The sequence below is a fragment of the Streptomyces sp. NPDC000878 genome, from assembly GCF_053599695.1.
Genome location: NZ_JBSFMT010000020.1, coordinates 1 through 57113, shown reverse-complemented (window position 1 = coordinate 57113; position 57113 = coordinate 1). Strand labels below are relative to the sequence as shown.

Annotated in this window: 51 protein-coding genes (1 of these 51 running past the window's edge); 20 read left to right on the top strand and 31 right to left on the bottom strand. The window is 70.8% G+C overall.

The window, feature by feature from the left end; all coding sequences use genetic code 11:
* The 9 genes from ACWDR4_RS19835 to ACWDR4_RS19795 all read right to left on the bottom strand — a co-directional run.
* A protein-coding gene (locus ACWDR4_RS19835; protein ID WP_450410100.1) for a hypothetical protein crosses the window boundary here: on the bottom strand, positions 1-211 show its start. Its footprint begins 869 nt before the window's first position; 211 of the gene's 1080 nt are visible here — the first part of the coding sequence; its start codon is at positions 209-211; its stop codon lies off the left edge, out of view.
* A gap of 78 nt (positions 212-289) precedes the next feature.
* The gene (locus tag ACWDR4_RS19830; protein ID WP_450410098.1) at positions 290-1150 is read right to left on the bottom strand and encodes a phage distal tail protein; all 861 of its coding nucleotides are present in this window, start codon (positions 1148-1150) and stop codon (positions 290-292) included.
* Positions 1147-2349, bottom strand: a complete 1203-nt coding sequence (locus ACWDR4_RS19825) for a phage tail protein (protein ID WP_450410096.1) — start codon at positions 2347-2349, stop codon at positions 1147-1149. Before ACWDR4_RS19825 ends, ACWDR4_RS19830 begins: the two co-directional genes overlap by 4 nt.
* Positions 2350-2374: 25 nt before the next feature.
* A complete protein-coding gene (locus tag ACWDR4_RS19820; RefSeq protein ID WP_450410094.1) occupies positions 2375-3037 on the bottom strand; it encodes a hypothetical protein in 663 nt (220 codons plus the stop codon).
* Between the two features lie 13 nt (positions 3038-3050).
* On the bottom strand, positions 3051-3272 hold the full coding sequence (locus tag ACWDR4_RS19815; RefSeq protein WP_450410093.1) for a hypothetical protein: 222 nt from the start codon (positions 3270-3272) through the stop codon (positions 3051-3053).
* Positions 3273-3484: 212 nt separating this feature from the next.
* Positions 3485-3775, bottom strand: a complete 291-nt coding sequence (locus ACWDR4_RS19810; protein ID WP_450410091.1) for a hypothetical protein — start codon at positions 3773-3775, stop codon at positions 3485-3487.
* Positions 3776-3824: 49 nt separating this feature from the next.
* On the bottom strand, positions 3825-4400 hold the full coding sequence (locus ACWDR4_RS19805; protein WP_450410090.1) for a phage tail tube protein: 576 nt from the start codon (positions 4398-4400) through the stop codon (positions 3825-3827).
* A gap of 92 nt (positions 4401-4492) precedes the next feature.
* Positions 4493-4900, bottom strand: a complete 408-nt coding sequence (locus tag ACWDR4_RS19800; protein WP_450410089.1) for a hypothetical protein — start codon at positions 4898-4900, stop codon at positions 4493-4495.
* Positions 4897-5088: a hypothetical protein gene (locus ACWDR4_RS19795; RefSeq protein WP_450410087.1), complete on the bottom strand. Its 192-nt coding sequence runs from the start codon at positions 5086-5088 to the stop codon at positions 4897-4899. The genes ACWDR4_RS19800 and ACWDR4_RS19795 overlap by 4 nt, the downstream gene beginning before the upstream one ends.
* Positions 5089-5350: 262 nt before the next feature.
* Between ACWDR4_RS19795 and ACWDR4_RS19790 the strand changes: the two genes are divergently transcribed.
* Both ACWDR4_RS19790 and ACWDR4_RS19785 read left to right on the top strand, forming a co-directional pair.
* On the top strand, positions 5351-6283 hold the full coding sequence (locus ACWDR4_RS19790) for a DNA polymerase Y family protein (RefSeq protein ID WP_450410085.1): 933 nt from the start codon (positions 5351-5353) through the stop codon (positions 6281-6283).
* 112 nt (positions 6284-6395) lie between these two features.
* Positions 6396-7292: an esterase/lipase family protein gene (locus tag ACWDR4_RS19785; RefSeq protein WP_450410083.1), complete on the top strand. Its 897-nt coding sequence runs from the start codon at positions 6396-6398 to the stop codon at positions 7290-7292.
* A 62-nt stretch (positions 7293-7354) separates the two neighbouring features.
* On the opposite strand, the gene ACWDR4_RS19780 is transcribed toward ACWDR4_RS19785, so the two are convergent.
* Positions 7355-8356, bottom strand: coding sequence for a lytic polysaccharide monooxygenase (locus ACWDR4_RS19780; RefSeq protein ID WP_450410082.1), 1002 nt, complete (start codon positions 8354-8356; stop codon positions 7355-7357).
* 202 nt (positions 8357-8558) lie between these two features.
* The gene (locus ACWDR4_RS19775; protein ID WP_105972665.1) at positions 8559-8693 is read right to left on the bottom strand and encodes a hypothetical protein; all 135 of its coding nucleotides are present in this window, start codon (positions 8691-8693) and stop codon (positions 8559-8561) included.
* A 137-nt stretch (positions 8694-8830) separates the two neighbouring features.
* On the opposite strand from ACWDR4_RS19775, the gene ACWDR4_RS19770 reads away from it, so the two are divergent.
* The gene (locus ACWDR4_RS19770) at positions 8831-9418 is read left to right on the top strand and encodes a class I SAM-dependent methyltransferase (RefSeq protein WP_450410080.1); all 588 of its coding nucleotides are present in this window, start codon (positions 8831-8833) and stop codon (positions 9416-9418) included.
* A gap of 17 nt (positions 9419-9435) precedes the next feature.
* Here ACWDR4_RS19770 and ACWDR4_RS19765 read toward each other — a convergent pair whose 3' ends face one another.
* Both ACWDR4_RS19765 and ACWDR4_RS19760 read right to left on the bottom strand, forming a co-directional pair.
* On the bottom strand, positions 9436-9960 hold the full coding sequence (locus tag ACWDR4_RS19765; RefSeq protein ID WP_450410078.1) for a DUF402 domain-containing protein: 525 nt from the start codon (positions 9958-9960) through the stop codon (positions 9436-9438).
* Positions 9941-10870 carry an N-acetyltransferase family protein gene (locus ACWDR4_RS19760; protein WP_450410076.1) on the bottom strand — a complete coding sequence of 310 codons (930 nt, stop codon included), beginning with the start codon at positions 10868-10870 and terminating at the stop codon, positions 9941-9943. Before ACWDR4_RS19760 ends, ACWDR4_RS19765 begins: the two co-directional genes overlap by 20 nt.
* A gap of 88 nt (positions 10871-10958) precedes the next feature.
* Here ACWDR4_RS19760 and ACWDR4_RS19755 point away from each other — a divergent pair, with 88 nt between their 5' ends.
* The gene (locus ACWDR4_RS19755; RefSeq protein WP_450410074.1) at positions 10959-11327 is read left to right on the top strand and encodes a GntR family transcriptional regulator; all 369 of its coding nucleotides are present in this window, start codon (positions 10959-10961) and stop codon (positions 11325-11327) included.
* 208 nt (positions 11328-11535) lie between these two features.
* Here ACWDR4_RS19755 and ACWDR4_RS19750 read toward each other — a convergent pair whose 3' ends face one another.
* The gene (locus ACWDR4_RS19750; protein ID WP_450410072.1) at positions 11536-12630 is read right to left on the bottom strand and encodes a DUF5925 domain-containing protein; all 1095 of its coding nucleotides are present in this window, start codon (positions 12628-12630) and stop codon (positions 11536-11538) included.
* Positions 12631-12815: 185 nt separating this feature from the next.
* Here ACWDR4_RS19750 and ACWDR4_RS19745 point away from each other — a divergent pair, with 185 nt between their 5' ends.
* Complete coding sequence (locus ACWDR4_RS19745; RefSeq protein ID WP_450410070.1) at positions 12816-14240, top strand: GH39 family glycosyl hydrolase; 1425 nt, start codon at positions 12816-12818, stop codon at positions 14238-14240.
* A 38-nt stretch (positions 14241-14278) separates the two neighbouring features.
* On the opposite strand, the gene ACWDR4_RS19740 is transcribed toward ACWDR4_RS19745, so the two are convergent.
* From ACWDR4_RS19740 to ACWDR4_RS19710, 7 genes are all read right to left on the bottom strand, one after another.
* Complete coding sequence (locus ACWDR4_RS19740; RefSeq protein WP_450410068.1) at positions 14279-18076, bottom strand: lipopolysaccharide biosynthesis protein; 3798 nt, start codon at positions 18074-18076, stop codon at positions 14279-14281.
* Positions 18069-18878: a polysaccharide deacetylase family protein gene (locus ACWDR4_RS19735; protein ID WP_450410067.1), complete on the bottom strand. Its 810-nt coding sequence runs from the start codon at positions 18876-18878 to the stop codon at positions 18069-18071. The genes ACWDR4_RS19740 and ACWDR4_RS19735 overlap by 8 nt, the downstream gene beginning before the upstream one ends.
* Positions 18875-19873, bottom strand: coding sequence for a glycosyltransferase (locus tag ACWDR4_RS19730; RefSeq protein ID WP_450410066.1), 999 nt, complete (start codon positions 19871-19873; stop codon positions 18875-18877). Before ACWDR4_RS19730 ends, ACWDR4_RS19735 begins: the two co-directional genes overlap by 4 nt.
* Entirely contained in the window at positions 19870-20709 is an 840-nt protein-coding gene (locus ACWDR4_RS19725; RefSeq protein WP_450410064.1) for a glycosyltransferase family 2 protein, read from the bottom strand. Before ACWDR4_RS19725 ends, ACWDR4_RS19730 begins: the two co-directional genes overlap by 4 nt.
* Before the next feature lie 416 nt (positions 20710-21125).
* Positions 21126-22166, bottom strand: coding sequence for a GNAT family N-acetyltransferase (locus ACWDR4_RS19720; protein ID WP_450410215.1), 1041 nt, complete (start codon positions 22164-22166; stop codon positions 21126-21128).
* A 100-nt stretch (positions 22167-22266) separates the two neighbouring features.
* Complete coding sequence (locus ACWDR4_RS19715) at positions 22267-22704, bottom strand: hypothetical protein (protein ID WP_450410062.1); 438 nt, start codon at positions 22702-22704, stop codon at positions 22267-22269.
* A 218-nt stretch (positions 22705-22922) separates the two neighbouring features.
* Positions 22923-24134 (bottom strand): S8 family peptidase, encoded by a 1212-nt coding sequence (locus ACWDR4_RS19710; RefSeq protein WP_450410061.1) that lies wholly within the window; start codon positions 24132-24134, stop codon positions 22923-22925.
* Between the two features lie 310 nt (positions 24135-24444).
* On the opposite strand from ACWDR4_RS19710, the gene ACWDR4_RS19705 reads away from it, so the two are divergent.
* Positions 24445-25251 carry an SGNH/GDSL hydrolase family protein gene (locus tag ACWDR4_RS19705; protein WP_450410060.1) on the top strand — a complete coding sequence of 269 codons (807 nt, stop codon included), beginning with the start codon at positions 24445-24447 and terminating at the stop codon, positions 25249-25251.
* A 31-nt stretch (positions 25252-25282) separates the two neighbouring features.
* Here the strand turns inward: ACWDR4_RS19705 and ACWDR4_RS19700 are convergent, their stop codons facing one another.
* The 4 genes from ACWDR4_RS19700 to ACWDR4_RS19685 form a co-directional block, all read right to left on the bottom strand.
* Positions 25283-26923, bottom strand: a complete 1641-nt coding sequence (locus tag ACWDR4_RS19700) for a serine/threonine-protein kinase (RefSeq protein WP_450410059.1) — start codon at positions 26921-26923, stop codon at positions 25283-25285.
* 106 nt (positions 26924-27029) lie between these two features.
* Positions 27030-28838, bottom strand: a complete 1809-nt coding sequence (locus ACWDR4_RS19695; protein WP_450410057.1) for an urease accessory protein UreH domain-containing protein — start codon at positions 28836-28838, stop codon at positions 27030-27032.
* Complete coding sequence (locus tag ACWDR4_RS19690; protein ID WP_450410055.1) at positions 28835-30700, bottom strand: tetratricopeptide repeat protein; 1866 nt, start codon at positions 30698-30700, stop codon at positions 28835-28837. The genes ACWDR4_RS19695 and ACWDR4_RS19690 overlap by 4 nt, the downstream gene beginning before the upstream one ends.
* 129 nt (positions 30701-30829) lie before the next feature.
* Complete coding sequence (locus ACWDR4_RS19685) at positions 30830-32368, bottom strand: DUF4331 domain-containing protein (protein ID WP_450410053.1); 1539 nt, start codon at positions 32366-32368, stop codon at positions 30830-30832.
* Between the two features lie 270 nt (positions 32369-32638).
* Between ACWDR4_RS19685 and ACWDR4_RS19680 the strand changes: the two genes are divergently transcribed.
* The 3 genes from ACWDR4_RS19680 (at position 32639) to ACWDR4_RS19670 (ending at position 34423) form a co-directional block, all read left to right on the top strand.
* Complete coding sequence (locus tag ACWDR4_RS19680) at positions 32639-33181, top strand: sigma-70 family RNA polymerase sigma factor (protein WP_450410051.1); 543 nt, start codon at positions 32639-32641, stop codon at positions 33179-33181.
* A complete protein-coding gene (locus tag ACWDR4_RS19675) occupies positions 33178-34038 on the top strand; it encodes an anti-sigma factor (protein ID WP_450410049.1) in 861 nt (286 codons plus the stop codon). Before ACWDR4_RS19680 ends, ACWDR4_RS19675 begins: the two co-directional genes overlap by 4 nt.
* Before the next feature lie 115 nt (positions 34039-34153).
* Complete coding sequence (locus ACWDR4_RS19670; protein WP_389357649.1) at positions 34154-34423, top strand: hypothetical protein; 270 nt, start codon at positions 34154-34156, stop codon at positions 34421-34423.
* 96 nt (positions 34424-34519) lie between these two features.
* On the opposite strand, the gene ACWDR4_RS19665 is transcribed toward ACWDR4_RS19670, so the two are convergent.
* Positions 34520-35728, bottom strand: coding sequence for a CaiB/BaiF CoA transferase family protein (locus ACWDR4_RS19665; protein WP_450410048.1), 1209 nt, complete (start codon positions 35726-35728; stop codon positions 34520-34522).
* A gap of 85 nt (positions 35729-35813) precedes the next feature.
* On the opposite strand from ACWDR4_RS19665, the gene ACWDR4_RS19660 reads away from it, so the two are divergent.
* Positions 35814-37580 (top strand): amidohydrolase, encoded by a 1767-nt coding sequence (locus ACWDR4_RS19660; RefSeq protein ID WP_450410046.1) that lies wholly within the window; start codon positions 35814-35816, stop codon positions 37578-37580.
* 107 nt (positions 37581-37687) lie between these two features.
* Here ACWDR4_RS19660 and ACWDR4_RS19655 read toward each other — a convergent pair whose 3' ends face one another.
* Both ACWDR4_RS19655 and ACWDR4_RS19650 read right to left on the bottom strand, forming a co-directional pair.
* Positions 37688-38482: an ABC transporter permease gene (locus ACWDR4_RS19655; protein ID WP_450410044.1), complete on the bottom strand. Its 795-nt coding sequence runs from the start codon at positions 38480-38482 to the stop codon at positions 37688-37690.
* Entirely contained in the window at positions 38479-39423 is a 945-nt protein-coding gene (locus ACWDR4_RS19650; RefSeq protein WP_450410042.1) for an ATP-binding cassette domain-containing protein, read from the bottom strand. Before ACWDR4_RS19650 ends, ACWDR4_RS19655 begins: the two co-directional genes overlap by 4 nt.
* Positions 39424-39487: 64 nt before the next feature.
* Here ACWDR4_RS19650 and ACWDR4_RS19645 point away from each other — a divergent pair, with 64 nt between their 5' ends.
* On the top strand, positions 39488-40201 hold the full coding sequence (locus ACWDR4_RS19645; RefSeq protein WP_450410041.1) for a TetR/AcrR family transcriptional regulator C-terminal domain-containing protein: 714 nt from the start codon (positions 39488-39490) through the stop codon (positions 40199-40201).
* Between the two features lie 79 nt (positions 40202-40280).
* Here the strand turns inward: ACWDR4_RS19645 and ACWDR4_RS19640 are convergent, their stop codons facing one another.
* From ACWDR4_RS19640 to hmgA, 3 genes are read right to left on the bottom strand one after another with little or no spacing between them, the layout of a single operon-like run.
* Positions 40281-41456: a type ISP restriction/modification enzyme gene (locus ACWDR4_RS19640; RefSeq protein WP_450410040.1), complete on the bottom strand. Its 1176-nt coding sequence runs from the start codon at positions 41454-41456 to the stop codon at positions 40281-40283.
* A 39-nt stretch (positions 41457-41495) separates the two neighbouring features.
* Entirely contained in the window at positions 41496-42245 is a 750-nt protein-coding gene (locus ACWDR4_RS19635; protein WP_450410038.1) for a GntR family transcriptional regulator, read from the bottom strand.
* A 27-nt stretch (positions 42246-42272) separates the two neighbouring features.
* Positions 42273-43589, bottom strand: coding sequence for a homogentisate 1,2-dioxygenase (hmgA, locus tag ACWDR4_RS19630; protein WP_450410213.1), 1317 nt, complete (start codon positions 43587-43589; stop codon positions 42273-42275).
* A 142-nt stretch (positions 43590-43731) separates the two neighbouring features.
* Here hmgA and ACWDR4_RS19625 point away from each other — a divergent pair, with 142 nt between their 5' ends.
* The 9 genes from ACWDR4_RS19625 (at position 43732) to ACWDR4_RS19585 (ending at position 57051) form a co-directional block, all read left to right on the top strand.
* A complete protein-coding gene (locus ACWDR4_RS19625) occupies positions 43732-44349 on the top strand; it encodes a TetR family transcriptional regulator (RefSeq protein WP_450410211.1) in 618 nt (205 codons plus the stop codon).
* 204 nt (positions 44350-44553) lie between these two features.
* Positions 44554-46821, top strand: coding sequence for a molybdopterin oxidoreductase family protein (locus ACWDR4_RS19620; RefSeq protein WP_450410036.1), 2268 nt, complete (start codon positions 44554-44556; stop codon positions 46819-46821).
* Between the two features lie 122 nt (positions 46822-46943).
* Complete coding sequence (locus tag ACWDR4_RS19615; RefSeq protein WP_450410035.1) at positions 46944-48398, top strand: CitMHS family transporter; 1455 nt, start codon at positions 46944-46946, stop codon at positions 48396-48398.
* Positions 48399-48453: 55 nt separating this feature from the next.
* Complete coding sequence (locus tag ACWDR4_RS19610) at positions 48454-49614, top strand: MFS transporter (RefSeq protein WP_450410034.1); 1161 nt, start codon at positions 48454-48456, stop codon at positions 49612-49614.
* A gap of 339 nt (positions 49615-49953) precedes the next feature.
* The gene (locus ACWDR4_RS19605) at positions 49954-50247 is read left to right on the top strand and encodes a DUF503 domain-containing protein (RefSeq protein ID WP_369035550.1); all 294 of its coding nucleotides are present in this window, start codon (positions 49954-49956) and stop codon (positions 50245-50247) included.
* Between the two features lie 93 nt (positions 50248-50340).
* Complete coding sequence (gene rbfA / locus ACWDR4_RS19600) at positions 50341-50802, top strand: 30S ribosome-binding factor RbfA (protein WP_450410032.1); 462 nt, start codon at positions 50341-50343, stop codon at positions 50800-50802.
* Positions 50799-51707, top strand: a complete 909-nt coding sequence (gene truB, locus ACWDR4_RS19595) for a tRNA pseudouridine(55) synthase TruB (protein ID WP_450410031.1) — start codon at positions 50799-50801, stop codon at positions 51705-51707. Before rbfA ends, truB begins: the two co-directional genes overlap by 4 nt.
* Positions 51708-51991: 284 nt before the next feature.
* Positions 51992-55861 carry a trypsin-like peptidase domain-containing protein gene (locus ACWDR4_RS19590; protein WP_450410029.1) on the top strand — a complete coding sequence of 1290 codons (3870 nt, stop codon included), beginning with the start codon at positions 51992-51994 and terminating at the stop codon, positions 55859-55861.
* A gap of 227 nt (positions 55862-56088) precedes the next feature.
* Positions 56089-57051, top strand: a complete 963-nt coding sequence (locus ACWDR4_RS19585; RefSeq protein ID WP_450410027.1) for a bifunctional riboflavin kinase/FAD synthetase — start codon at positions 56089-56091, stop codon at positions 57049-57051.
* Positions 57052-57113: the final 62 nt, after the last annotated feature.

The window sequence follows — 57113 nt, the reverse complement described above, 5'->3', positions numbered from 1 at the left end:
GGAACGGACGTACGGTCACATTGCGGGACGGTGTCTCGGTCGCTTCGACGTTGCCGGGGCTGCCGGGGCCGGGCTTGATCCCGGTGCGGGCGGCGATCGGGTTGCCGGGATCGGCGGAGGCCGCGGCGAGCACGCCGGTGGCGAGGCGGGCGTCCTCGGCGTCCACGACGCTGCCGGAGAGCCATCCGGAATCGCGTTCGAAGTCAGCCATGCGGAGAGGTCCTTCTGTCGCTGGTCGTGGTAACTCCCGCTGGCGGGAGGGCAGTTCGTATCGAGTACGGACTCGGCCTCAGAGCCAGGCGTCGCGCCATTCGGCGGTCAGCCGGGCGGCCGGGGCGTAGTCGCGGGCGCGGAACAGTACGGGCGTCGCACCCGGCTTGAGCGGGAACCAGTCCGAGCCGGGCAGCAGTGCGGAACGCCGGGACGCGGTGCCCTGGAGCAGGACCGAGCGGGCGTCGGTGTCGATGACCAGGAACTCGCCTTCCTGGAGGGTGAGTTCGAAGGCGAGTTCCTCGCCGGTGGTGGTGTTGGTGATCACCGGCCGCACGCACGGCCCGGCGATCCGCCAGACCGGCCAGGTGGGGGCGGTGCCCGCGTTGTCCAGGAGCAGCCGGCCGCCGGAGGAACCGCTGCCGAAGTCCAGCGGGAAGGAGAGCGGGAAGGCGACTCCGCCACTGGAGGAGGGCAACGGGCAGGTGCTCGTGTTCAGTCCGTACGAGTAACGCAGCGGATCAGGCGCGGTCATGGTCAGGGAGAACTCGAAGGCGCCCGCCTTGCGGTCGGCGACCTTCGACTCGGCGCTGAGCCGGACCAGGGCCCGGCGGGTGCGGTGCGGTTCGGTGACGACGAGCGGCAACAGTGCGCTGCCGTCGGCGAGTACGGCGGCGAGGCGGTCCTTGGCGGACTCCTTCGCCGCCCGGTCGGGGGCGATGGCGGTGCCTTCGAGGGTGATGACACGGGGGCCCCGGTAGGAGGGGGCGTCGAACGCGCCGTGCCGCTCGGGGCGGTCGGTGAGGGTGAGCCGGACGGGCGGGGTGGAGGCCCAGCCCTGCTCGCTGGTGACCCACCACTCGACGCCGGAGCCGTCGACGGTGTTCCCGGCCCAGCCGTCGACCTCGAACACCGGCTGCTGCAACGGCTGCCCGGTCATCGCTTGGCCGCCCAGGCGAGTTCGCGGGCGGTGATCCGGCCGATCTCGTACTCGGACTGTCCGGGGCGGGGGTGGACGTTGACGGTGACGGCTCCGGCCGCGGTGCCGACGCCGGTACGGGCCGCCGAGCGGGCGCCGGCCGCTCCGGCGAGGCCGTAGCCGGGGCCGATCACCCCGCGCGCGGTGGCGGTGGCGAGCCGTCCGGCGGCGCCGGCCACGCGGTTGCCGGCGCCTTCCATTCCGATGGCGAGGCCTTCGCCGACGTCGCCGCCGAAGCCCATCATCACCTTGGAGGGGGAGGAGATGCCGAGAATGCTGCGGATGGGCCCTGGAATGGTGTTGACGATGAAGTTCTTGACGGTTTCGAGAAGGGCGGAGGCCTTGTTCCTGATGCCGTTGATGAGACCCATGATGAGGTCGCCGCCCATGCTTCTGAGCTTGTCGGGAAGTTCGGAGAAGAAGCCCGCGATCTTCCCGGGAACTCCCTTCAGGAAATCGACGACCGAGTTCCACTTCTCGACGATCCAGTCCCGCACCGCACCGACCGCCTCCTTGATCCGGTCCCAGTTCCGCACGATCGCGAGTACGGCGATACCGACCGGCCCGGTGAGAATGGCGACCAGCAGCGGCCAGTTGGCCTTCAGCCAGTTGATGACGCTCTTGCCCGCGTCGATCAGCCAGTTGATGGCGGTCGACGCGCCTTTCATGACCGTGCCCACCACCTGCCCGATGATCTTGAACGCGGCCTGGACGACGGCCTGCACGGTCTTGGACTGCATGGCCATCTCGATGAGCTTCGTGATGATCGGCATGATGAGGGCGAGAATCGCACCGAGGACGTTGGCCTTCATGGCGGTGTTCAGCCCGCGCTGGGCGGTGGTCGCCCCACGCAGTCCCTGCCCGAACCGGCCGAAGAAACCCCCGCTGGTCGCCGCGCTCCGGCCCGCCCGCTGGACGTCGGCGGAGGCTCGGGTGGCGGCCGTACGGACCTGGTTGAGGCCGGTGCTCGCCTGGGTGGCCGAGGTCCGCAGCCGACCGGTGGCCGTACTGGCCTGGCTCGCCGAGTTCCTGAGCCGGTCGACCGAACCACTGGCGCCGGTCGCCGCGCTCCGCAGCCGGGTTCCGGCCGTGCTGGTCTGGGTCATCGCGGACCGGAAGCGGGTGAGCGCGCCCGTTGCCTGGACCAGGGCGGTTCTCATGGTCGACTCCTGTGGGGCGGGCGGATCATTTCTTCAGCTCCCGTTCGATCTTGTTGATCTCTCTGGAAAGAGACGCCAGCTCGGGAGTCGCGCCCTTTACCAGGCGAACGAAACTTGCGATGGTTGCCCTGAGCTGTCGCTCCTGCTGCTGCAACTGGCGTGTGCTCGGCACAGGTCCCGCACTCCCCTTTGTCTTGGGGAGGTCCTTGCGGGGGTTTTTCGACCCCTCAAGGGCATTGAATTTTCGCGTGGCCCAATCGCGGTCCGCTTTGGCTTTGATGCTGCCACGCATCTGCGAAATGGGCGGCGGCCCTTTCAGATCCTTCTCCACTACGGCCAGGCGGGTCTTGATCCCCTTGATCTCCGCCAGGAGGTTCTCGGGCTTCTGAGCCCTGACCTCCTCTTTCCTCTCCTTCGAGCGGAAGACGTTCTGGATCATCTCGTCGTAGCGGTCCTGGATGCCGAGAATCTTGATGGGGTCGAAGGCGTTGAACTCAAGCTTGACCGCGTTGACCGCCGCGTTGAGGGCCGCGACCTCCCCCTTGATCACGGTGACCGGCATCTCGGGGAAGAGTTCGGGCGACTTGAAGGCCCGCCGGAGCAGCGTGTTGACCGCTTCCGGGAAGGGCGGCGACTTGATGAGGTCCTGGATCCAGTTCGACGGCTCGGGGCCGGTGGGCGAAGTCACGGTTTCTGTCCTGTCATCCGGGGGAACTCAGGAACGCCACGATCTCGGCCGGGGTCGCGGCACGCTCCTCCCCGGCGCCCGACAGACCGGCGACGGAGGCGTCCGCCGCCGGGGCGGTCTGGCCCGAACCGTCGCCCGGACGCGGCAGTGGCTCCGGATAAGGGGCCGGGTCCGTGTCCTCGTCGCGGTTGACCGTGGCGAACATCCAGTTGGCGACCGCCAGGTGGTCGACCACGGCCGCCAGCAGGTGGTCCGTGACCGTCCAGTCCGCCTGTTCGCCGTGGACCGCCCGGGCGAACGACGAGTCCGCGGGCAGGTGTTCGGTCAGGACGCGCAGGCGGCGGGAGGACAGGGTGCCCCGGTGCCAGTCCAGGAGGTCGATTCCGTAGTGGCGGAGCAGGTCCGCCTCCAGGGCCTCGGCGTGCTCGTCGACCAGCGCGCCGAGGCTCAGCCTTCCCCCAGCGTCATGCCCGTCTCGTTGCCGTACGCCTCCAGGATCGCGGAGACGTCCTGGACGCTGATGTCGTACTTGCCGAACCGCTCGAACTGCTCCGCGCCGAGCAGCAGCGCGAGCAGGCCGTCGATGTCGTTGTCCTCCAGCGTCGCGATCTGCTTGGCGATGCTGCGCGGGAACTCGGTGGGCAGCCGGAACACATCCGTGTCCACCTCGAACTCCCAGTCCTTCCCGAGCGTTTCGAGGCGTTGGGCCCGGGCGGCGTTGACGTTGAAACGGGGCATGGTGGTGTTCGCGCTCCTTGTGCGGGAGGTACGGGAGGGGGACGGCGGCTCAGGCCGCGCTGAAGCTGGGGTCCTTCATGAGGAACACGGCCAGCGGGGCCGTGTCCGCCGCCGCGAGTGCCGTGAACGTGACGCCCAGCTTCACGGGAGCCGTGCGGACGAGGGAGATCTCCTCCGTCTCGGTCACCTGTCCCCGGGCGACGATCATCCGGTACTTGACCTCGTCGCCGTCGGTGAACTCCAGGCCCAGCATCCGCTCGTCGAACTTGGGCTCGGCCGCCAGCTCGTACTTGTAGAGGCCCGACCCGGTCGCCGTCTCCTTCACCTGGCCGCCCCCGAAGAAGAACGGCAGCGTGGCCTCGTTCAGCTGGAGGAGCTGGAACTTGAAGCTGAGGTCGCGGTCGGAGTAGACGAACCGGGCCGCGCTGACGCTCTGCCAGGTGTCCACGGGGTCGAGCTTGTCCTTCTTGGAGATCTTGACCCCGTCGGTGGTGGTGTACCCGAGGTCGCTCCAGCCGGCGCCCCACGCCGCGCTGGTGTCGGCGGGCGTCGCGGTGGCGAGCGGGGCGATGAGGACGCGGCCACTGCCCGCGACCCGGATCTCCTTGGCGTTCGTTCCGGCCATCACTGCTCCTTGGTGGGAGATGAACATGACGTACTGGGGACGTACTTGGGGTGAGGTGCGGTGAAGCTGAGCTGTCGTGCGAGCGCCGGGGTTCAGGCCGGACGGACGACCAGCCGGGTGGTCGAGACGTAACGGCAGGCGGTGGCGTGCCGGTAGTCGGGCAGCCAGCGCGGGCCGTCCTCCTCGACGACGTCCAGGACGGTGGCCGCGCCGTACACCACTCCCCGGAGCTGGAGTATCAGGGCGCGGGCCACGAGGGAGACCGTGTGGGCGGCGGCCTTGTCCGGCCCGTACACCTCGAGGTCGACCAGCGGATTGTCGAGCCGGGGATCCTCCGCCCACGCCCCGCCGACCCGGGAGACGAACACGGCGCGCTGCGTACCGTCGAATCCGGCGGGCGGCTGGACGTCCACGACGACACCGGCCAGTTCACCGCGGTCCTTGAGGAGATCGACGACCAGCCGTTCCACATCGGGGAAGTTGATGTACGGCTCGCTCATCGCCCGGACTCCGACTCCGGCTCCGGCTCCGGTGCTGGCTCCGACTCCGGTACGTCGACGTCCTCCGGGGACTCCTCCACCGGCCGGGCGACGACGCCGAGGATCTCGCGCGCGGTCTGGTCGTCCGTCTCCACGACGTCGCCGGGCTCATGCCCGTTCCACCAGTAGGTCAGCAGGATTCTCGGCACAGCGCATCCCCCGATAGTTCGGCTGCACGGAACTGTATGGAGCTGTACAGCGGCAGGGCCCCCGCCCTTGTTCGTCGCCACAGCTAACGGAGTATCAACTTCCGCTATTTGTCGCGGTGTTGACGTGTCCAGGGCCCCAAATCTAACGGGACCCGCAAGTGTGATGTGAGTCAACCCGTGTTTCGAACAGGTAACGATGCGTCGGGCGCGACGGAGGGTGAATCGACGACATCCAGATGCCCGTGAGGCGCGAAAGGAACGTGTGACCGTGCTCTGCGTACGCTTCGAACCGCCTCCGATGTGCGAGACCCTCCTGCCGCAACTCCTCGGCCTGCTGGGCGAGTTCACGCCTGTCGTGCAGGCGCTGCCGCCCGCCGGAGCGCTGCTCGCTCCGCACGATGGCGTACGAGGATCGGGCGATGGCGTACGAGGATCAGGCCGGGGCGCCGAGGAGTTGGCCGCGGCGATCCGCGCACGGGCCCTGTCCCGTCATGGCGTGGACTGCGCCGTCGGGATCGGCCCCGGGCCGACCTTGGCCCGGCTGGCCCTGGGCGAAGCCGCTCCCGGGGCGATCCGTGTCCTGCCCGAACACCCGGACGCCCTCGCGGAGTTGCTCGCCTCCCACTCCGTCACCGCACTCCCCGGGGCGACCGACGCCACCGCCCGCGTCCTCGGCCGCCGAGGCCTCGACACCCTCGGCCGGATCGCCGCGGCACCGCCCTCCGTCCTGTGTGGCCTCCTCGGTACGGAGACCGGTCGCGACCTGCACGACAAGGCGTCCGGCGTCGACCGCGGCCGAGTCGTGCCGAACACCCTCCCCGCCCACCGGCTGACCGCCGAACGCGCCTTGTCCGCAACGGAGTACGAGCACACCGCCCTGCGCTCGGCGGCCGAGGAACTCGGTGCCCGACTCCGCGCCCTGGAGAAGACGTGCCGCACGCTCACCCTCGCCTTGCGCTACGCCGACCACCCCGCGGAGACCCGTAGTCGCACGCTCCGCGAATCGACGGCCCACTCCCCGGCCCTCACCCGCGCCGCCCACGGGATGTACGAGGCGCTCACCCCGCAACCGGCCCGGGTCCACGGACTCGCCCTGCACGCCGAGGAGTTGGCGTCTGCCGAACTCCGGCCGCGTGGATCGGGGGCCCAATATCACAGCAACCGGACGCCGCCGAAAGTTTTTACTGACGCGTAACTTCCACGTTGTGCTACTCGCTCGTAACTTGACGAGTGAACAGCATCCTCGTGATCCGGATCACAGGGCGTAGAGCCGTCGTCACTCCCTTGAGCCGCAAGGAGATCACTCGATGCTGCCCTGGAAACGCGTCCTCAGACCACTCGCCAGACCTCTCGCCGCACTGCTGCTGACCGCCGCGGCGGCCCTCGTACCCGTCGCCACCGCGCAGGCCGAAACGCAGGCCGAAGCACAGGCCGAAACGGCCACCAGCAGCGGCTGGAACGACTACTCCTGCAAGCCGTCCGCCGCCCATCCCCGCCCCGTCGTCCTCGTCCACGGCACCTTCGCCAACGGCATCGACAACTGGCTCACCCTCGCGCCGTATCTGACGAACCGTGGCTACTGCGTCTTCTCGCTCGACTACGGCCAACTGCCCGGCGTACCCCTCTTCTACGGCCTCGGCCCAGTCGACGAGTCGGCCGAACAGCTCGACGCCTTCGTGGACAAGGTGCTCGCCGCGACGGGCGCCGCCGAGGCCGACCTCGTCGGCCACTCGCAGGGCGGCATGATGCCCCGCTACTACCTCAAGTTCCTCGGGGGCGCCGCTGAGGTGAACGCCTTCGTCGGCATCGCGCCCAGCAACCACGGCACCACCCTGAACGGCCTCACCAACCTGCTGAAGTACTTCCCCGGGGCCGAGGACCTGCTCACCACGGCCACCCCCGCCCTCGCCGACCAGGTCGTCGGGTCCGCCTTCCTCACCAAGCTCAACGCGGGTGGCGACACCGTCCCGGGCGTCCGCTACACGGTCATCGCCACCCAGTACGACGAGGTGGTCACGCCGTACAGCAGCCAGTTCCTGAGCGGAACCGACGTGCACAACGTCCTGATCCAGGATCTCTGCCCGCTGGACCTCTCCGAGCACGCCGCCGTCGGGCTGCTCGACCGGATCGCGTTCCACGAGGTGACGAACGCCCTCGATCCGGCGCACGCCACCGCCACCACCTGTCTGTCGGCGGTCGGCTGACCGGTCGGAGAGCGTCCGCCGGGGCCTGGCCGGCCTGAGCCGCCAGTCAGGCCCCGGCGAACTCAGTGGCCGTGTCGTCCGCCGCCACCCACGGCACGTCGGCGGACCGAGAGCAACAGGGCCGCGACGCCCAGCGACAGGGCGCCCACGCCGCCCATCGCGAGATACGGGGTGCCGCCGTCGCCGCCGGTCTCGGCGAGGTTCGCCACGGCGCCGGCCGCCTGCGGCTGCGCGACCGCTTCGGTGGCCTCGGTCGCTTCGGCCGCCTCAGGGCTCGGCTCCGCGGAGTGACCCGCGTGTTCGACCGTCGACTCGTCGGCACCGGCCTCGATCTGCTCCTCGGAGGGCGCGGAGGCACTGCTCGACGCGCCCTCACCCGGACCGCCGCTCGCACCCTCACCCGCATCCTCGCCCGCACCCTCATCCGCGCCGAACGTCACGTCGGAGCACGAGTAGAAGGCCTCCGGGCTGTCCGAGCGCTGCCAGATCGCGTACAGGAGCTGCCTGCCGGAACGTTGCGGCAGGGTGCCGGAGAACGTGTAGAAGCCGTCCGCCGCAACCGGGTCCGTCGCCGTCGCGACCGGGTGTTCGAAGTCCAGGTCGGACCAGGACAGGGGCTGGGCCGGGTCGTAGCCCGGCTTGGTGAGGTACACCACGAAGGTGCCCTTGTGCGGGGCGGTCACGCGGTACCTGAAGGTGTACGAGCCGCTGCTGACGCCGGTCGCCGGCCAGTCGGCGCGGGCCAGGTCGAGGCCCTTGAACTCGTCGTTGCCCGCGCTGCACAGCTCGCCGTCCGGGATCAGCGCCTGGTGGCGCCCGCCCGCCTCACCGATGCGGATGCCGTTCCAGTCGTAGAGCGCCTGCGTGCCGCCCGCCGCGACCGCCGCCCGGCACGCGGCCGACGACGGGCTCTCGGGGCCCTCCGCGTAGCACTGGGCGACCCTGCTGACCGGGTCGCCCATCGAGCCGTGCGCGGACGCGGGCGCCGCGGGAAGGGCCAGCGGGGCGATGCCGAGAGTGGTGACTGCGGTGATCGCGGCGGCCGTACGGCGGCGTGCGGGCATGCGGGATCTCCTCGGAACGGTTCTCGCTGGGGGCGATCAGAAAACTAGCCCCAAGGAACCGCGAAATCGCCTGCTGGAGGCGGGTGAGGGAGATCCTTATGGTCGGCTTAAGGAAGGGTTCGGACTGCGCTCAGGTAGGGAGCGTGCGCGACTCATGGGCGCACGCCCGACCGGCGGTCCGGTCCTCGACGGTCGGCGGACCTCAGCCGTCCGGCCACCACGTGCGTGCGATGTCCTTTCGGACCTCGGGACGCTCGGTGACGCGTTCGTCGACCTCTTCCCGCACCCGGCGGGCGTCCGACTTCTTCAGGGGCTTCTGCACGGTTACGCGGCGCATGGCTGCCTCCTTCGGTCCACCGGGTTCCGCGTTTTCACGGAGATAGACCGTTCCCGGGAGGGTGACTCATCGGCGTCGGTCTGTCAGTGGCCGCCGTCACGATTCGATTGTCAGTGGCGGGTGTCACTCTTGGCCGCATGACGAACACCGACTGGGACGCGGAAGCGGCGACTTTCGACGACGAACCCGACCACGGCCTGCGCGATCCGGTCGTGCGCGAGGCCTGGGCGGCCCGGCTGCTGTCCTGGCTGCCCGACCGTCCCGCCGACATCCTCGACCTGGGCTGCGGCACCGGCAGCCTGTCGCTCCTCGCGTCCGAACAGGGACACCGCGTCACCGGCGTGGACGCGTCCCCGGCCATGGTCGAGCAGGCCAGGGGCAAGCTGGCCGGCCGGGCCGCGGTGTTCCTCGTCGGCGACGCGGCGGCGCCCCCGGTGGGGGAGGAGCGCTTCGACGTCGTGCTCGTACGACACGTCCTGTGGACGCTGCCCGACCCCGCGCGCGTGCTGCGCCACTGGCAGGGGCTGCTCAGGGCCGGCGGCCGGCTGGTGCTGGTCGAGGGGGTGTGGGGGACGGTCAGCCCGGTCGGCATACCCGCCGACACCCTCACCGGGCTGCTCGCGCCCCTCGCCACCGACGTCCGCGTGGAGCGGCTCTCCGGCGACGCACGGCTGTGGGGGCGCGAGGTCGAGGACGAGCGGTACGCGGTACTGGCCCGCCGGTAGGCGACTCCGTACGTTGTTCAGGCGAGCAGCTTCTCGAAGCCGCCCTCGCGTGCCAGCGACTCCAGTTCGTCCAGGGCCGCCAGGGCGGCGGACGCGGCCTCCGGGTCCGACTGCGTCAGTCCGCTCTCCTCGAACTCGTCCTCGTCCAGCCGTCGTACGTCCGTGCCGTCGGCCGAGCGCCACAGGTCCAGGTCGAGATCCTCGACGACCAGGTCGGTGCCGGTGAGCGTGGCCGGGCGGGCGATGTCGCAGTACCAGCCCTTCAGGGTGCCCGACGCGTCACGCACCTCCTTCACCGAGTACCAGCGGTCCCGCCAGTAGTACTCCGTGAGCATGTCGCCCGGTTCGAAGCGGACGAAGCCGAAGTCGCGGACTCCGTCGGTGGCCCAGGCGGCGCGTACGGCGAGTCGTGTGCCGTCGTCGTGGAGCAGCTCGGCGGGGTAAGTGATCTTTGTGCGGCCGGCCTTGACGAGTACGACGTTCACCGTGGGGGTGGTCGTGGGCGCGGGTGTTGGTGTGGGCTCAGGTGAGTTCGCGGACATGGCGCACCTCCGTCGCGCAGATCTCGTAGCCGAACCACTTGTTGATGGCGATCATCGGTCCGTTTCCGGCGTCGTTGCCCGTCACTGCCTCCGTGTATCCGGCGGCGCGGGCCCGGTGCAGGGAGTCGTTCTTGGCGAGCTTCGCCAGGCCGCGGCCACGGAAGTCGCGGGCGGTGCCGGTCATCGCGGTGCCGTAGCGGGTGGCGCCGTCGGTACGGGCCGCGCTGAAGGCGGCGGGGCGGCCGTCGACGACGGCGACCGAGGTCAGCTCGGGGCTGAACAGGGGGTGCTGCCAGTACTCGCGGAGCCAGGCCTCGTAGTCCGTGAACTCGTAGGAGACATCGCTCGGTTCGTCCGACATCGTCTCCGCGTCCAGGGCGAACAGGGGGCGCGGGTCGGCGGCGAAGTCGGCGCCCGTGCGGAGTTCGACGCCGGGCGGAGGGTCCGGGAGCGGGGGCAGCGTGCCGTTCGCCAGGTCCAGGCGGAGGAAGTGCGCGCTGCGGCTGGAGCGGTAGCCGTGGTGTTCGGCGAAGGCGCGGTTGGCGGGGGCGTCCAGTACCCAGGCCAAGGACTTCGTCACTCCGGCGGCGGCGAGGTGCTGCTCGGCGGTGCGGACGAGGAGCGAGCCGGCGCCGCGTCCTGTGCGCTCCGGGTGTACGTACACGTTGACGAAGCCCTGGCCGGGCTCCGGGCTGTCGTGGACGACGGCGGTCTGGGCGGTGCCGATGACCTCGCCGTCCTCCTCGGCGACGAGGGCACGGAAGTGGGCGTCGGGGTGGGCGTGTGCGATGTCGTACGCGATGGCCTCCGGCGTGAACAGGAGGAACGGGAGGGCGATGCGGCGGACGTGGGCGAAGCCCTCGACGCCGGCGGTGTCCTCGGTGTGTAGAGCACGGACGGTCACTGTCATGAGCTGGGACGTTACGCGGGGGAGATGCGCGGGTGCCTCTCATTTTCCGGCCGGTGCGGGACGCCTTGCGGTGCGGGACAATCGCGGGGTGACCTTGAAGATCCGCATCGATGACAGCGCGCCGCCCTACGAGCAGGTGCGGGCGCAGATTTCCGAGCAGGCGCGGGCGGGGGTGTTGCCGGTGGGGTACCGGTTGCCGACGGTTCGGGGGCTTGCGGAGTCGCTGGGGCTGGCCGCGAACACGGTTGCCAAGGCGTATCGGGCGTTGGAGTCGGACGGGGTGATCGAGACGCGGGGGCGTAACGGGACGGTGGTCGCTGCCGCGGGGTCGGCGGCTGAGCGTGAGGCGGCGTCTGCTGCGCAGGCTTATGCGGAGCGGGTTCGGCGGCTTGGGGTGGGGTCGGATGTGGCTTTGGCCGCTGTGAAGGATGCCCTGCGGGCGGCTTACGAGGGGTGATTGGGGTAGTGCGTTGGCTGCGGGTCGGTGGGGGCTTGTCGCGCAGTTCCCCGCGCCCCTAAAAGCGTGCGGGTACCCGGCGTCCTCAAGGTGCGCAGTTCCCCGCGCCCCTAAAAAAGCCTGCGGTTACCCGGTGGCCCAAGGAAGTGCAGGTCTCTCGTGCCCTAAAGACGCGCAGTTCCCCGCGCCCCTGCGAACGCCCCGGTGATTACAGGTACAGGCCCGCGTCCGCTCCCTCTCTTGGGTCTGGGACTGTTGTCGGGGTGGTGCCGCGGCGGAGGGCGTACAGCTCGGCCAGGGTTGCGCCCTCTCGGCCCAGCCCTTCCTCTGTGCCCAGCCAGGTTGTTGCCTCGTGGCGGGTCAGGGGGCCCACCTCGATGCGGGCCAGGCAGCGGCCGGGGCGGACGACCGCCGGGTGGAGGCGTTCCAGGTCCTCGTTGGTCGTCACGCCCACCAGGACGTTGCGGCCCTGGCCGAGGAGGCCGTCCGTCAGGTTCAGGAGGCGGGACAGAGCCTGGCCCGCCGTGTGTTTCGCCTCGCCCCTGATCAGTTCGTCGCAGTCCTCCAGGAGGAGCAGGCGCCAGCGGCCCTTGCCGGAGCCGTCCTCCTCGCCGATCGCGATGTCCATGAGGTAGCCGACGTCGGAGAACAGGCGCTCGGGGTCCAGTACGCAGTCCACCTGGCACCAGTCCCGCCAGGAACGGGCCAGCGTGCGCAGCGCGGACGTCTTGCCGGTGCCCGGCGGGCCGTGGAGCAGGAGCAGACGGCCCGCGATGTCCTCCGGGGTCGTCTTCATCAGGCCGTCCATCGCGTCCGCCACCGGTGCCGTGTAGTTGGCGCGGACCTCGTCCCACGTACCCGCGGAGATCTGGCGGGTCGTGCGGTGCGGGCCCCGGCGCGGGGAGACGTACCAGAAGCCCATCGTCACGTTCTCCGGCTGGGGTTCGGGCTCGTCCGCCGCGCCGTCCGTCGCCTGGTCGAGGACCTTCGCGGCCAGCTCGGGCGTGGTCGCCGTCACCGTGACGTCGGCGCCCCGGTTCCAGCGGGACACCAGGAGCGTCCAGCCGTCGCCCTCCGCCAGGGTGGCGCTGCGGTCGTCGTCGCGGGCGGCGCGCAGGACCTTGGCGCCCGGTGGGAGAAGGGTCGCCCCGGACCGTACGCGGTCGATGTTCGCCGCGTGCGAGTACGGCTGCTCGCCCGTCGCGAAGCGGCCGAGGAACAGCGCGTCGACGACGTCGGACGGGGAGTCGCTGTCGTCGACGTTGAGCCGGATCGGCAGCGCGTCGTGAGGGTTCGCAGACATGCCGCCATGATCCGGCACCTGGGCGCCGTGTGCACCCGGTTTCCGCAGTGCGCGCCGAGTGTCGGTGTGTGTGGGTGAGTGCGGTGTCTTCGGGCTGTGCGTCCGATACGTTCCCTTCCTCTTACCGGGCTGAGGGCTGCGGAGGGCTGCCCTCCGGCCGAACCCCGCCGTTACTGTTGCCCTTGATGGGACGTCATGGGTGGAATTCGGGGGCTCGGCGGTGGCAGCTCACCGCCCTGCTCGGTGTGGGGGCCGTCGCATTGGCCCTGGTCCTGACCCTGATCAACACACTGCCGTCGAACGGCGGCAGCACCGCGGGTACCTCCCGCGACGGCGACAAGGTGCACGGCACGCCGGCCGCTTCTCCAACGGTCTCGGAGCCGGACGTCGGGTGGGGCTTCACGCACACCCAGTTCAGTGCCGACGAGGGCGCCGGGGCGGCCGTCGCCCGGGTCGAGGGGCTGCTCTCCAAGGACGCCGGGCTGCCGCAGAACCAGCACATCATGGGCTGGGGTGCGGGCAACCCCGAGCCGGTCAAGGGGCGTTACGACTTCGCGGAGATGGACCGCCGCATCGACTTCATGCGCGCGTCCAAGGCCACTCCGGTGGTCACCCTGTGCTGTGCCCCGGACTGGATGAAGGGCGGCAAGTCCGGCTCCGACAACACCAATTGGAGCCAGGCCGCCCTGGAGACGGCTCCGACTCGCGCGCACTACAAGGACTACGCCGCGCTCGCCGCGACCGTCGCCAAGCGCTATCCCGACGTACGCCACTTCATCGTGTGGAACGAGTTCAAGGGCTTCTGGAACAACACCGAGGCCCGCTGGGACTACGAGGGCTACACCGAGCTGTACAACCTGGTCTACAAGGCGCTGAAGAAGGTCGACAAGGACATCATGGTGGGCGGGCCGTATCTCGTCATGGACAGCCTTGACCCCAGGCAGAAACCGGATGCCTCCACGACCTTCAAGGGCCCTTGGGGCGCCATGGACCAGCGGGTCCTCGACGCCTTCGACTACTGGAACACGCACAAGGCGGGCGCCGACTTCGTCGTCGTGGACGGCTCCAGCTACACCAAGGACGACGAGCTGCTGCCCGACGAGTTCGCGGCCACCGACAAGTTCACTGCCGTCGGCGAGTGGGTGCGCGCCCGGACGCGCGGGCTGCCGCTGTGGTGGGCCGAGTACTACGTCGAGCCCGCCGACGCCAACGACGACCGCGCGGGCTGGTCCGAGACCCGCCGCGAGGCCGTCCAGGCGGCCGGCCTGATCGCGATGGCCAAGGGGGGTGCCTCCTCCGGCTTCTACTGGAATCCGGAGGAGGAGAAGGGGGCTGGCTGCGCCGGTTGCCTGTGGACTCCCACCTCAAGTGGCAGCGGGGGTACGGCACTTCCGATGTTCGATCTCGTCTCCCGCTTTGGTGCGGCCTTTCCGCCGGGTACGGAGTACGAGACGGTTCCGGTGGCTGCGGATGATGTGCCCAACGTGCGGGTGCTCGCCGACGACAAGGCTGTGCTTGTCGTCAACGTCCTGGACCGGCCGATCGACGCGCAGGTGGACGGGAAGCGGTTCACGATGGGCGCGTACGAGGTGAAGTGGCTCAGCCGATAGCCCACTGAGCCACTTCACCTCCCCAGCCCTGCCCTGGCTCATTTCATCGTCAGGAACCGCTGCACCAGCGAAGCCAACAACACCGCCAGCAGCGGCAGTGAGAACCAGAAGCTGCTCTGGAGCCAGCGGAGTTGGCGCACACTCGGGCGTATCGCCACCCGTACGACCTCCCTGGCCGTGAGCAGCAGGATCAGGGCGACGGCTGCCAGGCCGCCCACCACCGACCATGGTGTCCAGGTCACCTGGGGGCCGATCGGGCCGGGATCGGCCTTCGGGACCTTGCCCTCCGGCTGTTGCCGAAGCGCGTACATCGTGACGTCGGAGTTGACGAACACCTTCTTCAACTCGTCGCGGCCGTCCAGGTTCTGGAGCAGTCGGCCCTCCCAGGCCGCCGAGTAGCCAACGTCCAGCTGGAGGTACACGACCTGGCTGCGGTTGACCATCAGGTACGAATTCGGGCCCGCGTCCTTGAGTGCCTTCACCAGCCCCGACACCAGCACCGGGTCGGCCGGGGCGAGTGTCGGTACGTATTGGACCTTCTCCATGTCCTTGGCGCCCCACGGAAGGGCCGGGGTGACGTTGTCGACCAGGTCGTTGCTCAGCCACAGCAGGCGGACCGTCGGGCCGTCGTGGGCGTACACGTAGTTCATCGCGGCGACCTCGCCGGGGCGGGTCCGTTCGAAGGACTCGTTGCCCCAACGGGCCACCAGGAAGCCGCCCATGAGGACCAGGCCCGCCATCAGGGCTGCCAGGGGAGCGAGGCTGATGCGGTCCCTGTCCCGTTCCTTCGCCGTCACCCCTGTGCGCGGGAAGAGCGCCAGCGCGGCCAGCAGCGCCGCGCCCGGCAGGGCGAACATGAAGACGCGCAGGGCCATTTCGCCGCCGTACGACTGCATGCCGAAGCCCAGGAACGGGACGAAGGTCAGGACGAGCAGGGAGCGTTCGCGGTACTTGTGGTCGCGGCGGCGCCACCAGCCGTAGCAGGCCAGGGACATGACCCCGCCGGCCAGCAGCACCCGGGTATAGAGGACCAGCTTGTGGCTCGAACTGCCGCCCTCGATGCGGCCGGAGACGGACGACGACACATTGCCGCCCACTCCGCCCATCCCGCCGAACAACTCATCGAAGTGCCCCGACCAGTACGGCTCGGCCATGAAGCCGACCCACACCGCGACGACGACACCGAACAGGATGGGCAGGCCCCGCAGTTCGGACTTGCCGATCAGCACCAGGACCGCCAGCACGCCCAGCATCACGAACGGCGTCAGCTGGTGGGCCGGGACCGTCGCCGCGAACAGGGCGATCAACACGGCCAGCAGCACCGCCTGTTGGCGGCGGTTCGTCGGTTCGACCTCAGCCTCGCCCGGCCGCACCTTGCCCCACAGCACCCGCGGAGCCCGGAACCACACCAGCAGGATCGCCGCGAAGACCAGATAGAGGAGATAGGTGAACCCCTGCGGGGAGAAGTAGTCCTGGCCCACCCAGCCGCTCAGCACGAAGATCCACACGCCGGTCCACTTGGCCCGCCAGCTCGCCCGCAGCGAGCGCGTCAGGAGGAACAGCGGTGCCAGGTAGAGGAGTTGCATGGTCAGCGGCCACCAGCGGATGACCTCCGTGAGGTCGCTGACCCCGCAGGCCTTCGCCACGAACGCGGCCCCGGCGAAGAAGCCCGGCCAGCTCCAGCGCGCGTCCAGGTCCGGTACGGCGGTCCCGGTCCGGTCGATGTGGTCGAGGAACCCGAGGTGCTGCCAGGCCGTCGCGAACCGTGGTTCCGCCTCGATCACGGCAGGGAGCGCGTGCAGCGACACGACCGTCGCGAGCAGCGTCAGCGCCAGCAGCGCCCGGTGCTCCCGGTTGCCCCACAGCAGCGACGCGAACACCAGGACCAGCAGCCCGGCCCCGATCAGCGTCGGCAGGGGGAGAATGGAGATCAGCCCCAGCCCGCCCATCCGGTCCAGGTCGGCCTCGCCGAGGCGGGACGCGGGCACCCAGTAGAGCAGCAGCGCGGCGATCAGCAGACAGCCGAGGACCACTCCGCCACGCGTGGGCAGCAGGCGCTCGCGCAGGGTCGGGGGAGGTGGCTCCGGCAGGTCGGGCGCGGTGTGCGCGGCCTTCAACTCCCGTACGAGGGACGCCTGGGCGGCTCGTACGAGGTCGGCGTCCGCGCCCGCCGGGACGGTCGGTTGCGGCAACGCGCCCTCTGCCGGCTCGCGTTCCTCCACCGGCAGTCCAACCAGCTCGGGTTGCTTCAGCGCCCAGGTCGGCCTGCGGTCCGCACGCCGCGCCGGTGTCTCCGTGGGCGGAGTTCCCGGCCCCGGGCGGACGTCCGGGCGGCGTTCCAGGTGGTCGAAGTCGAGGTGGACGCCGAGCCCGAGCGTGTCCGAGTCCAGTGCCCAGCCCTGCCCGCGCCGGTGGGAGCCCGCGGTCAGGTCGGCGAGGTCCCCGTCCGGTGCCGAGCCCTCGGGGATCGCGTCGGCCGGCGCCGCCCGGACCGTCCGGTACAGCTTCGGCGCGGCGATCGCGACGATCACCGCGAGGGACGAGATCTCCGCGACGCCCGCTCCCGTCAAGCCCATGCGGGGGAGCAGCAGCAGCGTCAGACCGAGCACCAGGGCGCACAACAGGCCCTGCATCCAGGCGAGTCCGGCCGTCCGGCTCTGGGCGCGCAGGACGGCGAAGTACGTCTCCATGACGACCCGCAGCACCGCCCCGACCGCGAACCAGCGCAGCAGCGGGGTCGCCGCGTCCGCGTAGCCCGAGCCGAAGACGCCCAGGATCCAGGGCGCGCCGAAGAACAGCACACCGGCGACCGGCAGCATGATCCGCGCCATGCGTTTGAGCGCGGCCCGGGTGTTGGCGGCGAGCCGTGTCGGATCGTGCGAGCCCTCGACGGTCAGCGAGGCGCCCATGTTGATGGCGAGGAGGTTGACCGTGCCGCCGATGGTGGTGGTGATGTAGAAGTACGCGTTGTCGGCGGAGCTGACCTGCGAGGCGACGATCACCGGCACCAGGTAGACCACGGCCAGCGAGAACAGCGAACCCGTGTAGTCGCCCGCCAGGAACCGGCCGACCTCCTTCAGCGTCGGTGGTTTCGTGTGCTCCGCGGTCGCCTCGACGTGCCGGGGCACCAGCCGCCGGAACACCAGCCAGCCCAGTGGCAGCACCGACATGGCGATCGCGGCGACCCACGACACGAACACACCGCTCGTCGGGATCGCCGCCGCGAACGCCACCAGCAGCCCCAGCTTGACCGCCGAGAACACGGTGTTGCCGACCGGCACCCACAGCGCGTTGCGCAGCCCGGTCAGCACCCCGTCCTGGAGCGTGAGCAGGTTCCACAGGACGACGGCGCCGACGAACCCGAGAGCGGGCACCGGCCCGTGCAGGAACCGGTACGACGGCCCCCACATGTTCAGAGTGAGCAGGAAGACCCCGGCGGCCAGCGTCACGATCACCGAACTGCCCGCGTACGTACGGAAGATGAACCGTCCGGTGGCACGGCCCGCGACCGGGATGAAGCGGGCCAGGGCGCCTGTCAGCGTCACCGCCGTGAGACCCGCGAGGAGCTTCATGGCGGCGATCGCGGCGGAACTCTGGCCCACCGCCGACTCGGAGTAGTAGCGGGCGGCGGCCAGCCAGAAGCCGAGCCCGAGCACGGCGGAGATGCCCGTGTTGAGCATCAGCGCGTAGGCGTTGCGGAACAGCTGGCTGCCGTCCCCCTTGCCCCCGCCCAGGCCGGGCAGCCGCAGCCGCAGCCGCCGCCCGGGCCGCTGTTCGGGTGGATCGGCCGAGGGCGCCTCGGCCTCGGTCGTGGGTGTGGTCGTCGTGTCAGACACGGGAACTGATGGCCTTCCGGCGGACCTGACGTGCTCTGCGGACGATGGCGTACCCCTTGGTGAGGGCACGGTCCCGGGCGAAGTTCCGGGCGATCGCGCGGCCCTCGATCAGCCGCTCGAACTCCTGGATACTCGTGCTGTGGCGTACGGTGACGCGCCGCAGGGCGTACGGTCCCTGCGTCCGGCACGCCAGACCGTTGCCGACGGCGAGCGCCTGCGCGAACCCGGCCGCACGGACCGCGGTACGCACCCGGCGGCTGGAGTAGCCGTAGGGATAGGCGAACGACGTGGGCACAGTGCCCAGTTCGTCGGCGACGATCTCCTTGCAGCGGGTCAGCTCGAAGCGCAGCGCGTCGTCGTCGAGCTGGTCCAGCTCCGGATGCGTATGGCTGTGGCCGCCGATCTCGACGCCCGCGTCCGCGAGTTCGCGCACCTGGTCCCAGTCGAGCATGGTGTCGAGGGCGCCGCCGGTGCGGTGCGCGCCCCGGAGCCAGCCCGTGGAGACGAACAGCGAGGCGGAGAAGCCGTGTTCGGCCAGCACCGGGAGGGCGTGCCGGTGCACGCCCTCGTAGCCGTCGTCGAAGGTGACCAGGACCGGCTGCGGGGGCAGCACGCGCTCCATCGAGCACGGGCGGCGCCAGGAGTCGGCCAACTGGGCCGTGGCGACCGGATGGAAGTCCCAGTTCGCGAGCAGCGCCATCTGCTCGGCGAACGCCTCGGGCGTCACCGAGAGGGTGCGCGTCGGGGGGTTGGGCGTCCGGGTGATCGAGTGGTACATCAGGACGGGCACGGGCGCGTTCATGCCGTACCCCCTTCGGCACTCCGCTCGATCTCCACCACCGTGAACGTGGCCCCGCCCCGGCGCGCCCGGACGCTTCCGAGGACGTACCCGCCCGCCGCCGTCAGCACCCCGGCGACGATCGCGCCCGCCCGGCCCGCGCCGCCCGGGCGGGCCAGCAGGGCGTCGCGCAGACCGCGTGCGACCCCGGCGGGCAGCACCCGGGTGGTGTACCGGCGTTCGGACTCAAGTCCCTTGTCCGCGCCGACACTTCGGGCCACCAGTGCCTTCGACAGGCCCTCGGCGTAGGTGCGGGTGCGGAAGTACCCGAAGTGCTCGCGTACCTCGGGGACCCGGTGGTGGATCACCGCACGGTCGTCGATCAGCAGCACCGCGTCCGGTCTGGCGCGCGTGAGCCGGATGCACAGTTCCGTCTCCTCGCAGCCCAGCGGACGCTTGTCGCCGTCCCGTCCGATGCCGGTGGCGAAACCGCCGGCCGCGTCGAAGGCCGTACGCCGGAAGGAGGCGTTCCCACCGAGCACGTTGCGGACCCGGACGCGTCCCTCGGGCAGCCCCTTGTAGGTGCAGCCCACCACCCAGTCGAACTCCTCGGGGAACCAGGCCGGCCGGCGGCCCGACGCCCAGATCGGCATCGTACGGCCGCCGACGGCCATCACCCGGGGGTCCGCGTACCCGTCGGCGAAGTGGCGCAGCCAGTCGCGTTCGGCCGCGGCGTCGTCGTCGAGGAAGGCGATGATCTCCCCGTGCGAGGCGGCGATCCCGGTGTTGCGGCCGGCCGACAGGCCGCGCGGGCCCGCGTTGGGCAGCACCCGTACGTCGTCGGTCTCCTTGTACTCCTTGGTCAGCCGCTCCAGGAGAGCCCGGTTGTGGTCGACGACCAGGAGGGTCTCCAGGGCCGGCCGTGACTGCGCCCGCACCGAGGCGACCGCTGCGAGGATGTCCTCCCAGCGGTCCTCGGTGTAGACGCAGACGACCACCGAGACGGCCGGCTCGTTCAAGACGCCTCTCCCCGGCTCGCGCTGAGGATGCGGGCGTGCGAACGGCTGCGCAGGGCACGCCGGTTGGAGCGCTCCTTCAGGATCACGCGCAGCACGCGCAGTCCGTCGCGCACGGCCCGCAGATTGCTCGCGCCGTGGATGCGCAGGTACTCGTGGCTCGGGATCTCCTGCACCTTGAGCCCCGCCTTGACCACCCGGATGTTGATCAGGGTCTCGATCTCGAAGCCCGTGCAGTCGAGGTCGATCTTGTCGAGGCAGTGCCGCCAGAACGCGTTGTAGCCGTAGCAGAGATCGGTGTAGCGGGCGCCGAACTTGCGGTTGACGATCGTGCACAGCGCCCAGTTGCCCAGCTTGCGGATCGGCGTCATGTCGTCGGTGCCGCCGCCGTTGGCGAAGCGGGAGCCCTTGGCGAAGTCGGCGCCCGAGACGAGCGCGGAGACGTACGACACGATCTCGTTGCCGTCCGCCGAGCCGTCCGCGTCGACCATCACGATGATGTCGCCGGTGCAGGCCTCGAACCCGGTGATCAGGGCATCCCCCTTGCCCTTGCCCTGTTGCTCGACCACCTTGACGCCGGGCCACAGCTCGCGGGCGACCTGGACGGTGTCGTCGGTGGAGTTGCCGTCGACCAGGACCACTTCGTGGATCCAGTCGGGCAGTGTCTTGAAGACGTACGGCAGGTTCTCCGCCTCGTTCATGGCGGGGATCACCACGCTCACCGGCGGTGTGATCGCCAGGTGAGAGGAGATGGGCCGGTACGCGCCGGCTGTCGTCGGCTCCTGGCTCGCGATCACGGGCTCCTGGCCCGATATCGCCGGTCGCAGAACGGAACTCATGAGTCTGGTCCCTCTCGTCCGGTGGACCGCCCGCCCCTGGGCAGCCCGGTTATGTGTCCGGTTCGAAAGGGGGGTTCTCACTCACGGCATGACGAATGGTTTCTCCGTATCGGTCGCTCACTGTCCTCGTGCATGCCGGGTGAGCTGGCAAAGCTGGCCGAACACCCTGACTCGGTGGTCGGTCTCGCGGCACGGCTCGGTGAGACGTACGTTCACCGAGCGCGGCACCCCCCTACCGCGTCCCGCTCCGACGGTCGTCGTGGACCCTGAGCCCTCCCCTGAGTCACAGGACGACGTACCGATGCGGGTGAGATGTATGACGGTATTGACGATTGCACCCTTATGGCAAGACCTGGAACGGCGCCTCACGTTTTTATTGGTTTGCCCGTTACGCAACCACTTTGATCGTTGGACAACTACTTTGATCGATTTCGTGAACGGAGCTGTCCCATCCGTTTCAGTGCCCTGTCGGCCGGCTCGAACAGCTCCGGCCGGGACAGCACCACGTTGCGCAGCGCCCGGACCGGTGCGCGCCGCGCCCGGTGCCCGACCGCCACCGGGTGACGACGTGTCACCCATCCCTCGGACACCATGAGTTCACGGGTCTTCAGGGAGTCCTTGTACTCCTTCTGCCCCCGGCCCAGATCCAGGTAGGCGATCCCGTCGGCGGCGGCCGACTCGGCCATCCGCAGATGCAGGACCAGCCCCGGCGAGTACTTCGCGTACTCCGGGTCGTACGCCGGGAACCAGCAGGCCAGCACGCGTTCCGTGCGCAGCCCGAAGTGGGCCGCGACCGGCTTCCCGTCGGCGTAGAGCACCGACAGGATGCCCGCGAACGGGTCGGAACGGGTGTGGAAGAGCTGGTGCACCAGCCCGGTGATCCAGGGGTGCGCGAACCGGTCGCTGCGGCCCGTCCTGCGGTACTGGGCGGACTTCCACGCCATCAGCCTGCGCAGCGCCTCGGGATCCCGCTCGTCGTGCACATAACGCACCTCGCCGGCGTCCCGGCCGAGCTTGCGCTCCTTGGCGAGCGTCGTGCGGGTGAACTTGGGCGAGCGCGCCCGGAGTCCGGCCAGATAGGCCTCGTACCCCTGGTCGACGTCCATCACCGGGGACGGGAAGGTGCCGGAGGCCCCGGCCTCGAACGGCGCCTGGCCCTCCACCAGGTGGTCGAACTCCCACACCGAGAGCCCGCAGGCCCGCAGCAGGTCCCGTGCGTCCCAGGTGAATCCGGGGCGGTGCACCAGCCCCTGGCTGTCGGAGACGCCGAGCCCGATCGCCCGGCCGACGCCGGCGGTGGATCTCTGGAACGGGAAGAAGGCGGCCGGCTCCCCGCCCTCGCGGAGCACCGCGATGCGTACGCCGCGTCTGCAGCGGCCGACCGCGAGCGTGAACTCCGGGGACAGGAAGGGGTTCGCCAGCTCGGGCGAGCCGTGCAGATGGGCCTTGGCCTGCATCGCGGTCCAGGCGGCCCGGTCGGCGGCGGTCAGCTCGCCGGGTCGGCACACGGTGAGGGTCACGTCGGAGGTCAGGTTTCGAGCCACGTCACCAGCCACGTCAGGAGGTCCGTCTTCTCGCCGTACGGCCGCGGTGCCGCCGTACCAGAACCAGCAGGAGGATGAGCGAGCTGATCACGGTCACGGCCACGACCCCGCCGCGGACCGACCATTGATGCGTCGCCAGCATGCCCTGGGCGACCAGGAGATCGAGCGCGACCGCCGCCGCCACCGACGTCACGGTCCGGCCGAACGGCTCCAGGCCGCGCAGCGCCGCGCCCACGGCGACCGCCGGTGCGGCGAGGAGGAAGAACAGCGTGAACGGACCGCGCAGCGGTGAGGCGGTGTCGGTCAGCGCGAGGCCCGCGCCGACGGCCGCGACGGCCACGGCGATACCCGCGAGCAGCGGGAACAGGTCCTTGCCCAGCCCCTGCGGTGGCGGCTCACCGTCCTCCGGTCCGCTGCTGGATAGAGGTGGCTTGATACGTATGGTCTGCATTGGCGACTTTGCCCCCCGACGCGCCGGATGCCGGGCTTCAATGTCGCGCAGCGCGACGGCCGAGTCAAGATGCGCAACCCGTACGACACGTTGCCCGAAGGCGTGCGCGATGTTCCCCGGAGGGGAACGAAAGGGTGAACGGACAAGTTCCCCGGAGGCGCCGGCTGCCTCCGGGGAACTGTCGTTCAGATCATGCGAGTTGCCACTGAGGTGCGGTGTTACGAGACGAGCTTCAGCAGACGGTTCGGCGAGCCGGTGCCGGCGCTGGTGACCACGCCGGTGGTGGCGCCGCCCGTCAGCGCCGTGGCGACCTGGGCCGGGGTGGCCGAGGTGTGGCCCGCGAGGTAGACGGCGACCGCGCCCGCGACGTGCGGGGTGGCCATCGACGTACCCGAGAGCGTGGCCGTGGCCGTGTCGCTGGTGTTGTAGCCCGCGACGATCGAGGAGCCGGGGGCGAAGATGTCCAGGGTCGAGCCGAAGTTCGAGTAGCTCGCCTTGGCGTCCGTGCTGGTGGTGGCGCCGACCGTGATGGCCGCCGCGACCCGCGCGGGGGAGTACGAGGAGGCGTTGGCGCTGCTGTTGCCGGCCGCGACCGCGTAGGTGACGCCGCTGGCTATGGAGTTGGCGACAGCCGTGTCCAGGGCGGTGGAGGCGGAGCCGCCGAGCGACATGTTGGCGACGGAGGGGCCGCTGTGGTTCGCGGTCACCCAGTCGATGCCCGCGACGACGCCGGCCGTGGTGCCGGAACCGGCGTTGTTGAGCACGCGGACCGCCACGATGTTCGCCGCCTTGGCGACACCGTAGGTCGAGCCCGCGATGGTGGTGGCCACGTGTGTGCCGTGGCCGTTGCCGTCCTGCGCGACGGTGTCGCCGTCCACGGCGTCGTAGCCGTTGGTGGCCCGGCCGCTGATCTGCGTGTGCGTGATGCGTACGCCGGTGTCGATGACGTACGCCGTCACGCCCGCGCCGGCCGTGTCCGGGTAGGTGTAGGTGCCGGACAGCGGCAGGGCCGCCTGGTCGATGCGGTCCAGGCCCCAGGGGGCGCTGGTCTGCGTGGCGTCCAGGTGCACCGTCTGGTTCTGCTCGACCGAGGCCACCGACGGGTCGGCGGCGAGTCTGCGGGCCTCGGTGGCCGAGAGGGTCGCCGAGTAGCCGTTCAGCGCGGTGCTGAACGTCTTCTTCACCGTGCCGCCGTATTCGCTGATCAGACTCTTGCCGGCGCTCGACGCGGCCTTGAGGCCGGTCGTCTTCTTGAGCGTGACGATGTAGCTGTCCTTGACGGCCGTGGGGGAGCCGGCGGCCAGCACTTTGCCCTCGGCGGGTGCCGGGGCGGCCTGGGCGGGGAGCGCGGTGAATCCGCCGACGAGAGCGGCGGCGGCCACGACGGTGGTCGCGGCGGTCCTGAGCTTCTTGCTACGCAGCTGTGCCATTACGAGGGAGTCCTCCTCTAAGGCAGCACGCGCCTGGATGCGGGCGCGTCTGTGGGGGGTGCGCGCGAGTGCGGGCACAGCCCGGAGCGTCGCGTTCCGCCCGGGCCGAAGTAAAGACTCGGTCATGGGCGGGAGTTGCTCAAGAGGTCTGGCGGCTTGTCACATGCATGTCATGAGCACGCAATCCAACGAAACGTGAACGGGGGTGATCCGCTCCGCTAAGCGGGGGAAAGTATTGGCATGGACACTTCCGTTCAACACGCGTAGTTGGTACGAACGTTGTGGCAGAGATCCTGCTAAGGGAGGTTCCATGAGACGTTCCCGAATTACGGCATACGTGACCTCGCTCCTCCTCGCCGCCGGCGTCGCCCTCACCGGGGCCGCGTCGGCGCAGGCGTCCCAACTCGCCGCCGCCACCGGCTATGTGGCCCTCGGAGACTCCTACTCCTCGGGTGTCGGAGCCGGCAGCTACATCAGCTCCAGCGGCGACTGCAAGCGCAGCACGAAGGCGTACCCGTACCTCTGGGCCGCCGCCCACGCCCCCTCCAGCTTCAACTTCACGGCCTGTTCGGGCGCCCGAACGGGTGATGTTCTGGCGAGTCAGCTCACCCCGCTCAGCTCCTCCACCGGCCTCGTCTCGATCAGCGTCGGCGGCAACGACGCGGGCTTCGCCGACGTCATGACGACCTGTGTGCTCCAGTCCGACAGCTCCTGCATCGCCCGCATCAACACCGCGAAGGCCTACGTCGACTCGACCCTCCCGGGTCAGCTCGACAACGTGTACAACGCCATCAGCTCCCGGGCGCCCGCCGCCCACGTCGTCGTCCTGGGCTACCCCCGCTTCTACAAGCTCGGCCAGGTCTGCCTCGGCCTCTCCGAGGCCAAGCGGTCCGCGATCAACGGCGCCTCCGACCATCTGAACAGCGCGCTCGCCAAACGGGCCGCCGACCACGGCTTCACCTTCGGTGACGTCAAGACGCCCTTCACCGGTCACGAGCTCTGCTCCGGCAGCTCATGGCTGCACAGCCTCAACCTGCTCAACATCGGCGAGTCGTACCACCCGAAGGCCGCCGGCCAGTCGGGCGGCTATCTGCCGGCGTTCACCGGCGCCGCCTGACCGACCGAGCCCGACCGACGCCCGCTCAGGGTCAACCGGTGGGAGTGGAGACCCCGTCCGTCGGGGTCTCCGTCTCGCAGGTCACCGTGAACGGCACGGTGTTGGACTTCACGCTCACCGGGTCGCGGACCTCCACCCCGATCGCGTTCTGGATCGTCCCGCTCTCGTCGTACGTCGTCACGAAGACCTTGTTCTGCTTCGTCTTCCCGCCCCCTTCCGGGAACGACAACGTTCGCCAGCCCTGCTCCGGAGCCTCGCCCGTCTCCGTCACCCAGCGGTAGGAGACCTCCGTGGGCACGCTCCCCACGGTGAAGGTCGCCGTGAACCCGGGTGCCCCGGACTGGGGCGGCGGACAGGTCCCCGAGTACTCGGTGTCCGAACCGACGACATCGACCTCCACGGTCTGCGCCGGCTTCGAGGTCGTACCGCCGTCGTCGCCGCTCGGCGATTCGCTCGTCTCCTCGTCGCCGGAGTCACTGGGGCTGCTCTTCGGCGAACTCGCCCCGCCCGTACCGCCGTTGCTCTGCTGTGTACTGCTCCCGGCCCCGGCATCGCTGTCGTCCCCGCCGCCGTCGTTGCCGTTCAGCAGCGCGTACGTCAGTCCGGCCACCGCCAGCGCGACGGCGGCGAGGCCCGCGACCAGGACGACGAGCGCGCGTCGGTTGCGGTTCGGTTCGGCCGTACGGGTGGGATACGTGTCCGGGGGCGGGGGAACGTGCTGGGTCGCCGCCGTGGGCACGGGAGTCGGCTGCGGAGGCGTGGGAGGCGGAGTCGGCGGCTGCTGCGGGAAGCCCGCGATCGTCGGCGTGTACGGAGGCCCCTGGACGGCGTCTGTGCGCAGGGTGCCGCCCGCCCCGATGATCCGCAGATCCTGCTCGGCCTGCTCGGCGGTCAGACGTTCGGCCGGATCCTTGCGCAGCAGCCCCTCGATGACGGGCGTCAGCGGCCCCGCCCGCAGCGGCGGCGGCAACTCCTCGTCCACGATGGCGCGCAGGGTGCTGAGCGGGGTGTTCTGCCGGAACGGGGAGTTGCCCTCGACCGCCGCGTACAGCAGCACGCCCAGCGACCACAGGTCGGACTCGGGGCCCGGGGTGCGCCCCAACGCCCGCTCGGGCGCGAGGAATTCGGGCGAACCGATGACCTCGCCGGTCATGGTGAGGGCCGAGCTGCCCTCGACGGTCGCGATCCCGAAGTCGGTGAGCACGACCCGGCCGTCGTTGGACAGCAGGACGTTGCCCGGCTTCACGTCCCGGTGCAGCACCCCGGCCTCGTGCGCGGCCCGCAGCGCGGCGAGCACCTCGGCGCCGATGTGCGCGGTCCGCTGCGGGGACAGCGGCCCCTCGGCGTCCAGCTGGTCGGCGAGCGAGACCCCGCGGATCAGCTCCATGACGATCCAGGGCCGGCCGTCGTCGGTCGCCACGTCGTACACCGTCACGACGTTGCGGTTCGAGACACGGGCGGCGGCCCAGGCCTCGCGCTCCAGCCGGGCGTACATCCGTTCGATATCGCCGGTCGGCAGCCCGTGGGGCGCGCGCACCTCCTTGACGGCGACCTCGCGGTGCAGCACCTCGTCACGGGCCCGCCACACCGTGCCCATACCGCCCTCGCCGAGCGGCGAGAGCAGCCGGTAGCGTCCCGCGATCACACGTTCACTGCCCGGTTCTACGGACACGGACGTCCCCCCATCGCAGCCGCGCGTTCACTGGATTCGATCTCACCGCACGTCTATACCGCACGCCGGTTTTCCGCACACCGCCTGATTTCTTCCCAAAAGTAGCTCAGCCGATCGCGGCTGCCGCCCCCTTGAGCACCAATCCGGCCCCGAGTGCGACAACGAGGAACGCGGATGCCAGCGGCGCGGTACGCCGAAGCAGCGCGACCACCGGACCACCGGCCAGCCCCGGACGCCGGTCCAGCAGCCGGTTCGCGCCACTCCCCAGCTTCACGACGAGGAACCCGGCCCCCGTGAGGGTGAGCGCGAGCCCTACGCCGTACGCCAGCACGAGCAGGAACCCGAACCACGCCTTCCCGAGCGCGGCGGCACCCACCAGGACGACCACGGCGGACGGACTCGGCACCAGCCCACCGGCGAACCCGAGCAGGATCGTGCCGCGCACGGTGGGCGCGACGGCGTGCGTGTGGGTGAAGCCGCCGTGAGTGTGTTCGAGGGTGGTGGTGGCGTGCTTGTGCTCGTGCTTGGGGTCGTCGTGCGTGTGGGGGTGCTCATGGTCGTGATCGTGGTGATGGTCGTGGGGGTGATCGTGGTCGTGCACGTGTGCGGGAGCGGCGGCGTGGGCGTGGGCGCGTACGGGAGCGGTGTCCGTGTCCGTGTCCGTGTCCGTGTGCGGGTGGGCGTGCGCCGCGTGGGCGAGGACCAGTTCGCGCGCCGGCGCCTTGTCGGCGACGTGGGTGTGGCTGTGGGGCTGCTCGTGGTCGTGCCCGTGGTCGTGCGAGTGGTCGTGATCATGATCGTGGGAGTGGTCGTGCGGGTGGGGATGAGGGTGCGGATGGGCCTGGGTCTGGTGGTGCGCGCGCTCGTGGACGCGGTGGCGCCAGGCCCGGCGTACGAGGGTCAGGCCCGCGCCCGTCACCAGGACACCGCTCGCCACGCCCAGCCAGGCGATCACCGAGGGCGCCGCCGCCGAACCTGCCGTCACCAGCAGGCCCAGGGCGGTCACCCCCAGCGTGTGGGTGACCGTCACAGAGGCAGCCAGCGGCATGACGTCGCGCAGCCGGGCCCGGCCGCCCCGGGCGGCTGCCGTGGCCGCCATCAGGGTCTTGCCGTGGCCCGGGGCGAGCGCGTGCATGGCGCCGAGGAAGACCGCGATGACCAGGGCCAGCGCGGCGAAGCCGACCGTGAGGTCGTGCCGGGCCACGAGGTTGTCCAGCGCACGGGTCCAGCGGTCGGCGCCGCGCGGCAGCACGGAGGAGGCCGGGGCGTCCTGCTCGCCGCTCTCGGCGAGGGCCGGGCCGCCCGGGCCCACCTGGAGGGCGGCGGTCGCGGTGTCGGCCGGTGAGGAGAGCAACTCCTGCGGATAGCTGGTCAGTTCACCGGAGATCGACTTCTCCGGTACGTCGGACTCGGCGAGCGTCATCCGGTCGCCGCGCGCGGTGATCTCCCGCCAGCCGGGCCCCGACTCGGTGCCCGCGCTGTGGAAACCGAGGGAGACGGTGTCCCCTTCGGCGACCTCGGGCAGGGAAGCCGTGAGGTCGCACTCGACCCGCAGGGTGTCGAGGCCGGCCTGACCGGGCCGCGTGCTCGCCTTGGCGCTGCCGACGGAGAGCGTGACGGCCTGCCCGGCGACCGTCACCTTGCTGCCCTGTGCGGCGGTCGCGCACCGCTGCCCCGCCCAATCCGTCAGCCCCAGCTTCTCGATGTCGGGCTTGGCCTGGGTCGCCGGGATCTCCGCGAGGTCCTCGACATGGGCGACGAGGAGCTGTCCCGGTGCGACGACGAGACCGTCGTACCGGTTGACGGTGAAGTTGCCGAGGGGATGAGCGCTCGCGGCACCCGCGGGAACGACCACGAGCGCGCAGGCGCCCGCGAACACGGCGGCGCCTGCGGCGGCCACACGACGGGGCATCACTTCGCCGCCTCCAGGGACTTGAGAGCCGTACGGGCCTTCTGGGCGCCCAACGGGGAGAAACCGGGGTTGAGTTCGAGGGCGGCGGAGAGCGAGGCGCGGGCTTCCTTAGCGTTGCCCGTGGCCTGCTCGATCATGCCGCGGTGGTAGAGGAAGGAGGCGTTGCGATAGCCGGTCGCGGTGGCGCGGCGGGCGTACGGGAGCGCTTCCTCGTCCTGGCCGTTGACGTGCAGCGCCCACGCGAGGGCGTCGGCCGTGTGCACGGTCTCGCGGCGGTCCCACTCGGCGCGGGCCGCGCGCAGCGCCGACTTTTTGTCGCCGTGGTCGGCGGCGGCGAGCGCCGTGTCCAGGTCGGCGTTGACGCCGTTGGCGCGGGCGATCGCCGTCCAGGCGTTGACGAGCGCGTACTGGTCGCCGGCCTTCGCCAAGTCGCCGTCGCCGCCCCGGACTTCGTACAGCTCGCCGAGTTCGACGAGCGGGCCGGGCAGCGGATAGCGGGAGACGAGTTCCTCCATGCCCTTGACGGCCCCGGCCAGGTCGCCGTCCGCGAACTGCGCGCGGGACCGGCCTTCGAGCGCCGGAAGGTAGGCGTCGTCGGCGGCGAGGGCACGGGCGTAGTACTCCAGGGCGGACTTGTACTCGCCCTGGTTCCAGGCGAGTTGCCCGAGCGCGGTGGCCACGTAGGCGATGTCCCCGCGAGAGGTGGCGGAGCCGAGCGCCCGCTCCAGCACGCCCCGCGCGGTGCTGACATCGCCGCGCAGCTCACGCACGTACGCGTACCGGGTGAAGACAGGCACCCCGGGCCGCTTGTCGTCGGCCTCGTCGGCGGCTTTCGACGCCTCGTCGTAGCGCCCGAGTTCGACCAGAGCGTCGATACGGGTGGACAGGGCGCGCTCGCTGTAGGGGTTCTGCTTGAGAGCCTGGTCCGCGTACTTCAGCGCACCGGGAAAGTCATGGCGGGCGGCGGCGAGGGCAGCGCGCCCGGCGAGCGCGGAGTCGTTGTCGGGCCGAAGCTCAAGGGACCGCGCCAGCGCCTGCTGGGCCTGCGGATACCGGGAAGGGTCACCCTTGGTCCGGGCCTGCTCGACATAGGCGAGCCCGAGAGTGGCCCAACTACCGAAGTCCTTGGGCTGCGACCGGAGATGGGCCTGAATCGACGCGATGCTCGCGTCGAGATCCCCACTGGCGAGCAGCGCGGGAGACATCGCGGCGGGCGCGGACGAAACGTTGGCGGTCGCGCCCCCGTCCCGAACGGCCCCGAGCACCACGGCCCCCGCAGTGAACGCCACCGCCAAGGCAGCGGCACACGCCCCGAGTTGCAACGCCCGCCACCGCCGCGACGACTCCCCGAGCCGCCGAACGGCGGCGACACGCTCGTCGGAGCCGGGCGAGGGGGCGTCGGGGGCGGACTGGTCGGGGGAGTCCTCACCGCTCGCGCCCTCGGCCGAGGCCACGGAGCTGGGGGCCGAGGGCGCCGCATCGATTGCCGGTACCTCCCGGTCCTGCGAAGCGGCTTCGGCCGCCGGGGCCTCCGGACCGGCGCCGGTCGCGACGAGGTCTCCGGGCCCCTGCCGGGAGTCGCCCTGCTCGGGGGCCGGCACGGCACGCAGCGCACGCGTACGGCCGACGCCTGCCTCGACGGTGGCCGGGGCAGGCGTGTCTGTGGGGGTGTCGGACGGTCCGGCCGCGTCCGTCCCGGTCGGGACGGACAGGGTCGGGTCGGTGTGTCCGTCGGTGCCCCCGGCACCCTCCGCTGCCCCCGCCGGGTCGGTCGGGTGGGGGCCGAACTCACGGGCCGGGCGGGTGAGCTGTGGCTGGGAGGCCTGCTCGTCGTCCGGTGCGTTGTCGTTCGTACGCGGGGGCATGCCCTCTCCTCAGGTCGTTCAGGCGGTTCATCGGCGGATCAACCGCTTTGGTGCCGTGCGGCGCGGCCCGCGCCGTGGGGGATGGATACGGGCCGCGCCAGTTGGGGGGTGGGGGCGGGAACGGGGCGGTCAGTACGCCCGGTTGCCCATGTTCCGGCGCCACCAGACCACGCCGGCCGTGATCAGCAGGAACCCGGCCGCACCGGCCGCCGCCGAACCGGCGATCAGCATGGTGTCGGTGCCACCGGAGGTGCCCGCCGGCTGCAGCGCGTCGCCGAGCTGGCTGCGGACGTCGTTCGTGCCCGTGGTGCCCTTGGCCAGCGGGCCGCGCGAACCCTCGGTCGGCAGAGCGACGTACGGGAAGTAGCTCTCGAACTTCTTGTCGTTCTTGTCGACCGCGTCGCCCAGGTCGTTCTTCGCGCCGAGCAGTTCACCCTCGACGACCTGGAGCGAGGCGTCGATCACGTCGTCCGTCAGACGGCGGCCGTTCGGGAAGCCCGCGTTGTCACCGTCGAGGACACCGAGCCGCTTGGGGCTCTTGGCCGGGGCGATCGAGGTGTTGAGACGAAGTTCCTCGGCCGGAGTCACGTGCGGCGGCTGGTTGAGGCCCTCGACACCCTTGAGGAACACGTCCACCAGGTCGTTGCGCGGCTCGTCGGGCGCCGGGATCTTGTAGATCGCCTCGATGAGCTTCGGCAGCTCGGGTTCGGTGACGTTCTTCAGGAACTGGGCGTCGTCCCACGGCGAGGACGCGTTGAACTTGTCCTTGTCCTTGATCGGGTTGACGACCTCGTTCACCAGCGGCATACCGAGCCGCGAGACCTGCTTGTACTGACCCTTGGCGTTCTCGCGCTGGGTCGTCGACCAGATACCGACGATCGGCTGCTTCTCCGACTCCACGATCATGTGCGTCGGCACCTGGAGCGCGATGGAGTTGACGTTGTAGCCCTTGAGCGTGTCGTTGCCGACCTCGGAGAGGTTCCCGCCGTACAGCAGGTCGAAGACGCGCAGGTCCAGGAAGAACGGGTCGTCGGCCTGGCCGGCGAACGTCGTCGAACCGTTCGTCAGCTTGTGGATGGCCTGGTCCCGCAGCTTCTTGTAGTCCGGCATCGACGCCTTGCCCACGTTGGACGGGGCGACCGGCACGTCGTCGGCGATCTTCGTCTTCGACTCGACGTACTGGTTCTTGAGCTTGATCATCTCGATGTCGTACGTCTGCGTGATGTTGAGGTCCTTGTCGTCAAGGCTCTCCACCGCGCCGGTGTTGTACAGGAACGTCTTCTTGTTCTTGACGTGCGTCTTGAAGGTGTACCGGAACAGGATCTCGCCCTGCGCGTCACCGTTGTTGTCGATGTGGATGTCGTACTGGGCGTCCTCGGCGAACTGGTAGAAGTTCGGTCCGCCGGCCGGCTCCTCGAACGGGATCCAGTTCGCGACGATCGTCGTCGTGTCGGGCTTGTCCGGGCTCACGAACGCGTACACGTCCGTGTTGTCGTACTGGGGCGTCCCCGAGATGAGCGGTGCCTCGCGGTGGCTGGAGGCGGAAGCCGCCCCGGGGATGAGCGCGGTGACGCCGGCGGCTGCGAGCCCCCCGGCGGCCAGCGCACCGCAAATGAGGGTCGCGATGCTCCTGCGCCGCGCGCCGCTCTTGGAGTTGGTTGTCGTCATGCCGTCCGTCCTCACCGTGTCAACTTGCCTGACGACGGGGATTCGGAGCCCTCCAGGATGCGGATTGGTCGAACCTGAAAACTTTCTTGAAGAACTTCCCGAGGATGTTTGGAGGACGTCCCCAGGATGTTCGAAGGCCACCGACCCGCACTTCGAGGGCAGTTGATCCGTACCCATCCGGAAGGGCGTCGGCTTCGAATGCCTAAGGTGACGGTGACAAGCGTGATGGAGCGGGGAGGGGCCGTGTGCGGCCATAGAGAGGGGACGCGGGTGGGAGCGGACGAGCTTCTGGTACTCGTGGCCGGGGGCGACCAGAAGGCTTTCGAAGAGCTGTACGGGATCGTGTCAGGGCCGGTGTTCGGATTGGTCAGGCGCGTGGTGCGGGACCCGGCACAGTCGGAGGAGGTGTCCCAGGAGGTCCTGCTCGAACTCTGGCGCTCCGCCGCCCGGTTCGACCCCCGGAAGGGCAGCGCCCTGTCCTGGATACTCACGCTCGCGCACCGCCGGGCCGTCGACCGGGTGCGCAGCGCCCGCGCGGCCGGTGAGCGCGAGCAGCGTGATGCCCAGCGTTCCCACCGTCCCGCCTTCGACCACGTGGCCGAGGAGGTGGAGGCCGGCATGGAGCGCGAATGGGTGCGCCGTTGCCTGGACCGGCTGACCACCCTGCAACGCCAGTCGGTCACCCTCGCCTACTACGAGGGCTACACGTACCGTGAAGTGGCGGAGCGGCTCTCGCTCCCACTGGGCACGGTGAAGACAAGGATGCGCGACGGACTGACCCGGCTGCGCGAATGCCTGGGAGGTGTCGCATGAGCGTGCTCGGCAGACTGTTCCGCCGCGAGGATCTCCACTCCCTCGCAGCCCCCTACGCCCTCGACGCCCTGGAGGGCGACGAGCGGCGCCGCTTCGAGAAACACCTCGACCGCTGCGACGCCTGCACCGCCGAGGTGCGCCTGCTGTCCGAGGACGCGGTCAAGCTGGCCTGGTCCACGGCCGCGCCGCCCCCGTTCGCCATGCGCGACCGGGTCCTGTCCGCCGTACGCGCGACTCCGCAGGAGAACCCGGGGTACTCGCCGGGCCACTCCCCGGCGTACGCCCCCGGCCGCCCCGCCGAAGCGCCCCGCCGCAAGAGCCATCAGCTGCCGGCGCACGTATGGGGCACCGAACCGCCGCCCGCCCGCCGTGCGCCCCGCATGCGCCCCGTGTTCGCCCCGTTCGCCACCGTCACGGCGGCAGCGGCCCTCGTCGTCGCCGCGCTGTTCGCCGTCCAGAACACGCAGACCCAGGACAAGCTGGACACCGCGCAGGCCCAGGCACGTGAGATTGCCGACGTTCTGTCGGCTCCCGACGCGCGGGCGACCTCCGGACGGGACGCGCAGGGGCAGGGAATCACGGCCATCGCCTCCGCTTCCGAGGGGCGCGCGGTGGTGACCCTCAGTGGGTACGGGGAGCTGCCGAGCGACAGCGTGCGCCAACTGTGGCTCATGCGCCCTGATGTGCAACCGCGCTCCCTGGGACTCTTCAAGGGCGACACGCCCTTGGTCGCGACCGGTCTCGACGAGACGGCCACATCACTCGCTGTGACCGTCGAACCAGACGGGGGCTCAGAGCAGCCCACCAGCGCACCAGTTGTCCAACTCGCCCTGGAATCGGTTGGATTCGGAGAGTAATCGTCAACACCCTTGTGGGGAAGGTGAATCCTGTGACCGCGATACACGCATGCCCCGAGGGAGCGATAGGGTTAACCTGCCCGGGCCGGGTGGACTCGTACGGGTGGGGAGTGACATGGAACAGATAACGATGCACAGCAGGGCACGCGTCCCTGCGATCACGTGCGGGAGCAGTGCGACCAAGGCGCGCCTCGACCGCCATCTCTCGGTGCTGTCGGGACCCGCCGTCCCTCAGCGCGAGACGGCGGAGGCGACCTCACTGATGCGCGAACTCACCTCACGGGACACCGTGAAGCAGCGCAGCGACCTCGGCACACGGGTCAGCAGGCTCTCGCTCTTCGCCCCGCTGCGCCGCCTGAGCCGCACCCTGTTCGGCGGGCGCTGACCGGACCGGACCGGCCACCGGCGTCCCCACGCCGGCCATGGCACGGTCGACCGCTCATCGTCCACCGTCCACCGTCCGGTTGTTCCATGCCCGCGCTCAGGCGGCCACACCGTCCCGGCGCAGTGCTGCGATCTCCTCGCCCGTCATCCCCACGGCACGCAGCAGCGCCTCGGTGTGCTCCCCGAGCGCGGGCACATCACCCATCCGCGCCTCGTCCCCGCCCGGCAGGGTGATCGGGGGCAGCAGCGCGCGCAACGGCCCCACGGGCGAACCCACTTCCCGCCACCGGTCCCGGGCCGCGAACTGCGGATGCTCCGCCACTTCCCGTACGTCCCTCAGCCGCGCGCACGCGATCCCGGCACCCTCCAGCCGCGCGACGGCGTCATCGACCTCCAGCGAGCCCAGGGCTGCGGCGACATGTGAATCGGTCCGCTCCCGGTTCCGAACCCGCGCCGCATTCGTCGCGAACTCCGGATCGACCCCCAACTCCGGTCGTCCGATGACCTGTTCGGCGAGCCGCCGCCACTCACGGTCGTTCTGCACGGACAGCAGCACCCGCCCGCCGTCCCTCGTGCCGTAGGCGTCGTACGGGGCGATGACGGCGTGCGCGAGGCCAGTGCGCGCCGGGGGCGTGCCGTCGTGCATCGCGTGGTGCAGGGGGTGCCCCATCCACTCGGCGAGCGCGTCCAGCATCGACACCTCGACAGGCCCGCCCCGCCCGGTGGTGCCCCGTCGCACCAGGGCCGCCAGCACCCCCGAGAACGCGTACATCCCGGCCGCGATGTCCGCCACCGGGATCCCCGCCTTCACCGGCTGCTCCGGCGTCCCGGTGACCGACACCAGCCCCGCCTCGCACTGCACGAGCATGTCGTACGCCCGCTTGCCGGCGTACGGTCCCGACGGGCCGTACCCCGAGATGTCCACGGCGATCAGTCGCGGGTGGGCGGCGCAGAGCGTGGCCGCGTCCAGTCCGAGCCGGGCGGCGGCGCCCTGGGCGAGGTTCTGCACGAAGACGTCGGCGCCGGCGACGAGCCGCCGTACGACGTCCAGGCCCCGAGGGTCCTTGACGTCGAGGGCGAGGGACTCCTTCCCCCGGTTGCACCACACGAAGTGGGAGGCGAGGCCGTGGGCGGCGGTGTCGTAGCCGCGCGCGAAGTCGCCGCCGTCGACGCGCTCGATCTTGATGACGCGGGCGCCGAGGTCGGCGAGCTGGCGGGTGGCGAAGGGGGCGGCTACGGCTTGTTCGAGGGCGATGACGGTGATGCCCTCCAGGGGCAGCGGCAGTGGCTCCATGCGAGCGATCATGTCCCGTACGTAACACCTTTGTCATGCACGGATGTTGACGGGGCAATGTTGTGGGGCCAGGGTGCTGATCGTTTGTATGTTCCGCATGGCTGATACACCGATCTTCACTCCGGAGGTACGCGTGTGTGACCTGCACGATCAGCACGAACACGAGACGACGAGCCCGAACGGCCAGACGCTGAGCCGCCGCCGCATCATGCAACTGCTCGGCGCGGCGGGCGTCACGACGGCGGTGATGACCGCCGAGGCGGACCCCGCGATGGCCGCCGCCTCGTCCGACGTCACCGAGGGCCCGTACGAAGCCCCCGAGGGCCTCGCCCAGGACAGTCCCGCCAAGACGTCCGCCCTCGACTGGATCACCTCCCGCGCCGGCTCTATCACCGGCCTCAACTCCGAGATCTGGGAGAACGCCGAACTCAGCCTGCGTGAGTGGAAGTCCTCGCTCGCCGAGGCCGGCTTCCTCGAAAAGGCCGGATTCCACGTGGAGTTCGGCACGGCAGGCTTCCCGACCGCCTTCACCGCGACCTTCTCGTACGGCACCGGCGGCCCGGTCCTCGGCTTCAGCGGCGAGTACGACGCGCTGCCCGGCCTCTCCCAGAACAAGGGCGTCGGCCACCACGACCCGCGCGAGTACGTCCACGACCCCTTCGCGCCCAGCTACGGCCCCGGCCACGGCTGTGGCCACAGCGCCCTCGGCGCGGCGGCAGCGGCAGCCGCGGCGGCGGTCGCGCAGGCCGCGAAGAAGCACAAGCTGCCCGTCACCGTGAAGTTCTTCGGCTCGACCGCCGAGGAGACCCTGATCGGCAAGACGTACGCGGTCAGCAAGGGCGTGTACGAGGGCCTCGACGCGTTCCTCGACTGGCACCCCTCGACCTCGAACGCCACCGGCTGGGGGACCACGACGGCGATGACAGCCGTCACCTTCACTTTCCTCGGCGTCGCGGGCCACGGCGGCACCCCGCTCGGCAACAAGAGCGCACTGGACGCGGCCGTGATGATGGCAACGATGTCGGAGTTCCTCCGAGAGGAGAACCTGGCCCCCAGCGGACGCCTGCACTGGGTGATCAACAACGGGGGTGACATCCCGAACGTCACCCCGGAGATAGCCGAGATCTCGTACTACGTCCGTGAGGGCAGCCCCGCGCGGGTCCAGGTGCTCCTCGACAAGGTGATCGCCGTCTCGGAGGCGGCGGCGAAGGCCTCGCAGACGTCGGTCCAGCACCGGATCACCTCCGCCTGCTGGAACCAGCTCCCCTCCAAGTCCTTCGCCGAGCTGCTGCACGCCAACATGAAGCAGATCGGGCCGCCCGAATTCACCGACGAGGCCCACGACCTGGCCAAGCAGCTCCAGGAGTCCCTCGGCCTCCCGCAGAAGGGCATGCACGCCGAGATCGCCGAACTCACCGCGCCCAACCCGGTGTTCATGGGCGGCGGTTCCACGGACGTGGCCGACATCAGCTGGAACGTGCCGACCGTCTCGATGGGCGCCGCCCTCGCCCCGATCGGCACCAAGATGCACACCTGGTCCACGGCGTCCTGCGCGGCCGCCGCACCCGGCCGGGCGGCGGTGGTCGCCGCCGCGAAGTACCTGGCGGCGACCGCGGTCGACCTCATCACCCGGCCCGAGCAACTCAAGGCCGTCAAGGACGAGTTCAAGGAGCGCACGAAGGACGTCGACTGGAAGACGTCCCTGCCGGACGGCTACGAGCCGCCCATGTACGAGCCACCGGAGTGGTTCCTGCGGAAGACCGGCCAGAAGTGGCCCCCGAAGAACATCACCTGGCCCCCGAAACGGGTGGTCTCCCAGGAGAAGTTCTCGTCCTTGGGCCCGGACTTGCCCGCGCAGAAGTAGGGCTTCACGGGATTATCGCCCTGTACGGGGGCGCTCCTTCAGGGGCGCGGGGAACTGCGCGACCAGCCACATCCGACCGGCACCCGTCTCACAACACCAGCAGACCCTCAACGCTCGCCGTCCGCGTACCTGCGGACGGCGAGCGGCAGAAACACGGCAACGAGCACCGCACACCAGGCCAACGCCCCCGCAACAGGATGCGTCACAGGCCAGGCCCCCGAGGCCGGCACAGACGCGTTCCCGAACAGGTACCGCATCGCGGTGGTCACCGCGCTGATGGGGTTCCACTCGGCGAGAGTCCGAAGCCACCCCGGCAGACCGTCCGTCGGGATGTACGCGTTGGACAGCAGCGGCAGAACGAACGTCGCACCCCCGAGCTGACCGGCCGCCTCCTCGCTCTTCGAGGCGAGCCCGAGCAGGATCCCGATCCACGTCATCGCGAACCGGAAGAGCAGCAACAGCCCCACCGCGCCCACTGCCTGGAGCGTGGACCCCTCGATCCGCCAGCCCACCGCCAGCCCGACCAGCAGCACCGGCACGGTCCCGGCGGCCGTGACGACCAGGTCCGCGAGGGCCTGCCCCAGCGGTACGGCCGCCCGGCTGATGGGCAGCGTACGGAGGCGGTCCGTCACGCCCCGGTGGGTGTCCTGAGCCGCCTGGAACATCCCTGTCATGAGCCCGTTGGCGGCGGTCGCGACGAGCAACCCCGGTACGAGGAAGGCGCGGTACTCCTCGCCGGGCATCGCGAGGGCGCTGCCGAAGACATAGCCGAAGAACAGCAGCATCGTGATCGGCATGGACTGGGTGAGGATCAGCAGCCCGGGGTTGTGCCGGATCCGCCGCAACTGGCGGCCCAGCATGGCCGTACCGTCGTACGCCAGGTCGTACCCCACCGTGCTCATACGGCAAGCTCCTTACGCTCCGTCAGCCGGAGAAAGACATCGTCGAGGGTCGGCGGACGCAGGCTCGCGTCGAGCAACGCCACGCCCGCCGCGTCCAGTTCACGAACCAGACGCGGGAGCGTGACCGTCGGGTCCGTGGTGACCGCGCCGACGGTGAGCCGGTCGCGGTCCAACACCGGTTCGGAACCGGTGAGTTGGTCGAGGACCCCGGCCGCACCGAGCAGCGCGTCGGCATCGGCGACCACGACCTCGGCGTACGACCCGATGAGCGCCTTGAGTTGGGCGGGCGTTCCGGACTGCGCGACCCGGCCGTGCTCCACGAGGGCGATCTCGTCGGCGAGTCGGTCGGCCTCCTCCAGGTACTGGGTGGTGAGGAGGACGGTCGTACCCTCGTCCCTCAGCCCCCGTACCGCCGCCCAGATCTGGTTACGGGCCGCCGGGTCGAGCCCCGTCGTCGGTTCGTCCAGGAACAGCACCTCGGGCCGCTCGACCAGGCTCGCCGCGAGGTCGAGGCGGCGGCGCATCCCGCCCGAGTAGGTGGACGCGGGCCGGTCTGCGGCTTCCGCCAGCCCGAAGCGGTCGAGCAGCTCGTCCGCGCGCTCCGCGGGCCCCCTGACCCGGTGCAGCCGGGCGAACAGCCGCAGGTTCTCGCGGCCGGTCAGGTCCCCGTCGACCGACGCGTACTGCCCGGTGACGCCGATCCGGCGCCGTACGGCAGCCGCGTCCCGTACGAGGTCGTGCCCCGCGACTCGCGCCGACCCCGCGTCGGGCCGCAGCAGTGTGGTGAGCAGCCGTACGACCGTGGTCTTGCCCGCGCCGTTCGGCCCCAGCAGCCCGCACACGGAGCCCTTGGCCACGGCCAGGTCCAGCCCGCGTACGGCATGGACCTTCCCGAAGGACTTCTCCAGCCCTTCACTAAGTACAGCGTACGTAGTAGTCATGAGGTGACCATAGCGCACTACGTACGCCGTACGTAACTACGATGGGTGGTCGAGGTGATGATCAATGGCCGGCCGAGCCGCCGTACCCGAAGTGATCTGGGCGCGTCCCGAACGTGCGGGCCGTGGCCCCAAGGCCGCGTACAGCCGCGCCGACATCGCGGCCGCCGCGGTGCGGATCGCGGACGCGGAGGGGCTCGACGCGGCCTCGATGCGGCGCGTCGCGGCCGAACTGGGCTGCGGCACGATGTCGCTCTACAACTACGTCCCCCGCAAGGAGGACCTGTACGAGCTGATGGTTGACGCGATCAGCGGCGAGCACGAGTTGTGGGAGCCGTCGGGGGACTGGCGTGCGGACATGGTGCGGGTCGCGCACCAGACGCGTGCGCTGATGCTTCGGCATCCTTGGCTGCCGCGTCTGATGTCCCCGGTGTACGGCTTCAGTCCGAACGCCCTGCGCTATCTCGAACACTGCCTGACCTGCCTCGACCCGTTCGAGGGGACCTACGGGACGAAGTTCGAGCTGATCGCGATGCTCAACGGCATGGTGACGACGTATGTCGGCAACGAGTTGGCGACGGCTGAGCGGGTGCGGTCGTTGCCGTGGTCGGAGGAGCAGGAGAACGCGATGCGGATCGCGTATCTCGGGGGGCAGGTGGCCGGCGGGGCGTATCCGAGGTTGGCTGCGGCGTTCATGGAGGACTCGGGGCCGATCGACCTGGAGGCTGTGTTCGATCGGATGGTTCTGCGGGTGCTGGACGGGTTTTCGCCGCGGGGGTGAGTCGTTCGTTGCCGGGTGCGGGTCCGTTGTGGTTGCTCGCGCAGTTCCCCGCGCCCCTAAAGGCCTGAAGGCGGGTTGGTCAGATGAGCGTGAACTGGCCTTCTGGGCCCTCTTCGTGGTGGTCCAGAACCGATGCCGGTCGGCGCGCCCTGTCAGGTACCGGGAGGACGCCCGCCGCTCGCAGCTCAGTGACCGTGATCGGGTCCGTGGCCGTCAACTCCTCCCGCTGTGGGCGCAGTTCCGCCAGTAGGGCCAGTACCGTGATCAGCTCCAGGAGCTCGGAGGTCCAGGTCTGCGGCCAGGTCGCCGGGCGGATCGCCTCCAGGGTCCCCGGCTCGACCGCGCCTCCCATCCGCACCGCGAGCCACTCCTCCAGCACCCGCACTCCGCCCACCTCGAAGTCCCACGCCTCCGGCGGTACCGGGGAGATCCGGCCGTCGTCGACCTGGAGGGTCTCCTCGTCGCGGTCGTAGTGGACGGCGACCGGGCGGGAGGGCAACGGGGCGCGTACGTAAGGGCGTCGGCCGCCGGGGAGTTTGGGGCGGTCGCCGTTCCGGCGCATCAGCCACAGCATCCGGTGGCCCAACTCGACGCCCCGGGACCAGAGGTCGGGGTCGGTGGTGAGGGGGACGGAGAGGCCCGGGCGTACGGCGACCAGAGTCCAGGCGAGGACGTCGAGCGGGTCGGTGCGGTGGCCGAGGCGGCCGGTGAGGTGGGCCAACAGGCCCGGGGCCAGGTTGGGTTCGGTGCCGCCGGGGCGTCGGTACAGCGGGCGGATCCGGCCCGGGCGGATCAGCGACAGCAGAGGCGAGGCGAGGAGGAGCGGTCCGGCGGAGTCCGGGGGAGAGGTCGCCGTCTCGACTACGAACACCTGGCGTTCGTCCGCCACCCGCCACAGCTCCGGGCGCGCCGCGTCGATCAGCCGGTGGTCCGGGATCAGCCACTGCTCGTCGAAGGGGGCCCGGAGGACCCGTACGGGCTCCGCGCAGGGGCCGGTTGCGCGGGCGAGCTTCTCCGTGCCGCTCTGCCGGCCCGGCAACTGTCCGACCGCCGAGTGGGGGGTGCGTGAGCGTGTCGGTTCGAACAGGGTCTCGCGGTCCGGGCCTTCGGCCTTCAGCAGGGCGTCCCAGCGTGCTTTCAGGGATGCCGTGTCGGGGGCCGTCGGCCACCCCCGGCCCAGCCGTGGCGGTGCGACGGACCACGGCATGAGGTCCGCGAGCAGCGGAGCATCGTCGTCGTACGGCACGCTGGGCATCGTACGACGACACCCGCCGTCCCCTCCGCCGGACAGGTATTAGGTCGCGTCCAGGGTCACCGTGAAGGAGAAGCGGTCGCCCCGGTAGTGGATGACGGCCACGTCCAGGACCCGGCCGCCCTCGTCGTACGCGACGCCCGTGTAGTGCAGGATCGGGCTGAGGAGGGGGACGCGGAGGAGGCGGGCCGTCTCCGGGTCCGCCAGGCGGGCCTGGACGGTGTCCGTGATGCGGGCGATGTCCGCGCCCACGGCGTCCCGCAGCACCTTGGTCATCGGCCAGCGGAGCAGATCGTCGCGGTCGATGCGCTCGGCGAGTTCCGGACGGACGTAGTTGCGGGCGTGGTTGGTCGGTTCGCCGGTCTCCTCGTCGCCGCGCAGCCGGTGGTACGTGGCCACCTCCACCAAGTCCGGGAAGTACTCGGCGAGTTCGGCGGGCACGGGCGCGCTGCCGTGGCCGAGGAGTTCGGTCGTCATGCCGGACTGCTGGGCGACGATCGCGTCGACCGAGCCCAGGAGCCGTACGGGAGCGCCTCGTCGGGCGTCCGGCTCGATGAACGTGCCGCGCCTGCGGTGCCGGCTGATCAGCCCCTCGTCCTCCAGCTCCTTCAGCGCCTGCCGCATGGTCAGCACGCTCACGCCGTAGTGGCCCGCCAACTGCTCCTCGGTGGGCAGGCGCAGCGGGTCCCGCGCCGAGCGGCCGAGGATCGAGGCGCGCAGGGACTGCGAAACCTGGTACCAGAGCGGCAGTTTGCGGTTCAGGACGATCGAGTCCGGCGCGAAGGAGGTCACGGAGGTATCCGTACCGGTCGTCAACGCTCAGTGCAACGGGCGGAAGTGACGCTGGAGGCCCGACCACACGTCGTCGTACCCGGGTTGGAGATGTTCCGCCTGCGCCGCCTGTGCCGTCAGGGTCACCGGCCAGCGTGTCTCGAACATGAACGCCAGCCCGTCGTCGATCCGTTGTGGCCGCAGCTCGGCCGCGCTCGCCCGGTCGAAGGTCTCCCGGTCGGGCCCGTGCGCGGACATCATGTTGTGCAGCGAGCCGCCCCCGGGCACGAAGCCTTCCGCTTTCGCGTCGTACGCGCCCTCGATCAGCCCCATGTACTCGCTCATCACGTTCCGGTGGAAGTACGGCGGCCGGAAGGTGTCCTCGCCCACCAGCCAGCGCGGCGCGAACACGACGAAGTCGACGCCCGCGAGGCCCGGAGTGTCCGACGGCGACGTCAGCACCGTGAAGATCGACGGGTCCGGATGGTCGTACGAGATCGTGCCGAGGACGTTGAAGCGGCGCAGGTCGTAGGCGTACGGGACATGGTTGCCGTGCCAGGCGACGACGTCGAGCGGGGAGTGGTCGTATACCGCCGTCCAGAGGTTGCCGCAGAACTTGTTGACGACCTCCACCGGACCCTCGACGTCCTCGTACGCGGCCACCGGCGCCCTGAAGTCCCGTGCGTTCGCCAGTCCGTTGGCGCCGATCGGCCCCAGGTCGGGGAGCTGGAAGGCGGCTCCGTAGTTCTCGCACACGTAACCGCGGGCGGCGGCATCCAGCAGTTCCACCCGGAAGCGCACCCCGCGCGGGATCAGCGCGACATGACCCGGTTCGACGTACAGCAGCCCGAACTCGGTGCGCAGCAGCAGTCCGCCGGACTCCGGGACGATCAGCAGCTCCCCGTCGGCGTCGCTGAACACCCGCTCCATCGACGAGTCGGCGTGGTAGAGGTGCACGGCCATGCCGGTGCGCTGCGTGGCGTCGCCGTTGCCGCCGAGGGTCCACAGGCCCGCCAGAAAGTCCGTGCCGGGCGGGGGTTCGGGCAGCGGGTTCCAGCGCAGCCGGTTGGGATCGGGCACGGATTCCGTGAAGGGGGCCGCGCGGAGCGGGCCGTTGTCGGTGGGGGCGAACGGGGGGTGCGCCGCCGAAGGGCGGATGCGGTACAGCCAGGAGCGGCGGTTGTGGGCGCGGGGCTCGGTGAACGCCGTACCGCTGAGCTGCTCGGCGTAGAGGCCGAGGGGGGCGCGCTGCGGCGAGTTGCGGCCCTCGGGCAGGGCGCCGGGGACGGCCTCCGAGCTGTGCTCGTTGCCGAAGCCGGTGAGGTGGGCCAGCCCTTCGGCGGCCTTCCGCGCGTCCCCGGCGATGTCCTCGCTCACGTCCCCGCTCATGGGTGCTCCCTCGCTCCCTCGCCCTCATTCCTATGCTTCACCGTAGGATTCGATGTTCACGGGCGCAAGAGGGGGAAAGCGAGGGGCACGGTTCACCGGGCCGCCGGGGAACGGCATGATGAAGGGCGTGCCCCCAGCTACCTCGCTACGTCGTGCGCCCGTACAGCGGCGCAGTGCCGAACGGCTGACCCGAATCCTCGACGCCTGCGCCGACCTCCTCGACGAGGTCGGCTACGACGCCCTGAGCACCCGGGCGGTGGCGATCCGCGCCGGCGTCCCCATAGGCTCCGTCTACCGCTTCTTCGGCAACAAGCGCGCCATGGCGGACGCGCTGGCCCAGCGGAACCTGGAGCACTTCATCGCGCGTGTCACCGAGCGGCTGCGGGAGATGAGCGGGGGTGGCTGGCGCGAGGCCATGGACGCCGTGCTCGACGAGTACCTCACCATGAAACGGACCGCGCCCGGTTTCTCGCTCGTCGACTTCGGCAACCAGATCCCGGTCGGCAAACGCGACGCCGAACCCAACCACCGCGTCGCCGACACCCTCACCACCCTCCTCTCCGACGTCATCGGCCGCGCCCCGGACGACGACCTCCGCCGTACGTTCCTGGTCGCCGTGGAGACCGCCGACACCCTGGTCCACCTGGCCTTCCGGGTCGCTCCGGAGGGGGACGAGCGGATCATCGGGGAGATGCGGGAGCTGCTGCGGGCGTATCTGGCGCGGGTGCTGGACTGACGCGGACGCACGGACGCACGGGCAATAGGTGTCGCGCGGGCGGCCTCAGATGTCGGGCGAGCGGGCGACAGGCGTCAGGCGGTCGGGCTCGCGGGTTTCCGACCTCACCCCGTCGAAGGCCTCCCCGCCATCCGTACCGGTCGGTATGCTCGGCCTCAGTCTCCAGCCGTGCGTCAACGCTGCCGCCACCCTCCGGGAGGACCCGTGTCCAGCCCCACCGACTCCCGTACCGCCCTGCGCGTGTGCCCCCTGTGCGAGGCCACCTGCGGACTGACGCTCACCATCGAGAGCGGCCGGGTCACCCGGGCCCGAGGTGACCGCGACGACGTGTTCAGCCAGGGGTTCATCTGCCCGAAGGGCGCCTCCTTCGGGGCCCTCGACAGCGACCCCGACCGGCTGCGCACCCCCCTCGTACGACGGGACGGCGAGCTGCGCGAGGCCAGTTGGGCGGAGGCCTTCAACGCCGTCGCGGCCGGAATCCGGGGTGTCGTCGAGCAGTACGGGGCGAACTCCGTCGGTGTCGTCCTCGGGAATCCGAACGTGCACACCGTGGCCGGGGCGCTCTACCCGACCGTCCTGCTCGCCGGTCTCGGCACCCGCAGTGTCTTCACCGCCTCGACGGTCGACCAGATGCCCAAGCACGTCTCCAGTGGCCTGCTGTACGGCGACGCCAACGCGATCCCCGTACCCGACCTCGACCGCACCGACCACCTCCTGCTCATCGGCGCCAACCCCCTTGAGTCCAACGGGAGTCTGTGCACCGCACCCGACTTCCCCGGCAAGCTCAAGGCCCTCAAGGCGCGCGGCGGCACCCTCACCGTCATCGACCCGCGCCGCACCCGCACCGCCAAGCTCGCCGACCGGCACATCGCGATCCGCCCCGGTACGGACGCCCTGCTCCTCGCCGCGATGACCTTCGTCCTGTTCGACGAACACCTCGTCGACCTGGGCGAGTTGGCGCCGCATGTCGTCGGGGTCGACGAACTCGCCGAGTCCGTACGGGACTTCACTCCCGAGGCCGTCTCCGAAGCGTGCGACGTGGACGCGGACACCATTCGTACCCTCGCCCGGGAACTCGCCGCCGCGCCCACCGCCGCCGTCTACGGCCGCATCGGCAGCTGCACCGTCCCGCACGGCACCCTCGCCAGCTGGCTGGTCGACGTCCTCGACATCCTCACCGGCAACCTCGACCGTCCCGGCGGCGCCCTCTTCCCGCAGGCGGCCACCGACAAGACGCCTCGACCGGCCGGGCCCAGCCACGGCTTCGCGCTGGGCCGCTGGCACTCGCGGGTCGGCCAACACCCGGAGGCGAAAGGCGAGTTGCCGCTCTCCGCGCTCGCCGAGGAGATCGACACCGCTACCGGCACCCAAGGCGCCGAGGGCGAGCCGATCCGGGCGCTCATCGCCGTCGCCGCCAACCCCGTCCTCTCCGCGCCCGACGGCAACCGGCTCGACAAGGCGCTGGACTCGCTCGACTTCATGGTCAGCGTCGACCCCTACCTCAACGAGACCTCGCGCCACGCGCACGTCGTCCTGCCGCCGCCCCCGCCCTCGCAGAGCCCGCACCACGACTTCGCCCTCAACACCCTCGCCGTCCGCAACCAGGTCCGCTACAACCGCCCCGCGGTCCCCCTGGAGCCGGGCCGGATGGCCGAGACCGAGATCTTCGCGCGGCTCATCCTGGCCGCGACCGGGATGCACGGCGCCGACCCCGCCGCCGTGGACACCATGGTCATCGACCAGACCCTCGGCAAGGCCGTCAAGGAACCCCACTCCCCGGTCCACGGCCGGGATCCGCGGGAGCTGGCCAAGTCGCTCGACGGCGACACCGGCCCCGAGCGCCGCCTCGACCTGATGCTGCGCCTGGGCCCGTACGGCGACGGCTTCGGCGTACGGCCGGACGGGCTGAGCCTGGCGAAGCTGCTCGCCCACCCGCACGGCATCGACCTGGGGGCGCTCCAGTCGCGCCTGCCGCAGCCCCTGAAGACGCGCAGCGGCCGGATCGAACTCCTGCCGGGACCCATCGCCGACGACCTGCCACGACTGCGCCAGGCCCTGCGCGAGCGCCCTGCCGGGATCGTGCTCATCGGCCGCCGCCACCTCCGTTCCAACAACAGCTGGATGCACAACGTGCCCGCCCTCACCGGCGGCACCAACCGCTGCACCCTGCACATCCACCCCGAGGACGCCGCCCGCCTCGGGGTCGAGGACGGCGCCCCCGTACGGATCAAGGGCGCCGGGGGAGAGGTGGTGGCCCCGGCGGAGATCACGGACGTGGTCCGGCGGGGGGTCGTCAGCCTGCCCCACGGGTGGGGACACGACCGGCCCGGCACCCGGCTCGCGCACGCCGCCGTCGACCCCGGGGTCAACGTCAACCAGCTCCTCGACGGCAGTCTGCTGGACCCGCTGTCGGGCAACGCCGTACTGAATGGTGTACCCATCGAACTCGCGCCAGCAGGCACAACGCTGTGACCTGGAGTTTTGCGCTTATTGCTCGCACGTCAACATCTTGTTAAGACTTGCGTGGCCGCCCTAACGTCAACGCACTGCCGACTCCGGTGGGAGTTCAAGGGCGAACGTTAGGTAACCCACTCATGTTGACCATCCTGGGCTTCACGATGATCGCGACCTTCCTGGTCCTGATCATGATGAAGAAGATGTCGCCGATCGCGGCGCTCGTACTGATCCCGGCACTGTTCTGCGTCTTCGTCGGGAAGGGCGCCAAGCTCGGTGACTACGTCATCGACGGCGTCACCAGCCTCGCCCCCACCGCGGCGATGCTCATGTTCGCGATCGTCTACTTCGGTGTGATGATCGACGTCGGCCTCTTCGACCCGATCGTCCGAGGCATCCTGAAGTTCGCCAAGGCGGACCCGCTGCGCATCGTCGTCGGCACCGCGCTTCTCGCGGCGATCGTCTCCCTCGACGGCGACGGCTCGACCACCTTCATGATCACGGTCTCGGCGATGTACCCCCTGTACAAGCGCCTGAAGATGAGCCTCGTCGTGATGACCGGCGTCGCCGCGATGGCCAACGGTGTGATGAACACCCTGCCCTGGGGTGGCCCGACGGCCCGTGCCGCGACGGCCCTGAAGCTCGACGCCAGCGACATCTTCGTCCCGATGATCCCGGCACTCGCCGCCGGCCTGGCCTTCGTCATCGCCCTCTCGTACGTCCTCGGCCGCCGCGAGCGCAAGCGGCTCGGCGTGCTGACGCTGGACGCGGTCCTGGTGGAGGAGCCGGAGCAGGAGACGGAGACCGTCCTCGTCGGCGCCGGTTCGGGCGCGAAGTCGGCCGCCGGGGGATCCGGGGCGGGCAACTCGGCCGCACCGACCGGCGGTTCGGCCGCCGAGGGGAACCCGGGCGACGCCACGGCCGGGGACAGCGACGATGACGACGACCGGATGCTGAAGGTCCTCGACCCCAACCGTGCCACCCTGCGGCCCAAGCTCTACTGGTTCAACGCGCTCCTCACGGTCACGCTGCTCACCTCCATGATCATGGAGTGGCTGCCGATCCCGGTGCTGTTCCTGCTCGGTGCCGCGCTCGCCCTGACGGTCAACTTCCCGCACATGCCCGACCAGAAGGCCCGTCTCGGCGCCCACGCAGAGAACGTCCTCAACGTCTCCGGCATGGTCTTCGCCGCCGCCGTCTTCACCGGCGTCCTGACCGGTACCGGCATGGTCGACCACATGGCCCGCTGGCTCGTCGACAACATCCCCGACGGCATGGGCCCGCACATGGCCTTCGTCACCGGCCTGCTGAGCATCCCGCTCACCTACTTCATGTCGAACGACGGCTTCTACTTCGGCGTCCTGCCCGTCCTCGCCGAGGCCGGCGCGGCCCACGGCGTCTCCCCGCTGGAGATCGCCCGCGCCTCCCTCATCGCCCAGCCCCTGCACATGTCCAGCCCGCTCGTCCCGGCCGTGTACGTTCTCGTCGGCATGGCGAAGGTCGAGTTCGGCGACCACACCAAGTTCGTGGTCAAGTGGGCGATCCTGACCTCGCTGGCGATCCTCGGGGCGGGAATCCTGTTCGGCATCATCTGATCCGCCCGCAGGCACGCACGTACGTACGCACACGCCCGTCCGGAAGGACAAGTCCATGAGGCCCGGTGGGAACCGCGGCTGGCTGCTCCGCCTCGTCATCGCCTTCAGCTTCACGCAGGGGGCGGTGTCGATGGCCCGGCCCGCCGTCTCCTACCGGGCCCTCGCGCTGGGCGCGGACGAGCGGGCGATCGGCGTCATCGCCGCCGCGTACGCCCTGCTCCCGCTCTTCGCCGCCGTCCCGCTGGGCCGTCGCACCGACCACGGCCGCTGCGCGCCCCTGCTGACCGTCGGCGCGCTCCTCATCTCGGGCGGCTGTGCGCTGGGCGCCACCGCCAACTCCCTTGTGGCGATGGCCGCGTGGAGCGGCGTGACGGGCCTCGGCCACCTCTGCTTCGTCATCGGCGGCCAGTCGCTCGTCGCCCGCCGGTCCGCCCCCGACGAACAGGACCGCAACTTCGGCCACTTCACCATCGGCGTCTCGCTCGGCCAGTTCATCGGTCCGATGGCGGCCGGTGCGCTGATCGGGGGCGAGGACATGGCGGCGAGCAGTGCACGCGCCCTGCTCGTCGCGGGTGCGGTCGCCGCGCTCTCGTTCACGTCGTTGTGGCGCGTCGAGGACCGTACGGCCGTCAAGTCCCGTACGGAGCAAGGTGATCGTGTCCCCGTGCACCGCATACTGCGCACCCGGGGCGTACCCGCGGGCATCTTCGTCAGCCTCGCCGTGCTGTCCGCGACCGACGTTCTCACCGCCTACCTTCCGGTGGTCGGCGAGGACCGGGGTATCGCGCCGGCGGTCATCGGCGTACTCCTCGGGCTGCGGGCGGCGGCCACGATCGCGTGCCGGCTGGTGCTGACGCCGCTCGTGCGGCTGCTGGGGCGGCGTCGACTCCTCACCGTGACCTGTCTGTTGGGGGCGGTGCTGTGTGCGGGGATCGCGCTGCCGGTGCCGGTGTGGGGGCTGGCGTTGATGCTCACGGCGCTGGGGTTCTGCCTGGGCGTGGGCCAGCCCCTGTCGATGACGACGGTCGTCCAGGCGGCTCCGCCGGGGGCTCGGTCGACCGCCCTCGCGCTGCGGCTGACCGGCAATCGGCTCGGCCAGGTGGCTGCGCCGGCTACGGCGGGGCTGGTCGCGGGGGTTACGGGGGTGGGGGCGCCGTTCGTGATGCTGGGGGTGTTGTTGGTGGTGTCGTCGGGGGTTTCACGGGTTCGGAGTTGACGGGGCTAGGCAGGGATTTTCTTCGCCCCCGCCGCCCCTACCCGTCCCATCCCTGGGGGCTGCCGCCCCCAGACCCCCACTCCGGCCCTGAACGGGCCTTGTCCTCAATCGCCGGACGGGCTGACCAACTCAGCCCGTCCGGCGTTTGAGGACGAGCGCGTTCAGCGCGAAAGGGGGGTCTGGGGGCGCAGCCCCCAGGGATGGGACGGGTAAGGGCGGCGGGGGCGAACAACAATCCCGTCGAGCCACCGCCCCGTACGCTGTACCGTTCTTGATGTCCCCGCCCATACAGTCGGCGGGGCCATCGATCCCGCACCGGCGGGTCATCCGGATACACACATGTACGTGGGGACTCTGTCCTTCGACCTCCTGCTCGGCGACGTACGCTCGCTGAAGGAGAAGCGCTCCGTCGTCCGCCCGATCGTCGCCGAACTCCAGCGCAAGTACGCGGTGAGCGCGGCCGAGGTCGAACACCTGGACCTGCACCGCAGAGCGGGCATAGGCCTGGCGGTGGTGGCAGGCGACACGGCACACATCACCGATGTGCTGGACCAGTGCGAGCGACTGGTGGCCGGCCGCCCCGAGGTGGAACTGCTGTCCGTACGACGACGGCTCCACGGCGACGACGACTAGCCGAACAAATGAATGACCTGAACGACCTGCAAGAACGCAGGACGCAGAAGCGCAACGCAGAACGCGGAACAGAAAAGAACGGGAGACGGACCAGTGGCCGACAACGCGCGGGCGAAGAGGTTGGCTGACCTCATCCGAGAGGTGGTGGCCCAGAAGCTCCAGCGCGGGATCAAGGACCCGCGCCTCGGCACCCACGTCACCATCACGGACACCCGGGTCACCGGGGACCTCCGGGAGGCGACCGTCTTCTACACGGTCTACGGGGACGACGAGGACCGGGCAGCCGCTGCCGCCGGTCTGGAGAGCGCCAAGGGCGTCCTGCGCTCCGCCGTCGGCCAGGCCGCGGGCGTGAAGTTCACGCCGACCCTGGCCTTCGTCGCCGACGCCCTCCCGGACACCTCCAAGAAGATCGAGGACCTCCTCGACAAGGCCCGTGCCTCCGACGCGCAGGTGCGCCAGGCGTCCGCGGGCGCCGCGTTCGCCGGTGACGCGGACCCGTACAAGAAGCCGGACGACGAGGACGACACCGCAGGGACGGACGACACCTCCGAATGACGCAGAAGAACACCAGGACGCCCGACGGGCTTGTCATCGTCGACAAGCCGTCGGGCTTCACTTCGCACGACGTGGTCGCCAAGATGCGCGGGATCGCCAGGACCCGCCGCGTCGGACACGCCGGCACCCTCGACCCCATGGCCACGGGCGTGCTCGTCCTCGGGGTCGAGCGCGCGACCAAGCTCCTCGGCCACCTCGCGCTGACCGAGAAGGAGTACCTCGGCACCGTCCGCCTCGGACAGAACACGCTCACCGACGACGCCGAGGGGGACATCACCTCCTCCACCGACGCCTCCGGGATCACCCGCGAGGCCGTCGACGCCGGCGTCGCCAAGCTGACCGGCCGCATCATGCAGGTGCCGTCCAAGGTCAGCGCCATCAAGATCAACGGCGTGCGCTCCTACAAACGGGCCCGCGAGGGCGAGGAGTTCGAGATCCCGGCCCGCCCGGTCACCGTCTCCTCCTTCGCGGTGTACGACGTCCGGGAGGCGGTCGCGGCCGACGGCACCCCCGTACTCGACCTGGTCGTGTCGGTGGTGTGCTCCTCCGGTACGTACATCCGCGCGCTGGCCCGGGACCTGGGCGCCGACCTGGGCGTCGGCGGCCACCTCACGGCGCTGCGCCGGACGCGCGTCGGCCCGTACAAGCTGGACACGGCCCGCACGCTCGACCAGTTGCAGCAGGAGCTGACGGTGATGCCGATCGCCGAGGCGGCCACTGCCGCGTTCCCGCGCTGGAACGTGGACGAGAAGCGGGCACGGCTGCTGACGAACGGCGTACGGCTGGAGATGCCCGAGGAGTACACGGGCGTCGGTGCCGTGGCCGTCTTCGACCCCGCCGGGCAGTTCCTCGCCCTGGTGGAGGAGGAGAAGGGCAAGGCGAAGAGCCTCGCGGTCTTCGTCTGACAGCAGTGGACGGCAGGGTGGACAGCAGTGGAGTGCTACCGGTCCGTGGAGCGGCGGTCACGGGGACGTTCCCGCCGCTCCACGGTCCCCCCTCGGTTCCCCCACCCAGAGGTGTATCCATCCCTCGCGGTTCATTCACCCGTCCGGGCAGGCGCTCGGAGTGAACCGAGGGGGCGGAAGGGGGCGCGTTCGTCGCACACTCTGTCCTGCTGATCACCGGATGCCTACCGTCGAAAGCAGACGCGTGCGTACGCAGGCACGCGTGTACGGCGGGGAGGTCGACGATGGCGGGACGGGGCCCGCGCGCCGGGGGTGGCCGTCGGCCGTCGGCCGGAGCGCGTGAGACACGAGAGAACGAAGCCGCTGCGGAAGCCGCAGGAGCCGCGGAAGTCGGCGATGCCACCGAGGTTGCCGCAGAGTCGCTCGTGCGGGTGTGCGACCTGGCCGGTCGCCCACGCGGCACGGGCTTCGTGGCCGACCACCACGGCACACTGATCACCAGCCACGAGGCCGTCGACGGACTGGCCCGGCTGGTCCTCCACGGCCCTGCGGACCGTACGTGTGTGGTGTCGGCGGCAGATGCGGTGACCCTCCTCCCGACCTTGGGCCTGGCCCTGGTGCGCACGGAGGGCCTGGGCGCGGATCCGCTCCCCGTCTCGGTCCGAGACCGGGTGGCGACTGGCACATACGTACGGATCGCGGCGGGCGGCTGGCGCGAGGCGCGCGTGCTCGGCACGACCGACGTCACCTACACGGCCACGGACCGCTTCCATCTCCTCCCCGACGCCCTTGAGCTGGCCATCGGCACAGCGGGCAGCGACGCGCTGCGACTGGGCGGCGGCGCGGCCGGCGGCCCGGTGCTCGACCGTACGACGGGAGCGGTGCTGGGGGTGTTGGGCACGCCCCTGCTGCCGCAGCCCACGGGAACGTCACCGGAACCGCCCGGCCACCGCGCACCGGGCTTCGCGCTCCCCCTCCACACCCGACGGGCAGTGGGCGCCCCCCTCGCAGACCTCCTGGCCCGCAACGCGGCGACGGTCCCCGCGTTCGGCGCCGACCTCAATCTCGCGGGCGTCCTGGAACTGACGGCCACCTCGGTGGGCTCGGACGGACCGCCGGGCGCACTGGCGGGCTTCGTGGGCCGTACCTCGGGCGGCCTGGACGCGGGCGCGGTCGAGCCGGTCGAACGGGCGGAACTGGCAAGGGAGTTGAAGGCGTTCACCGCCGCGCGCGAAAGCCCGGCCGTCGTCCTCGGCCTGGTCGGCGCCCCCGGCAGCGGCCGTACGACGGAACTCGCGGCCCTCGCCGCCCGCCGCCACCGAGACCCGGAACCGGCCCCCACCCTGTGGCTGCGCGGCGCCGACCTGCGCGACGAGGACACCTCGGTGGCGGACGCGGCCCGCCGCGCACTGGACCGCGCGGGCCGGATCGTGGCCGCGTCGGGCGAGTACGGCACCGACCTGGGCGACATCACCCCGGAACGCCTGTCCCACCTGGCCCACAAAACCGACCGCCCCCTGCTCCTCCTCCTGGACGGCCCCGAGGAAATGCCCCCACTCCTGGCCCACCGAGCACAGGAATGGACAAGGGCGACGGAGGCATGGCTCCGGGAATCCCACGCCCGCCTGGTGGTGGCGTGCCGCCCGGAGTACTGGGAGCAGACGGGGGGTGGGGCGGGGTCTTGGGAGCAGAAGGCGGGCGGGGCGGGATCTGAGGACGAGGCCGGGCCAGCCATTTCAGCCCGTCCGGCGTTTGAGGACGAGGCCGTTCAGGCCGATAAGCGGGGGTCTGGGGGCCCAGCCCCCAGGGATGGGACGGGTAGGGGCGGCGGGGGCGAGAAACACCCAGGGCCACCCCACCCCCCACGCCACCTCCACCTCACCGACCTCACCGAATCCGAAGCCCACCAAGCCCACACCCGCTACGCCATCCCCCCGTCCGCCCTCACCCCCGAGGACGCCCGCCACCCCCTCACCCTCCGCCTCCTCTCCGAGGTCCGCGCCGCCCTCCCTACTCACCCTCCTCACCCCACCCACCCCGACACCCCGACCACCACCCCCCACCCCCGCCTGGACCGCCACGACGTCTTCACCGCCTACCTGGACCTGATGTGCCTCCGCATCGCCGTCCGCCTCGCGGCGGAGAACGGCCTGCGCGGCACCCCCGTACGCCGCCTCGCAGCCAAGGTCTCCGGCCAGGTCCACGAGGCCGCCCGCCGCAGCCTGGGCCCCGGACAGGGCGAGCTGGACCGCGCGTCCTTCGAGTCCGTGTTCCCCTGGGGCCCCGCACCGGCCCGGCTGGGCGGCGGCACGGGCTGGGCCTCCGCCGTCCTCACCGAGGGCCTCCTCGTCCCCGCCGGCACCGGCTACCGCTTCGCCCACGAGGAACTGGCCGACTGGATCCAGGGCACGCACCTGGACCTGGACGAGGCACTGCACGCCCTGGTCCACCGCCGCCGCCCGGAGACCGACAGGAACGCGGCCCTCGTCCCCGTACCGCACCACCGCATCGGCCCGGTCGTCCAGTCGCTGCTCCTCCTCGCCCGCCAGCACGGAGCGCCCGAACTGGCCGTACGCCTAAGGGAGTTGGCGCAAGCCATCGACCCGCAGCCCCAGCCCTCAACCTCCTCCACAGCCACCGAGACAACCACCACGACCGCCACTACGACCACGACCGCCACCGCGACCACGACTGCCACCGCGACATCCACCTGGTGGGCGACCCACCTCCTCACCGACGTACTCCGCCACGTCCCCGACGCGACCCCGTACACCCACGTCCTGCGCCTCCTAGCGGACCGCATCGTGGCCCGCCGCCGACGGCACCAGACGGTGCCCCCGGAGTTGGGCCCTTCTTTCTGGACCGCCCTCCGCCTCCCCGAGGCCACCCGTGTCGACCTCCTGCGCCGACTCGTCGTCAGCGACGACCCGCCGGGCCAGTCCGACCAGCCCCGCTACCTGGACGCCGTGGCGCAGCTGCTCGCCGCCGACCCCACCGCCGTACAACCGCTCCTCGCCCGCTGGTTCGACGACGACCGTCCGCTGCCCGCGACGCCGGACGCGACCGTGGCGACCGCCGCCCAGGCGTTGCTCCACACCCACCGCCACCGGGCCCTGGACGAGCTGACCGAGGTGCTCGTCGACAGTGCGCACCGGCGTGGGGACGAACTCCTCGCCGTGCTCGCCGAGGAGGAGCCGTCGGCCGTCTGCCGGGCCGTGGACCGGTGGGCGCACGACGAGCGACCGGCCCGGCGGGTCGCGGCGGTGGCGTACGGAACGCGCGTCGCGCCCCATGTGCCCACCGAGGCCGACCGCGACCTCCTGCGCTACGCGGCCCTCGCCCTGCTCGCCCGCCCGGGCGACTGCACGCTGCACGGCGGCGCGCTCGCGCTCCTCGTCCGTGATCCGCGTACCCGCGCCCAGCATCTCCCGCAGGCGCTACGGCACTTCACGGCCGGCGACCCGCATCTCCCGCCGAGCGCCCTGATCCCCGCCCTCACGACCCACCCGGAGCCGGTCCTCGACGCGTTCCGGACCAGGCTCCTCGGGCCGGAGCCGGGCGACGCGCTGCGCACCCTCGCCGACGTCACGACCCCGGCCCTCGCCCGCCGGGTCGCCGTGCTCGTACGGGAGGCGGTGGAGCGGCGCCCGGAGACCGCCGGGCACATGGCCGCGTACGTCGACCGGCGCCTCGACCAGGGACCGACCGTCCGGCCTGTGCTCCTTCCGCTGGTCACCGGTCTCCTCGACGGCGGCCCGGCACCGGTGCGCGCCGCCCTCGCGACCGTGCTCGCCGCGCCCGGGGCCCCCGACTCCCACCCCCTCCGCCATGAACTCCTCGAAGCACTGCTGGCCCGGGAGCACGACCCCACCGCCCTGGACGCGCTGCTCCGCGCCACCGTGGAGGCCGCGGCCCGCCATGGCGAGGAACGCACGCGGGGCCTCGTACACCGCTGCGGTCTGCTGCTCGTACGCACTCCGGACGGGGCGACGCGGTTCGACTGCTGTCTGGTCGAGCTGAGCAGGCGGGTGCCCGGGTTCGCGGCGCTGGTGGCGGGCTGGCTGGCCGACACCCCGGGGGAGTGGGCCGTCGTGGTCGGCCCCAGCACCCGGCGCATGATCGAGAACCTGGCGGGGGTACGGGTCCCCGCGTAGGACACGCCAAGAGGCGTCGACGGGGCGCCGACCAGGCAGCGACGGGACGGCGACGGGGCAGTGACGGGGCAGCGACGGGGCGACATCCGACACCCGGTCACGTGCGCCCCGTCACAGCCTCCATGCCGATGCGAGCGGGGCGCGTCCGGCATGGCACCCTTAGACCTGCGTAAGAAGGCCTGCGTAAGAGGCAGACACGGACACGGGTTCGACGAGGAGCGGTCACAGTGCAGCGCTGGCGTGGCTTGGAGGACATCCCTGAGGACTGGGGACGCGGCGTCGTCACCATCGGTTCCTACGACGGGGTCCACCGCGGACACCAGCTGATCATCCGGCATGCCGTGGAGCGCGCCCGCGAGCTGGGCGTTCCCTCGGTCGTCGTCACGTTCGACCCGCACCCCAGCGAGGTCGTGCGCCCCGGCAGCCACCCGCCGCTGCTGGCCCCGCACCACCGCCGTGCCGAACTGATGGCCGAGCTGGGTGTCGACGCCGTCCTCATCCTCCCGTTCACCAAGGAGTTCTCGAAGCTCTCCCCGGCCGACTTCGTGGTCAAGGTCCTCGTCGACAAGCTGCACGCCCGGGCGGTCGTCGAGGGCCCGAACTTCCGTTTCGGCCACAAGGCGGCCGGCAACGTGAAGTTCCTGACCGAACTCGGCCGGACGTACGACTTCGAGGTCGAGGTCGTCGACCTGTACGTGTCGGGCGAGGCGGGCGGCGGCGAGCCGTTCTCGTCCACGCTGACGCGCCGTCTGGTCGGCGAGGGTGACGTCGAGGGAGCACGCGAGATCCTCGGCCGCCCGCACCGCGTCGAGGGTGTTGTCGTCCGGGGCGCCCAGCGCGGCCGTGAACTCGGCTTCCCCACCGCCAACGTGGAGACGCTGCCCCACACCGCGATCCCGGCCGACGGTGTCTACGCGGGCTGGCTGCACGCGGACGGCGAGGTGATGCCGGCCGCGATCTCCGTCGGCACGAACCCGCAGTTCGACGGCACGGAACGGACGGTGGAGGCGTACGCCATCGACCGCGTCGGCCTCGATCTGTACGGCCTGCACGTCGCCGTCGACTTCCTGGCGTTCGTACGCGGCCAGGCCAAGTTCGACTCGCTGGACGCGCTGCTCGTACAGATGGCCGAGGACGTGAAGAAGTGCCGCGAGCTGATCGCGGCGGCGGCCGGGCCGGTGGTGGCGTAGTGGGCGCCCGCGTTGTCGGGGTTGCCGTACTGGTAGAGCATCACCCAGTCCGGGTGCTCGGC

Bases quoted from the DNA above. Each gene is read 5' to 3' on its own strand.
- ACWDR4_RS19670 (WP_389357649.1), top strand. From the start codon at position 34,154: ATGGAACAGATAACGATGCACAGCAGGGCACGCGTCCCTGCGATCACG.
- ACWDR4_RS19650 (WP_450410042.1), bottom strand. From the start codon at position 39,423: ATGACTACTACGTACGCTGTACTTAGTGAAGGGCTGGAGAAGTCCTTC.
- ACWDR4_RS19715 (WP_450410062.1), bottom strand. From the start codon at position 22,704: ATGCAGACCATACGTATCAAGCCACCTCTATCCAGCAGCGGACCGGAG.
- ACWDR4_RS19675 (WP_450410049.1), top strand. From the start codon at position 33,178: ATGAGCGTGCTCGGCAGACTGTTCCGCCGCGAGGATCTCCACTCCCTC.
- ACWDR4_RS19830 (WP_450410098.1), bottom strand. From the start codon at position 1,150: ATGACCGGGCAGCCGTTGCAGCAGCCGGTGTTCGAGGTCGACGGCTGG.
- ACWDR4_RS19610 (WP_450410034.1), top strand. From the start codon at position 48,454: ATGAGGCCCGGTGGGAACCGCGGCTGGCTGCTCCGCCTCGTCATCGCC.
- ACWDR4_RS19765 (WP_450410078.1), bottom strand. From the start codon at position 9,960: ATGTCCGCGAACTCACCTGAGCCCACACCAACACCCGCGCCCACGACC.
- ACWDR4_RS19605 (WP_369035550.1), top strand. From the start codon at position 49,954: ATGTACGTGGGGACTCTGTCCTTCGACCTCCTGCTCGGCGACGTACGC.
- ACWDR4_RS19590 (WP_450410029.1), top strand. From the start codon at position 51,992: ATGGCGGGACGGGGCCCGCGCGCCGGGGGTGGCCGTCGGCCGTCGGCC.
- ACWDR4_RS19685 (WP_450410053.1), bottom strand. From the start codon at position 32,368: ATGACGACAACCAACTCCAAGAGCGGCGCGCGGCGCAGGAGCATCGCG.
- ACWDR4_RS19625 (WP_450410211.1), top strand. From the start codon at position 43,732: ATGAAGGGCGTGCCCCCAGCTACCTCGCTACGTCGTGCGCCCGTACAG.
- ACWDR4_RS19810 (WP_450410091.1), bottom strand. From the start codon at position 3,775: ATGCCCCGTTTCAACGTCAACGCCGCCCGGGCCCAACGCCTCGAAACG.
- ACWDR4_RS19710 (WP_450410061.1), bottom strand. From the start codon at position 24,134: ATGGCACAGCTGCGTAGCAAGAAGCTCAGGACCGCCGCGACCACCGTC.
- ACWDR4_RS19800 (WP_450410089.1), bottom strand. From the start codon at position 4,900: ATGAGCGAGCCGTACATCAACTTCCCCGATGTGGAACGGCTGGTCGTC.
- ACWDR4_RS19760 (WP_450410076.1), bottom strand. From the start codon at position 10,870: ATGACAGTGACCGTCCGTGCTCTACACACCGAGGACACCGCCGGCGTC.
- ACWDR4_RS19640 (WP_450410040.1), bottom strand. From the start codon at position 41,456: ATGCCCAGCGTGCCGTACGACGACGATGCTCCGCTGCTCGCGGACCTC.
- ACWDR4_RS19735 (WP_450410067.1), bottom strand. From the start codon at position 18,878: ATGAACGCGCCCGTGCCCGTCCTGATGTACCACTCGATCACCCGGACG.
- ACWDR4_RS19655 (WP_450410044.1), bottom strand. From the start codon at position 38,482: ATGAGCACGGTGGGGTACGACCTGGCGTACGACGGTACGGCCATGCTG.
- ACWDR4_RS19825 (WP_450410096.1), bottom strand. From the start codon at position 2,349: ATGAGAACCGCCCTGGTCCAGGCAACGGGCGCGCTCACCCGCTTCCGG.
- ACWDR4_RS19665 (WP_450410048.1), bottom strand. From the start codon at position 35,728: ATGATCGCTCGCATGGAGCCACTGCCGCTGCCCCTGGAGGGCATCACC.
- ACWDR4_RS19750 (WP_450410072.1), bottom strand. From the start codon at position 12,630: ATGTCTGCGAACCCTCACGACGCGCTGCCGATCCGGCTCAACGTCGAC.
- ACWDR4_RS19775 (WP_105972665.1), bottom strand. From the start codon at position 8,693: ATGCGCCGCGTAACCGTGCAGAAGCCCCTGAAGAAGTCGGACGCCCGC.
- ACWDR4_RS19805 (WP_450410090.1), bottom strand. From the start codon at position 4,400: ATGGCCGGAACGAACGCCAAGGAGATCCGGGTCGCGGGCAGTGGCCGC.
- ACWDR4_RS19690 (WP_450410055.1), bottom strand. From the start codon at position 30,700: ATGCCCCCGCGTACGAACGACAACGCACCGGACGACGAGCAGGCCTCC.
- ACWDR4_RS19705 (WP_450410060.1), top strand. From the start codon at position 24,445: ATGAGACGTTCCCGAATTACGGCATACGTGACCTCGCTCCTCCTCGCC.
- ACWDR4_RS19720 (WP_450410215.1), bottom strand. From the start codon at position 22,166: ATGCAGGCCAAGGCCCATCTGCACGGCTCGCCCGAGCTGGCGAACCCC.
- ACWDR4_RS19725 (WP_450410064.1), bottom strand. From the start codon at position 20,709: ATGAGTTCCGTTCTGCGACCGGCGATATCGGGCCAGGAGCCCGTGATC.
- truB (WP_450410031.1), top strand. From the start codon at position 50,799: ATGACGCAGAAGAACACCAGGACGCCCGACGGGCTTGTCATCGTCGAC.
- ACWDR4_RS19615 (WP_450410035.1), top strand. From the start codon at position 46,944: ATGTTGACCATCCTGGGCTTCACGATGATCGCGACCTTCCTGGTCCTG.
- ACWDR4_RS19780 (WP_450410082.1), bottom strand. From the start codon at position 8,356: ATGCCCGCACGCCGCCGTACGGCCGCCGCGATCACCGCAGTCACCACT.
- ACWDR4_RS19660 (WP_450410046.1), top strand. From the start codon at position 35,814: ATGGCTGATACACCGATCTTCACTCCGGAGGTACGCGTGTGTGACCTG.
- ACWDR4_RS19745 (WP_450410070.1), top strand. From the start codon at position 12,816: ATGGGACGTCATGGGTGGAATTCGGGGGCTCGGCGGTGGCAGCTCACC.
- ACWDR4_RS19770 (WP_450410080.1), top strand. From the start codon at position 8,831: ATGACGAACACCGACTGGGACGCGGAAGCGGCGACTTTCGACGACGAA.
- ACWDR4_RS19645 (WP_450410041.1), top strand. From the start codon at position 39,488: ATGGCCGGCCGAGCCGCCGTACCCGAAGTGATCTGGGCGCGTCCCGAA.
- ACWDR4_RS19785 (WP_450410083.1), top strand. From the start codon at position 6,396: ATGCTGCCCTGGAAACGCGTCCTCAGACCACTCGCCAGACCTCTCGCC.